The organism is Streptomyces sp. NPDC002623 (genome assembly GCF_053592635.1).
Genome location: NZ_JBSFWB010000042.1, coordinates 1 through 56,580 on the forward strand (window position 1 = coordinate 1; position 56,580 = coordinate 56,580).

52 protein-coding genes (1 of these 52 only partly in view) are annotated in these 56,580 nt (G+C 70.6%); 31 read left to right on the top strand and 21 right to left on the bottom strand.

The window, feature by feature from the left end; translation table 11 throughout:
* Nucleotides 1–132: 132 nt before the first annotated feature.
* The 4 genes from ACWD4O_RS41590 (at nt 133) to ACWD4O_RS41605 (ending at nt 3,674) form a co-directional block, all read left to right on the top strand.
* Complete coding sequence (locus tag ACWD4O_RS41590; RefSeq protein ID WP_451288242.1) at nt 133–426, top strand: SDR family oxidoreductase; 294 nt, start codon at nt 133–135, stop codon at nt 424–426.
* A gap of 31 nt (nt 427–457) precedes the next feature.
* On the top strand, nt 458–1,309 hold the full coding sequence (locus ACWD4O_RS41595) for an NAD(P)-dependent oxidoreductase (RefSeq protein WP_451288243.1): 852 nt from the start codon (nt 458–460) through the stop codon (nt 1,307–1,309).
* A 66-nt stretch (nt 1,310–1,375) separates the two neighbouring features.
* On the top strand, nt 1,376–2,866 hold the full coding sequence (locus tag ACWD4O_RS41600) for an aldehyde dehydrogenase family protein (protein WP_451288244.1): 1,491 nt from the start codon (nt 1,376–1,378) through the stop codon (nt 2,864–2,866).
* A gap of 40 nt (nt 2,867–2,906) precedes the next feature.
* Nucleotides 2,907–3,674 (top strand): carboxymuconolactone decarboxylase family protein, encoded by a 768-nt coding sequence (locus ACWD4O_RS41605; RefSeq protein WP_451288245.1) that lies wholly within the window; start codon nt 2,907–2,909, stop codon nt 3,672–3,674.
* 14 nt (nt 3,675–3,688) lie between these two features.
* Here the strand turns inward: ACWD4O_RS41605 and mftG are convergent, their stop codons facing one another.
* Entirely contained in the window at nt 3,689–5,215 is a 1,527-nt protein-coding gene (mftG, locus tag ACWD4O_RS41610) for a mycofactocin dehydrogenase MftG (protein ID WP_451288246.1), read from the bottom strand.
* Between the two features lie 88 nt (nt 5,216–5,303).
* Between mftG and mftA the strand changes: the two genes are divergently transcribed.
* Genes mftA through mftF form a run of 7 tightly spaced genes read left to right on the top strand, consistent with a single transcriptional unit; the run spans nt 5,304 to nt 11,383 of the window.
* Complete coding sequence (mftA, locus tag ACWD4O_RS41615) at nt 5,304–5,444, top strand: mycofactocin precursor MftA (RefSeq protein ID WP_451288247.1); 141 nt, start codon at nt 5,304–5,306, stop codon at nt 5,442–5,444.
* Nucleotides 5,444–5,719, top strand: a complete 276-nt coding sequence (mftB, locus tag ACWD4O_RS41620; RefSeq protein ID WP_451288248.1) for a mycofactocin biosynthesis chaperone MftB — start codon at nt 5,444–5,446, stop codon at nt 5,717–5,719. Before mftA ends, mftB begins: the two co-directional genes overlap by 1 nt.
* On the top strand, nt 5,712–6,791 hold the full coding sequence (locus ACWD4O_RS41625; protein ID WP_451288249.1) for an XdhC family protein: 1,080 nt from the start codon (nt 5,712–5,714) through the stop codon (nt 6,789–6,791). Before mftB ends, ACWD4O_RS41625 begins: the two co-directional genes overlap by 8 nt.
* Before the next feature lie 7 nt (nt 6,792–6,798).
* Complete coding sequence (gene mftC / locus ACWD4O_RS41630; RefSeq protein ID WP_451288250.1) at nt 6,799–8,001, top strand: mycofactocin radical SAM maturase; 1,203 nt, start codon at nt 6,799–6,801, stop codon at nt 7,999–8,001.
* A 31-nt stretch (nt 8,002–8,032) separates the two neighbouring features.
* A complete protein-coding gene (gene mftD, locus ACWD4O_RS41635) occupies nt 8,033–9,235 on the top strand; it encodes a pre-mycofactocin synthase MftD (protein ID WP_451288251.1) in 1,203 nt (400 codons plus the stop codon).
* Between the two features lies 1 nt (nt 9,236).
* A complete protein-coding gene (mftE, locus tag ACWD4O_RS41640) occupies nt 9,237–9,938 on the top strand; it encodes a mycofactocin biosynthesis peptidyl-dipeptidase MftE (protein WP_451288252.1) in 702 nt (233 codons plus the stop codon).
* On the top strand, nt 9,935–11,383 hold the full coding sequence (gene mftF / locus ACWD4O_RS41645) for a mycofactocin biosynthesis glycosyltransferase MftF (protein WP_451288253.1): 1,449 nt from the start codon (nt 9,935–9,937) through the stop codon (nt 11,381–11,383). Before mftE ends, mftF begins: the two co-directional genes overlap by 4 nt.
* A 55-nt stretch (nt 11,384–11,438) precedes the next feature.
* Here mftF and ACWD4O_RS41650 read toward each other — a convergent pair whose 3' ends face one another.
* Nucleotides 11,439–11,594, bottom strand: a complete 156-nt coding sequence (locus ACWD4O_RS41650; protein ID WP_451288254.1) for a hypothetical protein — start codon at nt 11,592–11,594, stop codon at nt 11,439–11,441.
* A 258-nt stretch (nt 11,595–11,852) separates the two neighbouring features.
* Here ACWD4O_RS41650 and ACWD4O_RS41655 point away from each other — a divergent pair, with 258 nt between their 5' ends.
* Nucleotides 11,853–12,461: a TetR/AcrR family transcriptional regulator gene (locus ACWD4O_RS41655; protein WP_451288255.1), complete on the top strand. Its 609-nt coding sequence runs from the start codon at nt 11,853–11,855 to the stop codon at nt 12,459–12,461.
* A gap of 40 nt (nt 12,462–12,501) precedes the next feature.
* Here ACWD4O_RS41655 and ACWD4O_RS41660 read toward each other — a convergent pair whose 3' ends face one another.
* Complete coding sequence (locus ACWD4O_RS41660; protein WP_451288256.1) at nt 12,502–13,119, bottom strand: TetR/AcrR family transcriptional regulator; 618 nt, start codon at nt 13,117–13,119, stop codon at nt 12,502–12,504.
* A 192-nt stretch (nt 13,120–13,311) separates the two neighbouring features.
* Between ACWD4O_RS41660 and ACWD4O_RS41665 the strand changes: the two genes are divergently transcribed.
* Complete coding sequence (locus ACWD4O_RS41665; protein WP_451288257.1) at nt 13,312–14,121, top strand: TauD/TfdA dioxygenase family protein; 810 nt, start codon at nt 13,312–13,314, stop codon at nt 14,119–14,121.
* On the top strand, nt 14,122–14,592 hold the full coding sequence (locus tag ACWD4O_RS41670; protein ID WP_451288258.1) for a nuclear transport factor 2 family protein: 471 nt from the start codon (nt 14,122–14,124) through the stop codon (nt 14,590–14,592).
* Between the two features lie 99 nt (nt 14,593–14,691).
* Here ACWD4O_RS41670 and ACWD4O_RS41675 read toward each other — a convergent pair whose 3' ends face one another.
* Nucleotides 14,692–15,225 carry a MarR family winged helix-turn-helix transcriptional regulator gene (locus ACWD4O_RS41675; protein ID WP_451288259.1) on the bottom strand — a complete coding sequence of 178 codons (534 nt, stop codon included), beginning with the start codon at nt 15,223–15,225 and terminating at the stop codon, nt 14,692–14,694.
* A gap of 93 nt (nt 15,226–15,318) precedes the next feature.
* Between ACWD4O_RS41675 and ACWD4O_RS41680 the strand changes: the two genes are divergently transcribed.
* The 5 genes from ACWD4O_RS41680 (at nt 15,319) to ACWD4O_RS41700 (ending at nt 19,087) form a co-directional block, all read left to right on the top strand.
* Nucleotides 15,319–15,957: a GTP cyclohydrolase II gene (locus ACWD4O_RS41680; RefSeq protein ID WP_451288260.1), complete on the top strand. Its 639-nt coding sequence runs from the start codon at nt 15,319–15,321 to the stop codon at nt 15,955–15,957.
* Nucleotides 15,958–15,986: 29 nt separating this feature from the next.
* Entirely contained in the window at nt 15,987–16,253 is a 267-nt protein-coding gene (locus ACWD4O_RS41685) for a dihydrofolate reductase family protein (RefSeq protein ID WP_451288261.1), read from the top strand.
* Entirely contained in the window at nt 16,250–17,197 is a 948-nt protein-coding gene (locus ACWD4O_RS41690; protein WP_451288262.1) for an NADP-dependent oxidoreductase, read from the top strand. Before ACWD4O_RS41685 ends, ACWD4O_RS41690 begins: the two co-directional genes overlap by 4 nt.
* A 64-nt stretch (nt 17,198–17,261) precedes the next feature.
* Nucleotides 17,262–18,194 carry an NADP-dependent oxidoreductase gene (locus tag ACWD4O_RS41695; RefSeq protein ID WP_451288263.1) on the top strand — a complete coding sequence of 311 codons (933 nt, stop codon included), beginning with the start codon at nt 17,262–17,264 and terminating at the stop codon, nt 18,192–18,194.
* A 98-nt stretch (nt 18,195–18,292) separates the two neighbouring features.
* Entirely contained in the window at nt 18,293–19,087 is a 795-nt protein-coding gene (locus ACWD4O_RS41700) for a maleylpyruvate isomerase family mycothiol-dependent enzyme (protein WP_451288264.1), read from the top strand.
* Nucleotides 19,088–19,632: 545 nt separating this feature from the next.
* Here the strand turns inward: ACWD4O_RS41700 and ACWD4O_RS41705 are convergent.
* The 14 genes from ACWD4O_RS41705 to ACWD4O_RS41770 all read right to left on the bottom strand — a co-directional run bounded on the left by ACWD4O_RS41705 (nt 19,633) and on the right by ACWD4O_RS41770 (nt 35,698).
* A complete protein-coding gene (locus ACWD4O_RS41705) occupies nt 19,633–23,295 on the bottom strand; it encodes a family 78 glycoside hydrolase catalytic domain (protein ID WP_451288265.1) in 3,663 nt (1,220 codons plus the stop codon).
* A gap of 214 nt (nt 23,296–23,509) precedes the next feature.
* Nucleotides 23,510–24,277, bottom strand: coding sequence for a carboxymuconolactone decarboxylase family protein (locus ACWD4O_RS41710; RefSeq protein ID WP_451288266.1), 768 nt, complete (start codon nt 24,275–24,277; stop codon nt 23,510–23,512).
* 19 nt (nt 24,278–24,296) lie between these two features.
* A complete protein-coding gene (locus ACWD4O_RS41715; protein ID WP_451288267.1) occupies nt 24,297–25,772 on the bottom strand; it encodes an aldehyde dehydrogenase family protein in 1,476 nt (491 codons plus the stop codon).
* Nucleotides 25,769–26,659, bottom strand: coding sequence for an NAD(P)-dependent oxidoreductase (locus ACWD4O_RS41720; RefSeq protein WP_451288268.1), 891 nt, complete (start codon nt 26,657–26,659; stop codon nt 25,769–25,771). The genes ACWD4O_RS41715 and ACWD4O_RS41720 overlap by 4 nt, the downstream gene beginning before the upstream one ends.
* Nucleotides 26,656–27,432 (bottom strand): SDR family oxidoreductase, encoded by a 777-nt coding sequence (locus ACWD4O_RS41725; RefSeq protein ID WP_451288269.1) that lies wholly within the window; start codon nt 27,430–27,432, stop codon nt 26,656–26,658. The genes ACWD4O_RS41720 and ACWD4O_RS41725 overlap by 4 nt, the downstream gene beginning before the upstream one ends.
* Nucleotides 27,429–28,214, bottom strand: a complete 786-nt coding sequence (locus ACWD4O_RS41730) for an SDR family oxidoreductase (protein ID WP_451288270.1) — start codon at nt 28,212–28,214, stop codon at nt 27,429–27,431. Before ACWD4O_RS41730 ends, ACWD4O_RS41725 begins: the two co-directional genes overlap by 4 nt.
* Before the next feature lie 41 nt (nt 28,215–28,255).
* Nucleotides 28,256–28,927 (bottom strand): TetR/AcrR family transcriptional regulator, encoded by a 672-nt coding sequence (locus ACWD4O_RS41735; RefSeq protein WP_451288271.1) that lies wholly within the window; start codon nt 28,925–28,927, stop codon nt 28,256–28,258.
* Nucleotides 28,928–29,051: 124 nt separating this feature from the next.
* Entirely contained in the window at nt 29,052–29,291 is a 240-nt protein-coding gene (locus tag ACWD4O_RS41740) for a ferredoxin (protein ID WP_451288272.1), read from the bottom strand.
* Nucleotides 29,288–30,481, bottom strand: coding sequence for a cytochrome P450 (locus ACWD4O_RS41745; protein ID WP_451288273.1), 1,194 nt, complete (start codon nt 30,479–30,481; stop codon nt 29,288–29,290). The genes ACWD4O_RS41740 and ACWD4O_RS41745 overlap by 4 nt, the downstream gene beginning before the upstream one ends.
* Before the next feature lie 25 nt (nt 30,482–30,506).
* Nucleotides 30,507–31,343 (bottom strand): mycofactocin-coupled SDR family oxidoreductase, encoded by an 837-nt coding sequence (locus ACWD4O_RS41750; RefSeq protein WP_388645364.1) that lies wholly within the window; start codon nt 31,341–31,343, stop codon nt 30,507–30,509.
* 66 nt (nt 31,344–31,409) lie between these two features.
* Nucleotides 31,410–32,039, bottom strand: coding sequence for an SRPBCC family protein (locus tag ACWD4O_RS41755; RefSeq protein WP_451288274.1), 630 nt, complete (start codon nt 32,037–32,039; stop codon nt 31,410–31,412).
* Entirely contained in the window at nt 32,036–32,515 is a 480-nt protein-coding gene (locus ACWD4O_RS41760; RefSeq protein ID WP_451288275.1) for a (2Fe-2S)-binding protein, read from the bottom strand. Before ACWD4O_RS41760 ends, ACWD4O_RS41755 begins: the two co-directional genes overlap by 4 nt.
* Nucleotides 32,508–33,383: an FAD binding domain-containing protein gene (locus ACWD4O_RS41765; RefSeq protein WP_451288276.1), complete on the bottom strand. Its 876-nt coding sequence runs from the start codon at nt 33,381–33,383 to the stop codon at nt 32,508–32,510. Before ACWD4O_RS41765 ends, ACWD4O_RS41760 begins: the two co-directional genes overlap by 8 nt.
* Complete coding sequence (locus ACWD4O_RS41770; protein ID WP_451288277.1) at nt 33,380–35,698, bottom strand: xanthine dehydrogenase family protein molybdopterin-binding subunit; 2,319 nt, start codon at nt 35,696–35,698, stop codon at nt 33,380–33,382. Before ACWD4O_RS41770 ends, ACWD4O_RS41765 begins: the two co-directional genes overlap by 4 nt.
* 97 nt (nt 35,699–35,795) lie before the next feature.
* On the opposite strand from ACWD4O_RS41770, the gene ACWD4O_RS41775 reads away from it, so the two are divergent.
* From ACWD4O_RS41775 to ACWD4O_RS41805, 7 genes are all read left to right on the top strand, one after another.
* Nucleotides 35,796–36,389, top strand: a complete 594-nt coding sequence (locus ACWD4O_RS41775) for a TetR/AcrR family transcriptional regulator (protein WP_451288278.1) — start codon at nt 35,796–35,798, stop codon at nt 36,387–36,389.
* Nucleotides 36,390–36,919: 530 nt separating this feature from the next.
* Entirely contained in the window at nt 36,920–37,528 is a 609-nt protein-coding gene (locus tag ACWD4O_RS41780) for a TetR/AcrR family transcriptional regulator (protein WP_451288279.1), read from the top strand.
* A gap of 667 nt (nt 37,529–38,195) precedes the next feature.
* On the top strand, nt 38,196–39,398 hold the full coding sequence (locus ACWD4O_RS41785) for a glycoside hydrolase family 1 protein (RefSeq protein ID WP_451288280.1): 1,203 nt from the start codon (nt 38,196–38,198) through the stop codon (nt 39,396–39,398).
* A gap of 26 nt (nt 39,399–39,424) precedes the next feature.
* The gene (locus ACWD4O_RS41790) at nt 39,425–40,240 is read left to right on the top strand and encodes an SDR family NAD(P)-dependent oxidoreductase (protein WP_451288281.1); all 816 of its coding nucleotides are present in this window, start codon (nt 39,425–39,427) and stop codon (nt 40,238–40,240) included.
* A 41-nt stretch (nt 40,241–40,281) separates the two neighbouring features.
* The gene (gene uidA, locus ACWD4O_RS41795) at nt 40,282–42,093 is read left to right on the top strand and encodes a beta-glucuronidase (RefSeq protein WP_451288282.1); all 1,812 of its coding nucleotides are present in this window, start codon (nt 40,282–40,284) and stop codon (nt 42,091–42,093) included.
* A 577-nt stretch (nt 42,094–42,670) separates the two neighbouring features.
* Nucleotides 42,671–44,023, top strand: a complete 1,353-nt coding sequence (locus ACWD4O_RS41800; RefSeq protein ID WP_451288283.1) for an MFS transporter — start codon at nt 42,671–42,673, stop codon at nt 44,021–44,023.
* A 63-nt stretch (nt 44,024–44,086) separates the two neighbouring features.
* On the top strand, nt 44,087–46,750 hold the full coding sequence (locus ACWD4O_RS41805) for a family 78 glycoside hydrolase catalytic domain (RefSeq protein WP_451288284.1): 2,664 nt from the start codon (nt 44,087–44,089) through the stop codon (nt 46,748–46,750).
* A gap of 33 nt (nt 46,751–46,783) precedes the next feature.
* On the opposite strand, the gene ACWD4O_RS41810 is transcribed toward ACWD4O_RS41805, so the two are convergent.
* From ACWD4O_RS41810 to ACWD4O_RS41820, 3 genes are all read right to left on the bottom strand, one after another.
* Nucleotides 46,784–47,965, bottom strand: coding sequence for a family 1 glycosylhydrolase (locus ACWD4O_RS41810; RefSeq protein ID WP_451288285.1), 1,182 nt, complete (start codon nt 47,963–47,965; stop codon nt 46,784–46,786).
* A gap of 66 nt (nt 47,966–48,031) precedes the next feature.
* Nucleotides 48,032–48,829: a sugar phosphate isomerase/epimerase family protein gene (locus ACWD4O_RS41815; RefSeq protein WP_451288286.1), complete on the bottom strand. Its 798-nt coding sequence runs from the start codon at nt 48,827–48,829 to the stop codon at nt 48,032–48,034.
* Complete coding sequence (locus ACWD4O_RS41820; protein WP_451288287.1) at nt 48,826–49,443, bottom strand: TetR/AcrR family transcriptional regulator; 618 nt, start codon at nt 49,441–49,443, stop codon at nt 48,826–48,828. Before ACWD4O_RS41820 ends, ACWD4O_RS41815 begins: the two co-directional genes overlap by 4 nt.
* 413 nt (nt 49,444–49,856) lie before the next feature.
* Here ACWD4O_RS41820 and ACWD4O_RS41825 point away from each other — a divergent pair, with 413 nt between their 5' ends.
* The 5 genes from ACWD4O_RS41825 to ACWD4O_RS41845 all read left to right on the top strand — a co-directional run.
* A complete protein-coding gene (locus ACWD4O_RS41825; protein ID WP_451288288.1) occupies nt 49,857–51,449 on the top strand; it encodes an ABC transporter substrate-binding protein in 1,593 nt (530 codons plus the stop codon).
* 10 nt (nt 51,450–51,459) lie between these two features.
* Entirely contained in the window at nt 51,460–52,404 is a 945-nt protein-coding gene (locus ACWD4O_RS41830; RefSeq protein ID WP_451288289.1) for an ABC transporter permease, read from the top strand.
* Nucleotides 52,401–54,161 carry a dipeptide/oligopeptide/nickel ABC transporter permease/ATP-binding protein gene (locus ACWD4O_RS41835; protein ID WP_451288290.1) on the top strand — a complete coding sequence of 587 codons (1,761 nt, stop codon included), beginning with the start codon at nt 52,401–52,403 and terminating at the stop codon, nt 54,159–54,161. Before ACWD4O_RS41830 ends, ACWD4O_RS41835 begins: the two co-directional genes overlap by 4 nt.
* Complete coding sequence (locus ACWD4O_RS41840; RefSeq protein WP_451288291.1) at nt 54,158–54,973, top strand: ATP-binding cassette domain-containing protein; 816 nt, start codon at nt 54,158–54,160, stop codon at nt 54,971–54,973. Before ACWD4O_RS41835 ends, ACWD4O_RS41840 begins: the two co-directional genes overlap by 4 nt.
* A 222-nt stretch (nt 54,974–55,195) precedes the next feature.
* On the top strand, nt 55,196–56,580 hold the 5' portion of the coding sequence (locus ACWD4O_RS41845; RefSeq protein WP_451288292.1) for a family 43 glycosylhydrolase. Its footprint extends 430 nt past the window's final position; the window shows 1,385 of its 1,815 coding nt (coding positions 1–1,385); the start codon lies at nt 55,196–55,198; its stop codon lies off the right edge, out of view.

Sequence of the window (56,580 nt, forward strand, 5' to 3'; positions counted from 1 at the left end):
TGCACTGCACGGTCACCCTCCCCATGACGGCGGCCTCGCTCGGCACGAAGGTGCCGCTGGAGACGCTGGACGGTCTGGAGGACACTGCGCCGCGAGTGGTGGCCGCTGGGGCTGGTGTGTCTCGGTGCGTCGATGTCCAGCAAGCTCGCCCTGGTCAACGTCACCGTCGGGCTCGCGCGTTCGCTCGGACCACTGGGCATCAACGTCAACGCCATCGCGCCGGGCCTGGTGGAGAACGAGCCCGGATTCAGGAGCCTGCCGGCCGGCCATCCCGTACGCGCCGCCCTCGTCTCCGCCATCCCCGGCAAGAAGTCCGCACCCGCGGAGGACCTGCTCGGCGCCCTCCTGCTGCTGGCCTCCCCCGCCGGTGAGTGGATCAACGGACAGACGATCAGCGTCGACGGCGGCTGGGTCACCAGGCTCTGACCGGCCCGCCCGGCGAGAGAGGGGCACACCTATGGCAGAGCGCGCAGCTGGACACCGTACGAGGGTCGGCTTCATCGGCCTGGGCAGTCAGGGCGGGCCGATGGCGCGCCGCATCGTCGAGGAGTCCTACCCCCTGGCTCTGTGGGCTCGGCGCCGTGCGTCCACCGAGGCGTTCGGCGACACGGACGCCGTAGTGGCCGCGTCGCCCGCCGAGTTGGGGGCGGCCAGCGACCTCGTGTGTCTGTGCGTCGTAGCGGACGCCGACGTCGAGGACGTCATGCTGCGACCCGACGGCGTCCTGGCGGGCATGGCACCGGGCGGCGGCGTCGTCATCCATTCCACGATCCACCCGGACACCTGCCGGCACGTCGCCGACAAGGCCGCCAAGCGTGCCATCGCCGTCGTGGACGCCCCGGTCAGCGGCGGGGGCGGCGCGGCGGCGGAACGCCGACTGCTGGTGATGGCCGACGGCGAGGAGGCGGATGTCGCGCGCTGTCGTCCGGTGCTCGAGACCTTCGCGGACCCGGTGATCCATCTCGGCCCCCTGGGCAGCGGCCAACTCGCCAAGCTGCTCAACAACTTCGTGTTCACCGCCCAGTTCGGCCTGGCCCTGGACACCTTCTCCTTCGCCGAGCGTCTCGGCATGGACCGTGCGGCGGTCGCACGGGTCCTCGGGCACGGCAGTGGCGGCAGCAGGGCGGCGGGGATCCTGGCCGCCTCCGGTTTCGACACCTGCGGGCTGCGCCGGGCCCGGCCCCTGCTGCTCAAGGACGTCGACATCATGCGGGAGGTCGCCCGCGTCGCCGAGGCCGCCGAACCGCCCACGCTCACCCGACTCGCCGCGCACACCCTGGCCCTGCTGGACACCGCGCAGTCACCGTGAACCCGGTGCCCAGGAACGCCCGAAGTACCGCCCACCCGCACGAGATCCAGAACAGGCGGCTCCGACATGACCACACTTTCCGATCCTTCCGCCCCGACCGGTGAACTCGGCGTCACCGGGCCCCTCGTCGACGGCACCTGGCTCGACAAGACGTCCGTCGGCGCGCTGGACCACGTCAATCCCGCGACCGCCCGGGTGAACGGCTCCGTCCTGCTGAGCGGACCGCAGGAGGTCGACGACGCCGTGGCCGCCGCCAAGGCCGCTCACCCGCAGTGGCGGGCACTGTCCCCGGACAGACGGCGGCGCATCCTCCAGCGCGTCGAGGAACTGATGCTGGCCCGCGTTCGCGAACTCGGCCGCCTCACCACGCTCGAGATCGGCGCCCCGATCACCATGTCGTCCGCGCTCGCACATCTGTGCGCCGGCTGGTTCGGGTACTACGCGGGCTGGGCGGACAAGATCGAGGGGGCGACGATTCCGCCGAGCCCGGTGATGGTCCCCGGCCTGGACTACACGGTCCCCGAACCGTACGGGGTGGTCGGCATCATCCTGACGTGGAACGGCCCGATCATGTCGGTCGGTATGAAGATCGCCCCCGCCCTGGCCGCCGGGAACTGTGTCGTGGTCAAGTCGCCCGATCTCGCGCCGTTCACCGTGGCCCGGTTCGCCGAGATCGCCCTGGAGGCCGGCCTGCCGCCGGGGGTGCTGCACATCCTGCCCGGTGGCCCGGAGGCCGGGGAACGCCTGGTGCGCCACCCCGATGTCGGCATGATCTCCTTCACCGGCGGCATCCCGACCGCGCAGAAGATCCTCGATTCGGCGCGCCACACCCTCAAGCCGGTCCTGCTCGAACTCGGCGGGAAGACAGCGAGCGTGGTGTTCCCCGACGCGGACCTCGACCAGGCCGTCACCTCGACGGTTCGCTCCTGCTTCAACCTCTCCGGTCAGGGATGCAATCTCACCACGCGTCTGCTCGTCCACCGCGACGTGTACGAGCGCGTCGTGCAGACGGCCGCCGGGGCCGCGGCGTCACTGGGGGTCGGCGATCCCTTCGCCCCGGCCACGGCGCTAGGTCCCGTGATCGGGAGCGCGGCCCGTGTCCGGATCCTCGGAGTGATCGAGCGGGCGGCCGACAACGGCAGGATCGTCGTGGGCGGCCGGGCGGTCGACCCCTCGACGCTCCCGCCGCAGGCCCGGGACGGCTACTTCGTCGAGCCCACCGTGATCGCCGACGTGGATCCGGACAGCGAAGTCGCGCGGCACGAGGTGTTCGGCCCGGTGCTGTCGATCCTCCCCTTCAGCACCGAGGAGGAGGCGGTCACGCTGGCCAACGCCACTCAGTACGGCCTGGGCGCCGTCCTGTACACCCGTGACGTGTCGCGGGTGCAGCGCCTCGTCCCCCAGTTCCAGGCAGGCACCGTGCACGTCAACGGAGCGTCCGGGCAGCCGCCGGGCGCACCGTTCGGCGGCTACAAGCACAGTGGCCACGGCCGTGAGGGCGGCAAAGAGGGGCTGTACGAGTTCCTCCAGACCAAGAACGTCTTCATCCGTGCGTAGGACGGCGCGTCCGGCCCTCCCGACAACCTACGGAGCACAAATGAAGGACGGCAGCGCGGACCGCACCGCGACCGAGGTCATGGCCACCGCCGAACTCCCTTCCGCCCGGACACCGTTCGGTCGGGCGTCACGCGACTTCCTGTACGGCGAGGTGTGGTCACGGCCGGGGCTGAGCAGGCGGGACCGCCGCTGGGTCACCCTCACCTGCGTGGCCGCAGCCGACGCGCCCGGACCCATCGAGGAACACGTCCACGCGGCGCTCGCCGGCGGCGACATCGCCCTCGCCGAGATGCTGGAATTCGTGCTGCACTTCGCGGTCTACTGCGGCTGGCCCAAGGCCTCGCACATCGAAGGCGCCATCGCCCGCCAGTGGGACCGCATCCACCGCGAACGCGGCGAACCCACGCCGCCCTGGCCGGAGTTGGAGGAGGCCACGCTCGGCCCCAGCGACTTCGAGAAGCGTCTGGAGCGCGGCGTGGAGGAATTCATCGACGTCAATCTCACCCCGGCCCCGCCGGCGAACTCACCGTACCGGCACGCGGGAATACTGAACTTCGTGTTCGGCCACGTCTGGCAGCGGCCCGGCCTCACCCGCAGGGAGCGCCGAATCATCACGGTCGCCGGCGTCGCGTTGGACGACTCCCCTCTCCCGCTGCGCACCCACGTCGGCCCGGCACTGCACTCCGGTGATCTCACCAAGGAGGAGATGGACGAGATCGTGCTCCATTTCGCGGCGTACTACGGCTTCGCGAAGGGCGACGCGCTCGCGGACGCGGTGGAGGCGGCGTGGCCGGCCGAGCCCGGCTGACCGGGCGGGCCCGCTCACGCACCGCGCAGGGACTCCGCGGCGAGTTCTCCGATCAGGACGGCGGTGGCGGCGGGCCCGCGCAGCGGGGCCTCCGGGAGGATCGAGGTGTCGGCCACGCGCAGGCCGGTGACTCCGTGCACCCGCCCGTGGCCGTCGACCGCGCCCGACGGGCCCATCGGAACGGTGCCGCACGTGTGCTGGGCCGTCCCCAGGTGCGCCCGGATCCACCGGTCGAGAGCGCGGTCGTCGTCCGCCGCGTCCCGGACGGACGGCTCGACGCCCGCGCGCACCTCGTCGAACGCGGTCGTGTCCAGCAGGCGCACCGCAGCCCGGACGGCCTCACGCAGTCGGCGGCGGTCGTCCGGCGTGGCGAGGTAGCCGTAATCGACGTACGGGGGAACCCGTGGGTCGGCCGAGACGGTCCGCAGCCCACCGCTCCTGCGAGGTGTCAGCGCGGACACCAGGAACGCGGACGCCGCTCGCCCCGCCGCCACGGTCTGCTCGGTGAGTGCGGTCAACGGCAGGATCGACTGGAGGACTTCGAGGTCCCCGGCGCCATGCCCACCGGAGGAGGACGCCAGATGCAGCACACCACCGAGCCAGGTGCCCTCGGGAGCGGGCAGCGGATGCCGCGGCTGCCATGTCACGGCCACCTGGGGATGATCGCTGATCGCGGCGCCGACGGCGGGCAGGTCCGCCACGACTCGGATGCCGAGGCCGGCCAGCCGCCGCGCCGGGCCGATCCCCGACAGATGCAGCAGATGCGGCGTGGCAAGGGCGCCTGCGCACACCACGATCTCGCCGGCCCGGAGGACCTCGCGCCGCCCCGCCCGCTCGACCACCACGCCGGTCGCCCGGCCTCGCTCGACGACGATCGAACGCACGGTGCGCTCGCCGAGCACGGCGAGGTTCGGCCGGCGGGACACCCCGAGCAGGTAGGCGAGTCCCGTGTTGACCCGTCGGCCCGCACGCGTGTTCGTCGGCACGGGCCCGAAGCCCGGCTGATCCTGCGCGTTCTTGTCGGCTTCCTCGGGGTACCCCAGTTCCGCCGCGGCGGCGGCGAAGGCGACTGCCGCCGGATGATCCAGTGCCGCGCGCCGCACGGGTACGGGACCCGAAAAACCGTGCAGCGCGTTGTCCGGGCGGTCGAGGTCGCTCTCCATCGCGCGCAGGAAGGGCAGTACCTGCTCGTACGACCAGCGGGCGTCGCCCGTCTGCCGCGCCCACCGCGCGAAGTCGGCCCGGCGCGCCCGGATGAAGTAGCCGCCGTTGACGGTGGTCGAACCGCCCAGGATCCGGCCTCTGGGAGCGGTGTAGGGGTGGTGCGGGGTGAGATGCACGGGGACGGACCGCACGTACGGATGGTCCGGCCATGCTCCCGGCACCAGGCGCGCGTCGAGGACCTTCTCCGGGAACCCGCGGTGGGGCACCGGCCCTGCCTCCAGGAGGACCACCTCGCAGCCCGCGTCCTCGCTGAGCCGGGACGCCAGCCCCGCGCCGCTGCCGCCCGCACCTACCACCAGTACATCGGGGATCCGCACCGGTCCGGGATTCCCTTCGCCGCTCGACGGAAATATCATTCTCTAGGAACGATAATCCATCTATCCATAAAGACATACGGGAGTCTCGATGGCAGATACGAAGATGCCGATACCGGCGGGGGCGAGCGAGCCCGAGCGCACCGAGCCGGATGCCACGGAGGACCACGAGTCCCTCGTGGACTCCCTGATCGAGGACATCTCCATCGACGGCATGTGCGGCGTGTACTGATGTCCCTCGATCTCGACCGGGCATGGGTCCTGCACCCTCAGGTCTCCCTGCGGCCCGAGCCGTTCGGCGCGCTTCTGTACCACTTCGGCACACGCCGCCTGACCTTCCTCAAGGACTCCCGCCTGGTCGAGATCGTCCACCGACTGCCCGAGGCGCCCTCGGCTCGTGCCGCGTGCGCGGCCTGCTGTGTTCCGGATACCGAACTCCCCCGCTTCGGGGCCGCGTTGGCGTCTCTGGCGGAGTCCGACATGCTCGTCGAGCGCACCCATGCGTGAGATCGCCGCGGGTCTCGCGGCCTGGGACCGGCAGGGCGCGCGGTACGCGCTCGCGACGATGGTCTCGGCCGACGGCAGCGCCCCGCGCGAACCCGGGGCGGCCATGGCCGTCGCCGAGAGCGGCGACGTGCTGGGCAGCGTGTCGGGCGGGTGCGTCGAAGGTGCCGTGTACGAGCTGTGCGATGAGGTCCTCGCCACCGGCGTGGCGGTGCGCGAGAGCTTCGGCTACTCCGACGACAGCGCCTTCGCCACCGGACTGACCTGCGGTGGGACGATCGAGGTGTTCGTGCAGCCGCAGCCGCCGCCCCGGGTGGTCGAGAGGGCCGCCGGGCCGGCCCCCGTGGCCGTCGTCCATCTTCTGGAAGGCTCCGCCGCCACCCTCGCCGTCGAGCCCGGGGCGGTGCACGGGACCACCGGTTCGCCACGGCTCGACGCCGTGGTGGCCGCCGAGGCGCGCGCCATGCTGTACGTCGGGGCGAGCGGAGTCCGTTCGCTGGGCTGCCGCCCGAGCACGGAGGTCTTCATCGCCTCGCACGCCCCCCGTCCGCGCCTGCTCGTCTTCGGCGCCACGGATCACGCCGCGGCCGTGGTGTCCCTCGGCACGTTCCTCAGCCATGACGTCACCGTGTGCGACGCCCGAGGGGTGTTCGCGACGCCCGCGCGCTTCCCGGACGCGGACGAGGTGGTCGTCGACTGGCCGCACCGCTACCTCGCCACGACCACGACCGACACCCGCACGCTCGTCGTAGTGCTCACCCACGACCCGAAGTTCGACGTGCCGCTCCTGGAGGTCGCTCTGCGCCTCCCGGTCGCGTACGTGGGCGCGATGGGCTCACGGCGCACGCACGAGGAGCGGCTCGCCCGGTTGCGCGCGGCGGGACTCACCGACCGGGAACTGGCGCGGCTGCACTCGCCGATCGGCCTCGACCTTGGGGCTCGCACGCCCGAGGAGACGGCGGTGTCGATCGCCGCGGAGATCGTGGCAGTCCGACGGTCGGGCACCGCCCTCCCCCTCCGCCGGACCACAGGCCCGCTCCATCACGAAACCAAGCCCCGTCCGGCCACGACCTGAGGACCCCATGACCACCACCCCAGCGGGCTCCCGACAGCCACGGCTGACCACGCTGTTCGAGACCGGCCTCGACGCGCCCATCTGCCTCACCTGGGAACTGACCTATGCCTGCAATCTGGCCTGCGGTCACTGCCTGTCCAGCTCCGGGCGGCGCGACCCGCGTGAACTGACCACCGCGCAGGCCAAGTCAGTCATCGACGAGCTGGAGGCCATGCAGGTCTTCTACGTCAACATCGGCGGCGGGGAACCGACCGTGCGCCCCGACTTCTGGGAACTGCTCGACTACGCCACAGCACATCACGTGGGCGTGAAGTTCTCCACCAACGGCGTCCGGATCACGCCCGATGCCGCACGGCGGATCGCGGCCGACGACTACGTCGACGTCCAGGTCTCGCTGGACGGCGCGACCGCCGAGATCAACGACGCGCTGCGCGGGCCGGGTTCGTACGCGACGGCGGTACGAGCCCTGCACCGTCTCGCCGACGCAGGCATGCGAGGCGTCAAACTCTCCGTCGTCTGCACCCGGCACAACATCTCCCAGGTCGACGACTTCAAGGCCCTCGCGGACCGCTACGGGGCGCAGCTGAGGCTGACCCGGCTGCGGCCGTCCGGCCGCGGCGCGGACGTCTGGGACGACCTGCGTCCCACCGCGGACCAGCAGCGGCGGTTGTACGCCTGGCTGCTCGACCACGGTGACTCCGTGCTGACCGGCGACTCGTTCTTCCACCTGTCGGCGCTCGGCCGTTCCCTGCCGGGCCTCAATCTGTGCGGGGCCGGACGGGTGGTGTGTCTGATCGATCCGGTCGGTGACGTGTACGCGTGTCCGTTCGCGATCCACGACGACTTCCTCGCGGGGAACGTGCGGGGGGCGGGCGGCTTCGCCGGAGTCTGGCGCACGTCTGAGCTCTTCCGGCGGTTGCGCGTGCCGCAGTCCGCGGGCGCGTGCGGGTCGTGCCGCTTCTACGACTCCTGCAAGGGCGGCTGTATGGCCGCGAAGTTCTTCACGGGGCTGCCGTTGGACGGGCCGGACCCCGAGTGTGTACGCGGGTTCGGCGAGGAGCTGCTGGCGCGGCGGCCCGCCGACCGCGGCGGCCTGCCGCGGCCGAGCGGCGATCACTCACGGCCCGTGCTCGTCCCCCTGACCCGCCGGCCGTCGGCGCCCCCCGTATCCGCGTGCGACGCGAGCCCTTTGTCCGGGTTCCGTCCCTGATGTCCCCGAGGAGGCACCCGAGTTGAGCCCGATGAAGCTTTTGCGCGCGAACCCGTGGTTCGAGACGGTCGAAGAAGCCCGACGGCGGGCCAGGCGGCGGCTGCCCAGCAGCGTGTACGGAGCTCTGGTCGCCGGGTCGGAACGCGGCCGGACGCTCGACGACAACGCCGCCGCGTTCGCCGAACTCGGGTTCGCTCCGCGCGTGGCCGGGCAGCACGGCGTCCGTGAACTCGCCACCACCGTCCTGGGGGTCGAGACACCGCTTCCCGTGGTCGTCTCCCCCACCGGAGTCCAGGCGGTCGATCCCGGGGGCGAGGTCGCCGTCGCTCGGGCCGCGGCGAACCGGGGCGTGATCATGGGGCTGAGCTCGTTCGCGAGCAAGCCGGTGGAGGAGGTCTGCGCGGTCAACCCGAACGTGTTCTTCCAGCTCTACTGGAGCGGCGAGCGCGAGGTGATGCTGCAGCGAATGGAGCGGGCCCGCAGGGCCGGGGCGAAGGCGCTCGTCGCCACGTTGGACTGGTCGTTCTCGCAGGGGCGCGACTGGGGCAGTCCGGTGATCCCGGAGCGGATCGACGTGCGGACGGCCCTGCGGTTGGCGCCCCAGGTCCTGCCCCGGCCGGGCTGGTTGTGGCGGTTCGCGCGCTCCGGCGGCGTACCGGACCTGGTCGTGCCGAACCTGCGGCGGCCCGGCGGCGAGGCACCGACGTTCTTCGGCGCGTACGGCGAGTGGATGGGCACACCGCCGCCGACGTGGGACGACGTCAAGTGGCTGCGGGAGGAATGGGGCGGGCCCTTCCTGCTGAAGGGGGTGTGCCGGGTCGATGACGCGCGCCGGGCGGTCGACGCGGGCGTGAGCGCGATCTCGGTGTCCAACCACGGCGGCAACAACCTGGACACCACACCCGCGACCATCCGTCTGCTGCCCGCGATCGCGCGGGCCGTCGGGGGCGAGATCGAGGTGCTGCTCGACGGCGGAGTGCGGCGCGGCGGCGATGTCGCCAAAGCCCTGGCCCTGGGCGCACGGGCGGTACTCATCGGACGGGCCCATCTGTGGGGCCTGGCGGCGAACGGGCAGGCCGGCGTGGAGAACGTCCTCGACATCCTGCGCGGCGGTCTGGACTCCGCGGTCCTGGGGCTCGGGCGCTCCTCGGTCCATGAACTGCGCCCGGACGACCTGTATGTGCCGCCCGGGTTCGCCGTGACGCTCGGCGGCGACCGCGGCCCGGGGCGCTGAGGTGTCCGCCCCGCTCGCGGGGGCGGCCTGGCCCGATGTTCCGCAGGGCGCCCTGGTCCTGGTGCCGCTCGGCTCGACCGAACAGCACGGCCCGCACCTTCCGCTGTCCACCGACACGGTGATCGCACGGGCCGTGGCGGACGGGGCGGCCGGTCTCCTGCCCGGCAGGGTGCTGGTGGCGCCGGCGCTGCCCTACGGGGCGAGCGGGGAACACGCGGACTTCCCCGGGACCGTGTCCGTCGGACACGACGTCCTGCGGGCCGTACTCGTCGAGACGGTGCGGTCCCTGGCCTCGTGGGCGCGCCGGATCGCCTTCGTGAACGGGCACGGCGGCAACGCCGAGACCCTGCGGACGGCCGTCGTCGCGCTGCGCCACGAGGGGCACGACGTGGGCTGGACCGGGTGCGACGTTCCTGGCGGCGACGCCCATGCCGGTGCCACGGAGACATCGCTCCTGCTGTACCTGTGGCCGGAGCGGGTGGCCATGGAGCGGGCGGGTCCGGGCGACCTCCGCCCGCTCGCGGCGATCATGCCGCAGTTGCGGGACCTGGGAGTCCGCGCCGTGTCGCCGACCGGGGTGCTGGGCGATCCGAGCCGGGCGAGCGCGGTTCAAGGGCGATTACTGCTACGGGAGTTGGCGGTGAAGACAGCCGGACGGATCGGTGCCTGGGCTGTCGACGACACGGGACGGCTGGTGCGATGACCAACGACTCACTGACTCCACGGGGACTGCCGATCGCACTCGACCGGGCGGTCTCCTTCTGGGCGGGCGGGCGTCTCGTGACGGGCGGCGCTCCCTGGGGAGTCGCCCGCTTCGCGGAGACCGCGCTCCCCCATCTCACCGCTCTGCGCCTCGCCGGGCACGCCGGTCTGTCCCCCGACACGGCCGTGGGACGCGCCCTGGCCCGGCAACTGCTCGACCGGGGCCTCGCCCACCCGGTGCTCTCGCCGCGGCCCGGTCCGCACGCGGTGACGGCGGTGGTTCCGGCGTTCGGACGCCCGGGCGAACTGAGCCGCTGTCTGGCCTCGTTGCGGGGCCTTCCCGTACTCGTCGTGGACGACGGCTCACCCGATCCGGGCCCCGTTCGCGCGGCGGCCGATGCCCATGGGGCGCGTCTGGTCCGCCACGAGGTCAATCGCGGTCCGGCGGCGGCCCGCAACACCGGTCTGGCCCTGGTGGACACCGCGCTGGTCGCCTTCGTCGACTCCGACTGCCGCCCGGAGAAGGGCTGGCTGGACATCCTCGTCCCGGTTTTCGACGATCCGCGGGTGGCGGCCGTCGCGCCACGGATCGTGCCTGATGTGCCCGCTCCCCCCATGGGCCTGCTCGCCCGCTACGAGGCCGCGCGCTCCGCCCTCGACCTCGGCCGGGACCAGGCGCTCGTACGTCCCGGCGCGCGGGTCGGCTTCGTGCCGACAGCCGCTCTCGTCGTCCGGCGGGACGTGCTGCGCAAGGTCGCGTTCGACGAGGGTCTGCGGCTCGGCGAGGACGTCGACTTCGTGTGGCGGCTGCATGATCACGGCCTTCAGGTGCGGTACCGGCCACAGGCCCGCGTCGCCCACACTCCCCGGCTCGGCCTGCGCGACTGGGTACGCCGCCGCTACGAGTACGGCACCTCGGCGGCGGAGCTGGCCGAGCGCCACCCCGGTCGGCTCGCGCCCGCGCGTCCCTCCGGTTTGAACCTGCTGTGCCTCGCGTGCCTCGCCCTTGGGCACCCGCGGACGGCGGCCACGAGCGCGCTCGTCGCTTCGGCGTTGCTGCGCCGGCGCCTGTCGGGGACACCGGGTGCGACGGGGCTCAGCGCGTCCGTGGTGGCGCAGGGGCTGGCCGCCGACGCGGCCACGCTGGGGCTCGCACTGCGCCGCGAGTGGTGGCCGCTGGGGCTGGTGTGTCTCGGTGCGTCGATGTCCAGCAAGCTCGCCCGCGCGGCGGCGACGGCCATGCTCGCGCCGATCGTCGCCGAGTGGGCCGCGCGCGGACCCGCCCTGGACCTCGTACGGTGGACCGCCCTGCGGTGCCTCGACGACCTGGCGTACGGGACCGGTGTGACCGGCTCGGCCTGGCGCCACCGGTCGCTCGCACCGCTGCTGCCGCAGGTGCGCCTGCCGTTCCTGCGACGCGGCTCGGCACGTCGTACCCGCCGGTGAGGGCGCCGATGGCGTGGGGCCGACGATTCCAGCCGCCCCATGCCGTCCGGCCGGCTCAGTCCGGGGGCGGGAACACCGGTGCCCCGGAGTCCGCGTCGGCGATCGAGATCGCCTCGATGGAAGCGGCCCCGCTCGCGTGGCGCGGCGCGGTGTCGAGCAGGACTTCTCGGGCCAGGGATTCGTACCGGCAGGCCCCCGGTAGGCCACCCATCCGCTGGTGTTGGCGAACAGGAACCGGAAGGAGAGCGTGCCCTCCGGGATCCGGTACGGGCCGGGGAACAGCATGCCGACGGCGATGCGGTTCAGGTGCGGGTGCCCGCGTAGCGCTCCGTCGCGGGAGTGTCGTCACCGGTTGATGCCATCGGTCCGGCCCTCCGTCCGGGTACTGAGGTGCCGAGCGAGTGTGTGACCGTGATACTGAACGACTGTTTAAAACCCGTTCTTCGGGAGCGTCAAGCACAATGACCGCATGACTGCGCCTCGCCGAATGGGTACGGAGAACTCAAAGACGCGCCTGCTCCTGCTCGACGTCACGGAGCGGCTGATGCTCGAGGAGGGCTACGCGGCCGTCGGCGTCAGGAGAGTGGCGCGCGAGGCCGGAGTCGCCCCGGCTCTCGTCCTGTACTACTTCCGCACGCTCGACGACCTGTTCCTCGCCGCACTGCGGCGGCGCGCCGACCACGAGCTGGAACGGCAGATCCGCCTCCTCGCCGGCCCCCAGCCACTGCGCGCCCTGTGGCGGCTCACCAGCCACCCGGGCAACGCGCTGACGACCGAGTTCACGGCGCTGGCCAACCACCGCAAGGCGATCCGCGCCGAACTCGCCGCCCGCGCGGAGAACTACCGCGAGGCGCAGATCGAAGCCCTCACGCGCGGGCTCGCCAAGTCGGGAGTGAAGCTGCCGCCCGGGATGTCCCCGGCGGTGCTGCAGGTGCTGGCCAACGCGCTCGGCCGGATCATCATGATCGAGAACACGATGGGCATGACGACCGGGCACACGGAGGCCCTCGCCTTCGTGGAGCGGTTCCTCCAGCACTACGACGGCACCTCCGAGCCCGCCGAGGCACCCGAGCCCTGACAAACCGTCACGTCCCCACGAAGGGGATGCACAGGCGGAGCTACGCCTGCCTGGCGGGCGTCGAGGGCGGCCGGGAGTCGACTGCCTCCGAAGGGGGCTGCGCGCCGAGGAGCAGCACCGCCAGCGAGTCGCACACGACCTCGGGATAACGTTCACCGTCCGAGTCGACCAGCCACTGCTGCTGGAGGCCCTCCAGCAGGGCCAGCAACGCGGCGGCCGCCGTCCGCGGGGTCAGGCCGCTCGGCAGCCGTTCGCCGTAGCGGGCGGCGAGGCCGTCGGCGAGCATGGCCCGGAGCTCGTGAAGCCGTGCGGCAGCGAACTCACGGGCCGGCTCCTGCCCGGTGGCGGCCTCCGCCATCACCACACTGTGCACCTGCGCGAGGCACGGGATGCCCTGATCGAAGGCGACGGCCTCCGCGAACCGACCTGGCATGTCCGGGTCGTCCCAACCACCGCTGATGTGCTGTCGGTTGAGCTCTTCGCGGAAGTGGAGCAGGGCGAACAGGAGGTGCTTCTTGCTGGGGTAGTAGTGCAGCACACCCTGCCGGGTCAGGGACGACCGTTCGGCCACCGCGTCGATGGAGGCTCCTCGATAGCCGTGCTCGGCGAAGACCTCGACCGCCGCCCGGAGTATCTGCTCATGCCGCACCGAGACCATCAACCCACCCGCCCCACCACTGGCCGCAAAGAGCAGTACGCGCTGCAAGCCTACGGACGGACCGACAGATGCGGGAGGCGTCGGTACGCCCCGACTTCCCGCAGCCCTCCCGGCCGCCCCGTCGCACACGCAGGGCTTCACACCTCACCGATGGTGAGAATAGAGTTCTCATATTCGGAAAGGAGCGTTTCAATGCTGGAAACCAAGGCCCTCAGCGCGTCCCTCGGAGTGGAGGTCACCGGCGTCGAGGACCCGTTCGACGACGCCCTGATCCACCGGTGCGTCGAAGCCCTCAAGTGGCGCGGCGTTCTACTCATCCGGGACATCCACCTGGACGACGAACAGCAGATCGCGTTCTGCGCCAAGTTCGGCGAAGTCGCTTCCGTGCGCGGCAAGCAGGTCTTCACGGTGTCCCTCGATCCCTCCATGAACCCGTCCGCGGAGTACCTGAGAGGGACCTTCCACTGGCACCTCGACGGCACCACCGACGACGACGTGCCCATCAAGGCGACGACGCTGACGGCACGTCAGGTCGCCATGGTGGGAGGCGGAACGGAGTTCGCCAGTACGTACGCGGCGTACGAAAACCTCTCCGAGCAGGACCGCAAGCGCTGCGCGAACCTACGCGTGGTGCACAGTTTCGCTGCCGCACAGCTGAAGGCGAAGCCCGACCCCAGCGCGAAGGAGCTGGCGGGCTGGCGCCGCCTGCCCGAGCGCGAGATGTCCTTGGTGTGGCGGCGCCGCGACGGCCGACGCTCCCTCGTCATCGGCGCCACCGCGGACCGCATCGTCGGTATGGATCCCGCAGAGAGCCGCGCCCTGCTCAACGAACTTGAGGAATCCTGCACTCAGGAGCGGCTCCGCTACACACACGACTGGCAGGTCGGCGACCTGGCCGTATGGGACAACACCGGCATTCTGCACCGGGCCCTCCCCTACGACCACTCCTCGGAGCGCACCCTGCACCGCTCCACGATCGTCGGCGACGAACCGTTCGGATGAGTGGGTGGACCGGCGCGGCCTCGGCACACTCCGCGCCCCGCTTCCCCTTGCCCTGACTCACACCGAAGGATCCGTCATGACCTTCCCCGCCATGCCGCCGGCCGTTCTGCAGTTCTTCCGCGCCTCTCAGGAGGGCGACGCCGATTCCTGGGCGAAGGCATCCGCCCAGGAATCGGCGTATTCCACGACCCCATCGGCACACCGCCCCGCACCGGCCGCGCAGCGATCCACGCCTTCCTCAAGTCGACGCTGCGGAACTTCCAGCCCTTCCTCGGCCTGACCCCCATGGAGGCCCATACCGTCGGCCGCCACGTCGCCGTCTCCTGGCACGGGGCCGCCGTGACCTCGGAGGGCAGGCCGGTCAAGCGGTCCGGCATCAACATCCAAGAACTCGACGACGACGGCCTGATCCGGGGCGCCAAGGCGTATTTCAACCGCGCCGCCTTCCAGGCCCAGCTCACCGGCCGCTGAGCCGACCGCTCCCGGCGGCGCGGTACGGTCCCGGTCCATGGCGGCATGCCGCGGGCCGGTGCGGACGGGCACCGGCTGCGCGGCGAGCGACGGCCCCCTTCACACGCCGAGATCGGCACCGGCTTCGGAGCCGGAGCATGCGGTCCCGTCGGCCACCGGAGGGCTCGCTTCGCCGGGTCCGGCGGTCATGCGGCGGCTCGCTTCGCCGAGGCCGTCGGCGAGTGCCCGCACCTGGTCGGGCGTGAGCACATCGATGAGCAGCTCCCTGACCATGTCCACATGGCCGGGCGCCGCCCGCTCCAGCAGAGCCATGCCCTCGTCGGTGAGTACGGCGTAGACCGCGCGCTCGTCACTCGGACAGGTTCGACGGCGCACCAGCCCGGCCTTCTCCATCTGCCCGATCTGGTAGGTCAGCCCGCTCTTGGAGTTGACCAGGGCGGAGGCCAGTTCGGCCATCCGCAGTTCCCGGTCCGGGGCCCCGCTGAGCCGGGCGAGGATCTCGTACTGCAGGCCGGACAGCCCGAATTCGCGCTTGAGCCGCTGCTCCAGCCGTCGATACAGCAGCGCGTGCGCGGTGGTGAAGGCCGTCCAGGCACGCTTCTCCTCCTCATTCAGCCATCGCGTATGACCCACGCCACACCCCTCCAGGTTGTTCAAATTGGAACTCCATCCTATCGTCAATGGAAAGCGTTCAAATTTGAATTAATCAACGCCACGGGAGACGCCATGACCACCAGCACCGCCGCCACCGTCCGTACCCGGGTCCGTGTTCCGCTGAGCTTCTCGGACGGCTACCAGGTCACCGCCGAGGTGGTCACGTTCAACGGTCTGGCCGACGGTGCCGAGCACGTCGCCCTGGTTCTGGGAGATGCGGTCGGCGCGGCCACCCCGCTGGTGCGTCTGCACTCCGAAGGCCTCACCGGTGACGTCTTCGGATCCGCCCGCTGCGACTGCGGCCCCCAGCTGCGCGAGGCAACCGAACACATCGCCGCCACCGGAGGCGTCCTGCTCTACCTCCGTCAGGAAGGCCGCGGCATCGGCCTGTACAACAAGCTCGACGCCTACGCCCTGCAGGACCAGGGCCTGGACACCTACGAGGCCAACCTGGCCCTCGGCCTGCCCGAGGACGCCCGCGACTACACGGCCGCCGCCCAGATGCTCAGCGCCCTCGGCATCACCGAGCTGAACCTGCTCACCAACAACCCCGACAAGGCGCAGCAGCTCCGCGACCTCGGCATCTCGGTCGCCCGGACCGTCCCCACGGGTGTGCACACCACGCCCAGCAACCTGCGCTACCTGCGCGCCAAGGTCCAGCACACCCACCACACCATCGCCCTCGCGCCAGTGCCGAGCCTCGTCGGCTGAGCCTCGCAACGAACACCTCGGACACTCCCATGACCGCGCATCCGCAGGTGGTGCTCTCCTGTGCCATGGGTTTCGTCGACGAACTCCACCTCGTCACCGCACCGTTCTTCATCGGCGATGCCAAGGCGCCCCGCTTCGTCGGCACCGGGCCCTTCTCCCACGGCCCCGGCCGGCCCCTGCGTCTGACCGAAACCCGAGCCATCGGAGACCTGGTCCACAGCCACTACCTCGCCGACTCCCCCACCCAAGGCGCTGACAGCGCAACAACCCGCCGGCCGAGAAAGGCATCAGCATGAAAGCCGTCGTCGTCACCGATTTCGGAGCCCAGCCCGAGCTCGTCGACCTACCCACTCCCGAGCCCGGCACCGGCGAGATCCTGGTCCGCGTCCACGCCGCCGGAGTGAACCCCTTCGACTGGAAGGTCACGGACGGCGCCCTCAGGGACTCCGTAGCGCACTCCTTCCCCCTGGTCATGGGCTCGGACGCCGCGGGCGTGGTCGAGAAGACCGGGCCGGGCGTCACCCGCTTCCGCCCCGGGGACCGTGTCTACGGGCAGTTCATGCGCCTGCTCCAGGGTCAGGGCTCCTACGCCGAGTACACCCTCGCCGAACAGGACAGCAACATCGCCCTCATCCCCGAGGGTCTCTGCTTCACGCTCGCCGCCGCCCTTCCCACCGCGAGCGTGACCGCCTACCAGGCCGTCCAGGCCGCGCGACTCGCCGCCGGACACACCCTTCTGATCAACGGCGCCAGCGGCGGCGTGGGCCAGTCGGCCATCCAGTTCGCCGCCCGGGCCGGAGCCCACGTGCTGGCCACCGGAACCCCCGAGCTGGCCGATCACCTGCGCGATCTCGGTGCCCACGCCGTCATCGACTTCACCCTGGCACCCACCCATGAGCAAGTGGCAGCCGCGCACCCCGAGGGCATCGACGCCGTCGTCGACCTCGTCACCCCGACCGGCGGCGACATCAGCCCGATGGCCGGTCTGCTCCGCGCCGGCTCCACCCTGGTCAGCACCAACTACGCCACCGATCCGGAGGCCCTGGCAGCCCGCGACATCCTCGGCGTCAACCTCGGCAACCGTCCCACCGTCGAGACGCTGACGACACTCGCCGAGCTCGCCGCCTCCGGTGAGCTGCGCGTCCGTATCGACGCGGAAGTCGCGCTCGCCGACGCCCCGGCCATCATCGCCAAGGCACGTGCCGGCCATGCCACCGGAAAGACCGTCATCGTCCCCTGACGTGCAAGAAGACATCAGCCACACCCGGCCCTCCCGGGCCGACCCGACACCCTACGGAGTAGACATGAACCGAACAGCGCAGGCCGTGCGTTTCGACCAGTACGGCGATCGCGACGAGCTGTATGTCACCGACGTCCCGATGCCCGAGGCAGGGCTCGGGGAAGTCGTCGTCGAGGTCCGTGCCGCCGGCATCAACCCCTTCGACGCGATGATCCGCTCCGGGGTCATCCGGGATCTGTTCCCGGTGGACTTCCCGTCCGGCCAGGGCAGCGACCTCGCCGGGGTCGTCGCGGCTGTCGGTGCCGGGGCCGACGGGTTGGCCGTCGGCGACGAGGTGCTGGGCTGGTCGCCGACCGGAGCCACGCAGGCGACGCATCTGGCTGTCGCGGCGGACCGGTTGGTGGCCAAACCGCCTCAGGTGAGCTGGGAGGTGGCGGGCTCCCTACACATGGTCGGCGCCACGGCCTACGCCGCACTGCGCGCCGTCGCTCCCCAGCCCGGGGAGACGGTCGCCGTGTCTGCCGCCGCGGGAGGGGTCGGTTCGTTCCTCGTACAGATGCTCACCGGCCGGGGCGTGCGCGTGCTCGGCATCGCCTCGTCGGCCAATGCCTGGTGGCTGCAGAAACACGGCGTCGTCCCGGTGCCGTACGGAGAGAACCTTCGCGGGCGGCTCGAGCAGGCAGCGGGAGCGGGCGGAATCGACGCGTTCATCGACCTCTACGGGCCGGAGTACCTCGACCTCGCTGTCTCACTCGGCATAAAGCCGGACCGCATCCAGACCACCGTCGCCATGGAACGTGCGGCGCAGATCGGTGCCCGGACCGACGGCCGCCACAACGCGACCGCACGCGAGATCCTGGTGGAGCTGGTCGATCTGGTCGCCTCGGGTGCCGTCGAGATCCCGATCGCCGCCACGTACCCGCTCGACCGCGTGGCCGACGCCTTCGCGGAGCTGGAGCAGGGACACACCCACGGCAAGATCGTCCTGATCCCCTGACCGGGGCCACGGGCGAACCCGCGAGTGCAGTCGCCCCCTCACGTCCACGCTTCCTTTCCCTTTGCATCTCCCTTCCTCATACCTACGGAGAAACGCACATGACCGACCGTGCCGACCAGACCATCGATGCCCTGCGCAGCGGACACGACTATCTGACGGCCGTGGTGCACGGCCTCGCCTCCGCCGACCTCTCCCGGCCCTCCGGAGCGTCAGGGTGGGACGTGTCGCAGGTGCTCAGCCATCTGGGCAGTGGCGCCGAGATAAGCCTGGCAGTCCTGGAGGGCGCGTTGAACGCCACCGGCATGCCCGACGAGGACTTCAACAAGTCCGTGTGGGCGCGCTGGGACGACATGTCACCCGTTGAGCGGGCCGAGGGCTTCGTGGCTGCCAACGAGGCGCTGGTCAGCCGCTACGAGGGCCTCGACGCGCAGACACGCAAGGAACTGAAGGTCGACCTCGGTTTCCTGCCCGTGGCGGCCGATGTCGCCACGGTGGCCGGCATACGGCTCACCGAGTTCGCCCACCACACCTGGGACGTGGAGGTCGCCTTCGATCACGAGGCGCCCCTGCTCTCCGCCGTGACCGGACTGCTCCTCGACCAGGCCGGCGCATTCCTGAACTTCCTCGGCAAGGCCGACGCCCTGGACGCCCGCCCGGTCCGCATAGCCGTCCACACCACGGCACCCGAGCGCACGTTCGGACTGGAGGTCGGGAACACGATCGCGCTCACCGATGAGCCGGAGAAGCCCGACGCCGTCCTGACCACACCGGCCGAATGGTGGCTGCGGCTCACCACCGGGCGCCACGCGCCCGCGCACACGCCGAGCGCGGTGTCTCTGGTGAGCACCTCCCTCACCCTCGACGACCTGCGACGGATCTTCCCCGGCTTCTAGCCGACGCCGACCGGCACCGCCGGACACAGGTGGTCGCCCGGCCCTCCGGAGTTCCCTGATCGTTGAGGGAAACGCGCGCCCCCGCCGCCCACTCGTTCTCTCAGGCGGGCGCAGGCGCCTGCTCCCGCAGGGCCGGGCAGACCACGTCGACGCGCCCGGTAGAAGCGGTCGAAGACGTGGGGCACTGCGTCCGAGGGCGGTGCCCGGACCCTCGTCCTGGACGCGAAGCGTCACGTCGACACCACTCGTACCCAGCGTCACGGCGCAGCGCGCGGTAGCGGGGGTGCGCATGCGGACGTTGGAGTGCACGAGCACCAGGTCGCCCTCGGAGATGACCCCCTTGACGTCGACCATGGTGTCCGGGAACTGCTGATGGATGGCGAGGCCGAGATTCTTCGACGCCTGATGACGGCGACGGCCGACGGGGCGGCCACGAGCATGGTGGCAGGGATCGTGCATGCGGGTGTGGGTGATGTCACCACCACGTACATCCCGCCGTGCCGAAGACAACGCCTCGGCACGACGCGAAGGTTCACGCGGTCAGGTCAGCGAGCGTTGAAGCGGTACGACCCCGCTCGGGCGCGGTAGACCTTGTAGTCGGCGCCTCCGGAGGTGTCGTCGCGGACGAAGGCGACTCCTCGGGGAGCGGTGACAGACTTGCCCTGGGTGGGGACCCAGATCTCGGCCTCGGTGTTGTACGGGACGGTGACCGCCAGGTCGATCCTGCCGTCCGGGCGGCGCCGCCACTCCGAGGACACCTTGCCGCGCACGGTGTCGATCGAGGCGCTGATGTGGTCCAGGGTCGTGGGCGCCAGGTCGGTGTCCTGCGTGTCCTTCGGAACCAGGCTGTTGACCGCGACCGCGGGAATGTACGGGCGGATGCGCAGCGACTCGTAGGCCGTTGAGGTCGGCCTGATGCCGGCCAGGCTCTGGTAGAACCAGGTTGCCACGTTGGAGCGGTAGTGGTGGTTGACCGAGAGGCGGTCGGTCCACTGTTCCCACAACGAGGTGGCGCCCTTGGCGATCTGGTAGACGTAGCCCGGCAGACCGGTCTGGGTGACGGCCTTGAGGGCGATGTCCGTGTAGCCGTATTCGCTGAGGATGTTGAACTCGTAGCGCGAGCCGTACATGTCGTTCTGGATGTGCTGGTCCGCCGCCACGATCCGGTCGGCCAGGAGCTTCGCGAGGACCTTCTTGTTCTCCTCGACCGTCTTCGTGCCCGCCAGGTAGCGGGGGTCGCCGGGGCTCAGGTCCGAGCCGGGCACCAGGTCGAAGACGATGGCCAGGGTGTTCTCGCTGGAGATGCTGCCCTGGGTGAAGTGGCCCTGTGCGGTGTCCCAGTAGTTGGCGATGAACGCCTTGCGCAGGGTGCGCGCCAGCTTGGCGTAGTGGGCGGCGCGTTCGGTGCGGCCGAGTCCGCGTCCCACCTCGTCCATGTAGTCGCAGAAGTGGATGTAGAAGGCGAGGCTGATGACGGCGTTGCTGCCGGGGGCCTCCGCCCCGGAGTAGGCGCCGAGGGAGGCTTCGAACTTGTAGTCGTTGGCGGCGGTGAACAGTGTCTCGTAGTACTTGAGGAGCGTGTCCTGGTGGTCGTAGAGCTCGGCGAACAGGCTGCTGTTGCCGTAGTACGTGTACAGCTCGCGCGGCATGACGAAGTACGCCGAGTCCCAGGCGGGCACGGCTTTCCATGTGGCGTTCCAGCCGGGGGTGTGGTCGTAGCCGTAGCCGCCCTTGGCGATGGGGACGAACATGGGCAGCTGGCCGGTGGAGATCTGTGCATCGGGGAAGTGCCGCAGGTAGTTGGTGAAGACGCCGTTGACGTCCCAGGTGAGGGACTCCGACTCGGAGCTGGCCATGGCGTCGCCGGTCCAGCCGTTCTTCTCCCGGGACGGGGTGTCGGTGGGCTTCTGGACGAGGTTGTTCTGCTCGGCCCACTCCAGGTTGCGCTGGAGGCGGTTGAGCAGGGCGTTGTCGGTGGTGAAGGTACCGGTGCGGGCGAAGCCGGTGCGGGCGACGCCGACGGTCAGGACGTTCGCGTCGCGGGTGAGGTCGGGGGCGCGGCCGAGGACGGCCTCGAGGTTCATGACTTCCAGGTAGCGGAAGCCGAAGTGGCTGAACTGCTGTTCCCAGGTCTGCGCCGACCGTCTGCCGACGGTGTGGTAGTGCGTCTGGAGGTTGGCGTCGTGCTGGAAGTTCTCCTCTTCGACGGAGAGGGGGGAGCCGGTCGTGCCGTCACCGCCGACGATGCGGTTGCCGCCGCGGATGCGCAGGGTGAGGCCCTCCTTGTCGGGGCGTATGCCGGTGAGCTGCAGGTGGACGAGGCCCGTCAGGATCTGGCCGTAGTCCAGGACCCAGGTCCCCGAGCCGGGCGCCGTCTCGGTGATCGAGACCGGGCGCAGCGTCTGGTCGACCAGCACCGGCTCCGCCTCGTGGGCGCGCAGGACGGCGGGCTTGAAGCCGTTGGGGATCGTCGTGGCGGGAAGCGCGCCGTGGTACTTGGGCGAGGGGCCGGAGCAACTGCCGGGCGGGATCAGGACGGTGGCCGGTCGCCAGTCACGTCCGGTGCGGTAGCCGACCGAGCGCCACTCCCCCAGCCGGTCCGCTCGCCGGGCGTCGTACTTCTCGCCCGAGTAGACGGAGTCGAACGTCGTGGGCCCGTCCGCGCTGAGCCAGTCCTGGTCGGTGACGAGTGTGGTGTGGGAGCCGTCGGTGTAGGTGACGACGAGCTTCGCGCGCAGTCGGGGCTGGCCGGCGTACGGGGCGAGCTGCCAGTACCACTCCTGGGGTGTGGTGACGCCGTACCAGCCGCGGCCGAGTTCGGCGGCGACGACGTTCTGCCGGCCGGCCTCCAGCAGCGCGCTGACGTCGAAGGTGTCGTACAGGACCGTGCGGTCGTAGGTGCTCTGGTCGGTCAGCAGGCGGGGCACGTTGGTGCGGTCCCGGGCCGGCTGCTTGCCGTCGACGGTGATCGGGGCGCCGTTGACGGTGAAGGTGACGTTGCCGGCGGCGCTCAGGTGCAGGCGGGCCTTCGCGATACGGCGCCCTCGGGGCAGGGTGAACGCGCGGCGCAGGACGGGGGCCGGGTTGGCGATCGGCAGCACGCTGTTCTTAAACGGGATGAAGGGGTTCTTCGGCGGGAAGGTCAGACCGGCGAGGGTGCCGATGCCGTTCTCGAACGGGTTGGCGCCCGTGGTCAGGTCGGCGGCGAAGTCGCGCGCGCCGGTGCCGGTCACCTTGACGCTGCGGACGGTGGCGGAGGTGCCGCCGCCGAAGCCGAAGCTGCCGTGGCGGCGGATCTGGTCCCCGGTGAGGGTGCGGCTGTCGACCTCGACGCCGTTGACGGTGGTGGTCACGGTGAGATCGCTGACGGCCACCACCACCGTGTGGTCGCGGGTGGCCCAGGTGTCCTTGGTCAGTCCGGTGGCGGCGGGGAGGGTGACCGTGCCGACCGGGACGCTGCGGGTGCCCGCGGTGGTGGGGTTGGTCTCGCTCTGGGGGTCGTAGTGGTCGACGCCCCAGTTCGGCTGGGAGGTGCCGTCGTCCACCCAGGTGTTGCCGGCGTAGTGGCTGGTCTTCATGACCAGCTGCATGTCGTCGCCGGACTGCCGGACGGTCCAGTTGAGGCCCTCGCCCCAGTTCTTGCCGATGGGTTCGGCGCGCAGGAGCAGGGACAGTCCGCCTGCGGCGTCGGTCCCGCCGCGGAAGGCGACGGTCGCGGTCAGGTCCTTCCAGTCGTGGTCCTGCGTCTCACGGCCGCCGATCCACCGCGCGTCCGACCAGTCCTTCTCACCCTTGAGCAGGCCGGTCTCCCATGTCGCCGGTGCGCTCCAGGGGCCGGGTGCGCCCTTCTCGTCCCAGGTCCGCACCTGCCAGAAGTACGCCTGCTCGGACCGCAACGCGCCGCCCCCGTAGGCCACCTCGGCGCTGTTCGAGCTCGCCACCTTGCCGCTGCGCCAGATGTCGGCCTTGCCTGGCCCGGTGCCGACGTGGATCTCGTACGCGGTCTGTCTGGCCACCGGAGGCACCCAGCTGAACGCCGGCGCGGTCTCCGCGCCCAGGGGCGCGAACCGCGAGTTGACCTGCAGTTTCGCAGGTGCGGAACCGTGCCCGCCCGCTGTTGCCGCCACGGCGTTCGGCGTGGCGGCGAGCGGGAGCGAGGCCCCGGCCGCCGCGGCCGTCATGATGCCGAGCATGTATCGGCGGCTCAACGCACTTCTGTTCTCCTCGGCCACGGCTCAGATTCCCTTCGTAAGCGCACCGCGCTGGAGCAGGGGTGTCCCTCCCCCGCCAGGTATTGAATCGTTTCAATACCTTCCATGTGGAAAGCTTACGAACAGACTCGGCCGAAACACAATGGTCTGAAGCAATGACTCACGGCGCGGACCTTGGTGGAGTGGGCTTGATCGTGCCGCGGCACTCCGGTCAGTCGGCCTTGGACGCCCACGCCGTCTCCACCGCGTCCGCGAGCGCCTCCCCCTTGGCGAAGCCGTAGTACGCGGCGAACTGGAGCACGATCTCGTCCATCTCCTCCTTGGTGAGGTCGCCGGAGTGGAGCGCGGCCTTGACATGCGTCTGCAGAGGGACGGGCGAGTCGTCCAGGGCGACGCTGGCGACGGTGATGATCCGGCGTTCGCGGCGGGTCAGTCCGGGGCGCTGCCAGACGTGCCCGAAGACGAAGCCCAGGATGCCGGCGTGCCGGTACGGCGAGTTCGCGGGCGGTGCGGGCGTGAGGTTGACGTCGATGAACTCCTCGACGCCGCGTTTGAGTCGCTCGTCCCACGCGCCGGGACCGAGCGTGTCGTTGGTCAACTGCGGCCAGGGCGGTGTCTGTTCGCCGCGTTCGCGGTGGATGCGGTCCCACTGGCGGGCGATGGCTCCCTCCAGGTGGGAGGCCTTGGGCCAGCCGCAGTACACCGCGAAGTGCAGGACGAGCTCCAGCATGGCCTCCAGGGCGATGTCGCCGCTGGCGAGCGCCGCGTGGACGTGGTCCTCGATGGGCTGCGGGGAGTCGGCGGCGGCCACGCACGTCAGCGTGACCCAGCGGCGGTCCCGGCGGCTCAGTCCGGGGCGGGACCAGACCTCGCCGTAGAGGAAGTCACGTGCGGCGCGGCCGAACGGGGTCGTCGTGGTGGGTGGTCGGGTGCCGGCCGTGACCTCGGTGATGGTGTGTTCCACGCGGCCGTCTGCCATGGGGTACCTCCTGGGGGCTTCATGCGCGGATGAAGACGTTCTTGGTCTGGAGGAACTCGTAGAGGCCCTCCTTGCCGCCTTCGCGGCCGTAGCCGCTCTGCTTGTAGCCGCCGAAGGGGGCGCCCGGCGGCTGGCCCGAGGCGCCGTTGACCAGCACGGTGCCCGACTGGAGCTGCGGGACGAGGCGCTGGACCCGCGACACGTCGTGGGTGTGTACGGCGGTGCCGAGGCCGTAGGGGGTGGAATTGGCCAGCTCGACCGCCTCGTCCTCGGTCGCGAAGGGGATCAGGGACAGCACCGGGCCGAAGACCTCGTGCTGTGCCACCTCGCTGTGCGGGTCTACGTCGGCGAGGACCGTCGGGTCGATGAAGTAGCCGTCGCGGTTGTCCGGGGGCAGCGTCGAGGAGTCGGTCGCGTGGCCGCCGACGACCAACCGGCTGTCCTTGGCGGCGCGTTCGATGATCCCCAGGATGCGTTCGTGGGCCGTCCTGCCGATGACCGGGCCGAGGGCGGTTGCCTGGTCGAAGGGGTCTCCGACGCGCAGTGCGGCGGCCGCCTCGCCGGTTGCGGCGACCACCTGGTCGTACACCTCGCGGTGGACCAGCATGCGGGTGGTGAGGTTGCAGCCCTGGCCGGAGAGGGTGAAGCAGGAGCGAACGGTCTCGGCGACGGCCTCGTCGAGGTCGGCGTCGGGGAAGACGATGTTCGCTGTCTTGCCGCCGAGTTCGAGCAGGACGGGCTTGAGGGTGTGCCGTGCCGCGTCGAGGATCTTCTTCGCGGTCGGGATGCCGCCGGTGAAGGAGATCTTCGCGACGTCGGGGTGGCGGACCAGCCGCTCGCCGGCCTCCGGGCCGCCGGGCAGGACGTGCAGTACGCCCGGGGGCAGCCCGGCCTCCAGGGCGATCTCCGCGAACCGGGCCACGGTGAAGGGGGCCAGGTCGGGGGACTTGACGACGACGCAGTTCCCGGCGGCGAGCGCGGGGGCGAGCTTCATGCCGACGGACATGATCGGGCCGTTCCAGGTCAGGATGATCCCGACGACGCCGTACGGCTCGGGGACGGTGTAGTCGAGGCCCGGCACCATGCGCGGGCTGGGCGGGATGGTGGCGCCCTCCAGCTTGTCGGCCCAGCCGGCGTAGTAGCCGAACCAGCCCGCGGACAGGTGGGCCAGCGCCGCCGACGTACGGAAGGGGACGCCGAGTTCGAGGGTGTTGAGCCTGCCCAGTTCGGGCACGCGCTCCAGCATGAGCTCCTCCACGCGCTGGAGGATGCGGCGGCGCTGGTCCGGGGACATCGCCCGCCACGCGGGGAAGGCGTTCTTGGCCGCCGCGACGGCCGCGTCGACCTCCTGCGGTCCCGCGAGCAGGACGGTGCCGTTGGCGCGGCCGGTCGCGGGGTTGATGTGGTCCTGCCGGCCCGCGGACGTGGTGTCGAGCCAGGTGCCGTCGACGAGGGGGCCGGTGGTGCCGAGGTCGTGGGAGAGGGACGTGGTCATGTCGGTGCCGCCTTGGGGTCGTCCGGGTGGGGCGGTGGTCGGGACGCCGGAAGCTCGCCCAGCGTCGACAGGGTGTGTGCGGTGAGGTCCGCGAGCGTCGGGGGCCGGGGCGCCCGGGCCGTGTCGGCGACGTCGAGCAGGAGGCCGACGTCCTTGCGCAGCAGCGGCAGGGCCTGGCGCAGACCGGCGGTGTTGAAGCCGGAAGCGGCGAGGATGGCCGCGGCGCGGCTGCCGCCGGTGCCGTGCGCGAGCACCTGTGCGACCGCGGTGCGGTCCATGCCGAGTCCGTCGGAGAGGGAGAAGGTGTCCAGTGCCAGACCGACCTGGGCGGTGAACACGAAGTTGTTGAGAAGCTTGGCGAGTTGGCCGTTGCCCAGCGGTCCGAGGTGGATGACCGGGTCGGCGAAGGTGTCGAACACCGGGCGGCAGCGGGCGACGTCCGCTTCCTGCCCGCCGGCCATGACCAGGAGCCTGCGTTCCGCGGCCGCTGCGCCTCCCCCGCTGACCGGGGCGTCCACCACGGCGATCTCCCGCTTGGCGGCCTCGTCGGCGACGCGCCGGCAGGTGTCGGGATGGATGGTGGAGTGCAGGACGACGACCCCGCCGGGAGCCATGCCGGTCAGTACGCCGTCGGGTCGTAGCAGGACGTCCTCGACGTCCGCGTCCGCCACGACGCACAGGCACACGATGTCGCTGGCCGTTCCCAGGTCGGCCGGTGTGCCCGCCACGGTGGCGGCCGTGTCGGCGAACGCGTCCGTCGACGCGCTTCGCCGCGCCCACAGTGTCAGGGGGAACGACTCCTCGGCGATGCGGCGGGCCATCGGTGCGCCCTGGCTGCCCAGTCCGATGAAGCCGACCCGTGTCCTGGGTGTTCTGGCGCCGGTCACAGCCGGGTGACCCAGCCGCCGTCGACACTGATGGCCTGGCCGTTGATCCACTCGCCGGCCGGGGAGGCGAGCAGCAGCAGCGTGCCGAGGAGGTCTTCGGCGGGCGCGGACTTCTTGCCCGGGATGGCGGCCGTGAGGGCGGCGCGTGCGGGGTGGTCGGCGGGCAGGCTGCGCAGGCCGGGTTCGTTCTCGACCAGGCCGGGGGCGATGGCGTTGACGTTGATGCCGAGCGGGCCGAGGGAGCGGGCGAGGCCGACGGTGACGTTGACCAGGGCGAGTTTGCTGACGCCGTAGATGCCGCCGCCCATGAAGGCGCCCGCGGAGACCTGGTTGATGATGCGTCCCCCGCCGCGCTCGACCATGGCGGCCTTGACCGCGCCCGCGCAGATGACGGCGCCGAGGACGTTGACGCGCATGACCCGGTCGAACCAGTCCGTGGGCAGGTCGAGGATGTCGACCTGGGGGATCTCGGCCATGAGGGCGGCGTTGTTGACCAGGATGTCGATGCCGCCGAAGGCGTCGGTGGCCTTCGCCGCCATGTCGGCCGCGGAGGCGCGGTCGGTGATGTCGACCTGCACGCCGAGCGTACGCAGTCCGTCGCCGGCCAGTGTCTTAGCGGCCTGCTCGGCGCCTTCGCCGTTGAGGTCCGCAAGGACGACGGAGGCGCCGGCCTCGGCCAGGGCACGGCCGTAGACCTGGCCGATGGCGCCGGCACCGCCGGTGACGACGGCGACCTTGCCGTCCAGGCGGAGCCGGTCGAGTGTGCTGCTCATGGGGCATCCTTCGTCAGACGGGACAGGTAGGCGTCGACATCGGCACCGTGCTCGCGCAGTTCGTCGGCGGCCTGCGGTGCGGTGAGGATGAGAAAGCGGTCGTGGGTGACTCCCTCGGCGACGAGTTCGCCGACCGAATCGGCGTCCAGGACCGGGAAGTCGGGGCCTCGGGGCGGTGCCGGGTCCCCGTAGAAGCTGATCTGCTCGACGATGTTGGTGGCGACGCCGGCCGGGCACAGGCAGGAGACGCCGATGCCGCGTGGGCGCAGGTAGAGGGCGAGTGCTTCGGAGAGGCCGACGACCGCGTGCTTGGTCGCGGTGTAGGGCAGGCGGTCGAATCCGTAGGGCAACAGGCCTGCCGTGGAAGCGGTGTTGACGACGTGGCCGGAGCCCTGCTCCAACAGGTGTGGCAGGAACACGAGGTTGCTGCGGACGACGCCCAACAGGTTGACGTCCACGACGCGTTGCCACGCGTCCAGGGGAATGTCCTCGACGGGGCCGACGGCCAGGATGCCGACGTTGTTCATGACCAGGTCGATGCGGCCGAAGCGGTCGAGGGCCAGGTCCCGGACCGCTCGCAGGTCGTCGAGGCTGGTCACATCGCACCCCGTGGACACGCCCCGGTCACCGAGTTCACCGGCGACGGTGTGCGCCCGCTCGCCGACGAGGTCGGTGACCACGACGCGCGCGCCGCGCCGGGCGAAGGCGTGGGCGGCGGCGCGGCCGATCCCGCTGCCGGCGCCGGTGACCACCGCCACGGCGTTGTGCAGATCGATACTCATCGCGACGTCGTTCCTCCACTCGCGGGTGGGAGGGCGGCTGTTCAGGGATGAAGGGGCAGGACCGGTTGACTCGCTCCGGTCTCGGTCTCGCCGAGCACGTGCGAGGTCGTCGAGGACACCGGGGCCTGGAGGAAGCCGACCAGGCCGTCCAGCAGGTCCCCGACGTGGACGGCGAAGGACAGCACGTGCCCGCCGCGGGCCCGGGTGCGTTCGCGTTCGGATGCGGCGTGCACGCCGAAGGCCAGGGCCTGCGAGATGCGGTGGCCGCGCAACGGCTCGGGAAGGTGCGGCAGCAGGGTGCCGATCCGCTCGACGAAGTCGATGGTGGGCTTGGCGAGTTCGGTTGAAAGGCGTTCGAAGATGTCCCGGCGGCCGTGCTGCTGGAGCATCGCGACGAAGCTGAGGTAGTGGCTGCCCTCCTGCTCGCCCTGTTCCAGGACGGGCAGGAGGTGGCACTCCACCCATGACCTGAGATCGTCCGGGCGCCGACGCGCGACCAGCAGCCTGCGGCGTTCGTTCAGCTCCGGCAGGCGGTACTCGAAGATCTCCTGGACGAGGTGCTCCTTCGTGCCGAAGTGGTACTGCACCGCCGTGTTGTTGCCGTTCCCGGCCGCCGCGCTGATCTGGCGCAGAGACACCCCGTCGAGGCCGTGCTCGGCGAAGAGCCGCTCGGCGGCCAGGACGATCTGTTCCTTCACGGACGGTTGAACCACGACACCAGACCCCTTGGAGAGCAGTGTTACGCAGATTCGAGAACATCATTTCCGTATGACAGGAATCTAGTTATGGAGTGGTGTGAAGTCAACTGCCTTAGCAGTCAGTCAGTTGAAGGAATTCTCAGGCGCCGGGCGGCGGGAAGACCCGCTCACCGGTGTCCGCGTCCCTGATGCCGATGGCCTCGATCGGGCACGACTCGGCCACTTCCAGGACCTCTTCGGACGCGGGCAGGGTGGCGGACCTCGCCTGCCCCTGGCCGTTCTCGTCGAGCTCGAACCGCTCGGGCGCGGAGGCGGCGCACAGCCCGGTGCGGACGCACATCCGTTTGTCGACGGTGATGCTCCACCGCTCGGTCGTCATCGGGCTCCTTCGATGACCAGCGGCAGCGTCTTCCAGCCACGGACGGTCGAGGTCTGCGCCAGCTCGGCGCGGTCCCAGTCCACGTCCCAGCCGGGGAACCGCTTGAGGATCTCCTCCGCCGCGATCCGGCCCTCCAGCCGGGCCAGGGCCGCACCCAGGCAGTAGTGGGCGCCGACACCGAAGCTCATGTGCTGGGTGACCCGGTGGATGTCGAAGCGGTCCGGGTCGTCGAAGCGCCGGGGGTCGCGGTTGGCGGCGGCCTGGATGAACAGGATGGCGCTTCCGGCCGGCACCGTACGGTCGTAGAGCTCCACGTCCTTGGTGACGTAGCGCGCGGTGAACGGACCGGTCGGCTCGAAGCGCAGGATCTCCTCGATGGCGTTCGGGATGAGGCCGGCATCGGCCGCCAACTCCCGGCGTGCTTCGGGGTAGCGGGCCATGAGGGCGCCGAACCAGCCGATGAGGCGGCCAGTGGTCTCGTTGCCGGCACCGGCGACCACCGTGCAGTACGTCAGCACCTCCTCGTCGGTGAGAGTGCGGATGACACCGTTCTCGTCCTCGAACTCGGCCGTCATCAGCTCGGTCATGAGGTCGTCGGAGGGGTGCTTCTTGCGCCACTCGATGTAGTCCCTGAAGGCGTCCGTGCTGAGGATGTCCTCGTGGTTGATCTTCCCGCCGTCCGCGGTGCCCAGCGTGTCGTCGGTGTAGTCGCGGATGGCGGGCTGGTCGGCCTCCGGGATGCCCAGGAGCATGCCGATCACCCGCATCGGCATCTCGGCGCCGACGGCTTCGACGAGGTCGAACCGCTCGGCGCCGGTGACGGGTTCGAGCGCGCGTCGGCAGTAGGCCCGTACGCGCGGCTCGAGGGTGGAGATCCGGCGGGGTGTGAACACCCGGGCGAGAAGGCGGCGGTGGATGTCGTGGACGGGCGGGTCCTCGAAGATGAGGGTGCCGGGCGGGAGTTCGATGTCCGCCTGGACGATCTCCAGGATGTCGCCCCGGGCGGAGGAATAGGTCTGCCAGTCCGCCAGGCCCCTCTGGACGTCGGCGTGACGGCTGACGGCATAGAACTTGTGCTGGTCGTTGTAGTAGAGCGGGGCTTCCTCGCGCAGTCGTGCGTAGAGGGGATAGGGGTCACGGGCGAGGGCGGGGTCGTAGGGGTCCCAGTAGACGGTGTCAGCGGTGGTCATGGGCACAACTCCCTTGCTGTGCGGCTCACTTGAGCAGAGCGCCGGCGTCGATGGGCAGGGTCACGCCGGTGACGAAGCGGGCCTCGTCGGAGGCGAGGAAGAGGACGGCGTTGCTGATGTCCAGCGGCTCCACCCACGGGGTGGGGAGCATGTGCATGCCCTGGGAGACCGCCGCGAAGTCGTCGGCGGTGGGGTTCTCCAGGTCGGGGCGGAACATACGGTAGGTGCCCTCGTGCATCACCATCGGTGTGTTGACCTGGGTGGGGTGCACCGTGTTGACGCGGATGCTGTGCTGCCCCAACTCCCCCGCCAGCGTGCGCATCAGGCCCACGACGCCGTGCTTGGCGGCGATGTAGTGGCCGATGTTCGCGTAGCCCTTCAGCCCGCCCACGGAGCTGGTCAGGATGATGGAGCCGCCCCGGCCGCCCGCGACGATGTGCGGGATGGAGACCTTGGCGGACAGCCAGACGCCGGTCAGGTTGACGTCGATCATGTCGCGCCAGGTCTTCTCCTCCATGGCATCGAGCGTGGCGCCGTCGCTGCCCAGGCCGGCGTTGGCCGCGACGATGTCCAGCCGGCCGAATTCGGCGACGCCGTCGTCCACGGCGGCCTTGAGGGCGTCGTGGTCACGGACGTCCGCCTGTACGGCGTGGATACGACGGCCCAGCTTCTGGACCTGGTTGACCGTCTCCTCCAGATCTTCGGGGGTCGACATCGGGAACGTGACGCCGTCGAGCTGCTTGCACACGTCGACGGCGATGATGTCGGCGCCCTCCTCTGCCAGCCGTACGGCATGGCTGCGGCCCTGGCCGCGGGCGGCGCCGGTGATGAAGGCGACCTTGCCTTCGACTCGTCCGGGCATGAGTGACCTCGTTTCCTGGGGCGGGGTGATGGGTTGGAGCGGGGTGACGGTGGCGGAGAGGCCTGGTCACCGGTCGGTGCGTCGGCGGCCGCGCACGAGGAGCGCGAGGAGGAGCAGCGCGGCGAGCGCGGTGGCCGGCTGCGCGATGCGCTTGAGAGCGCCCTCGCCGGCGGCATCGATGAGGTCGAGGGGTTCGGCGACGACGGGAGCCGGGGCGGGTACGGCGGGTACGGCATCGGGGTCCGGGGCGGGTACGGCGAGTTCGGCGGCCAGGTTGTGCGCGAACTGCCCGGCCAGCGTTCCCGCGACCTGGGTGAGGGTGCCGCGGCCGAACTGGGCGGGCTTGCCGGTGATGGCGAGGTCGGTGTCCACGAGGACGTCGGTGGCGTTCGCTCCCGAGGCGACCAGACGGCACGTGACCAGTGCCTTGACCGTCCCGTTGCCGCGGGCCTCCCTTCCGCCGGCCTCCAGCACCACTGTCCTGTCCGCCTCGTTCCGCGACAGGAACTTGACGGTGCCGCGGTAAGTCAGGCTGACGGGGCCGAGCTTGACCTTGATCCGGCCCTGGAAGCTGTCGCCGTCCCGGGACGTGAGCGTTGCCCCGGGCACGCACGGAGTGACGCGTTCGAGGTCGAGCAGGACCCGCCAGGCCTCCTCGACGGACGCGGGGACGGTGAGCGTGTTCTGGAGTTTCATACGGAGTCCTCGCTGTCGACGACGGCCCGGACGGCGTTGACGATCCCCTGGTAGCCGGTGCAGCGGCACAGGTTCCCGGACAGCGCCTCGCGGATCTCCTCGTCGGTGGGCTTGGGGTTCTCGGCGAGGAAGGCGGTGACCGACACGACGAAGCCCGGGGTGCAGAACCCGCACTGCAGCCCGTGGTGTTGGCGGAACGCGGCCTGTACGGCGGACAGTTCACCGTCCGGTGAGGCGATCCCCTCGACGGTGGTGACCTCGCTTCCGTCGGCCTGAACGGCGAACACCAGGCAGGCGCGCACGGCCTCGCCGTCCAGCAGCACCGTGCAGGCACCGCAGACACCGTGCTCGCACCCCAAGTGCGTGCCGGTGAGGCCGCAGTTGACGCGCAGGAAGTCGGCGAGGGTGAGCCGGGGCGGCACGGTGTCGCGGCGCGGAAGGCCGTTGACCTGAACCTCGATGGCGACGTCAGTCATGGAGCGCCTCCCGTACGGCACGGCGCCAGGCGCGGGCCACCATGGCGGCACCCACGCGCTTGCGGTAGCCGGCCGAGCCATGCAGGTCGGACGGCACGGCTTCGAGACCCGCCATGGCGAGGTTCCCGATGTCGTCGGCCCGGTCCTCGTCCGGTGCGGATCCGATGAGTTCCGTCTCCGCCGTGCGGGCCCGGCAGGGGGCCGGTCCGAGTCCGAACAGGCCGATGGCGCAGCGGTCGACGCGGCTCTCGGAGTCGAGTCCCACGGCGACGGTGGCACCGGCGAGGGCGAAGTCCCCACTTCTGCGGGCGAATTCCTCCACGGCGAACCCGCGGGGCCGCCGCCAGACGGGGAACACGACGCCCGTCAGCAGTTCGTCGTCGGCGAGGGCGGTCGTCCAGGTGCCGGTGAAGAAGCCCGCGGCCGGGATCGTACGACGCCCGCGCACCGACCTCGCTTCGAGCTCGGCGTCCAGGGTCAGGGCCACCGCCGGGTACTCGGCCGCGGCATCGGCGTGGGCGAGCGAGCCGCCGATGGTGCCTCGGCTGCGGATCTGGAAGTGGCCGATCAGCGGGGTGGCCCGGGCGAGCAGGGGTACCGCGGCACGTACCTCTTCCGAGCGTTGGAGGGTGGCCTGGGTGGTGGTGGCTCCGATGCGGAGCGTCCCGTCGTGGTGCTCGATACCGCGCAGTTCGCTCACCCGCCGCAGGTCCACGAGATGGGCGAAGGACGCGAGGCGCAGGGCCAGCATGGGTACCAGACTCTGGCCTCCGGCGATCGCTTTGGCCTCGTCTCCGAGCTCGGCCAGGAGCCCGGTCGCTTCCTCGGTGTCGGAGGGTGCGTGGTAGTCGAACGCGGCCGGCTTCATGCGCTCACCGCCCTTGCCCGATCGACGAGTTCGACGATCGAGGCCGGTGTCAGCGGCAGTCGGCTGATCTCCACGCCCAGCGGTGCGAGCGCGTCGGCGACCGCGTTCACCACGGCCGGGGCGGATCCGATCGCGCCGCCCTCACCAACTCCCTTGTGACCGCCCGGACCTGGGCTGAGTGACTCGATGTGCCCGAGCTCGATGACGGGCACCTCGGTGGCCGTGGGGAGCAGGTAGTCCATGAAGGTGGTGGCGAGCGGGTTGCCGGCGTCGTCGTAGGCGAGGTGCTCGTACAGAGCGCCGCCGATGCCCTGGACGGTCCCGCCGTAGATCTGCCCCTCCACCACACTGGGGTTGATCATGGGCCCGCAGTCCTCGCTGACGATGTACCGCAGCAGCTTCACCGCGCCGGTCACCACGTCCACCTCGCAGGTGCACAGATGGGTGGCGTTGGCCCAGATCATCAGGTGCGGGGTCCGATAGCGGCCGCTGGCCTCCAGTCCGGCCGGGATGCCCGGCGGCAGGGCGTGGACCTGGAAGTAGGCGAGGTCGGCGATCTCGGCGAGGGTAACGGCCTTCTCCGAGTCGCCCTTCACGGAGACCCGGCCGCCGGTCAACTCCACATCCTCCACAGCGACTTCGAGCCGGTGCCCGGCGATGGCGAGGATCCGCGCCCGTAATCCGGCCGCGGTCTCGGCGATCGCACCGGCGGTCATGGGACCCGACCGACTGCCACCGGTTCCGGCACCGTACGGAGTGAGTGCCGTGTCCCCCTGGATGGTGCTGACGTCCTCGATGGCCACGCCGAGCGCGTCGGCGGTGAGCTGCACGACCGTCGTCTCCAGGCTGTTCCCGCACGAGCCGCCGGCCATATAGACGTTGACCTTGCCGGAGGGCTCGATGCGGATGGTCGCGCCCTCGGTGCCGTGGAACGGTGTGGCGCCTGCGGTCGGTTCGACGTAGGTGCAGGTGCCGACTCCGAGGTGGCGCCCCTGGGCGCGGGCGCCCTTCTGCTCACGCCGGAAGGCCGGGTAGTCCAGCATCTCCAGCGCCTGCTCGAAGGTCTCGTACGGGGTGATGTGGTCGTAGGGCATGCCGTTGAAGTTCGCCGTCGGCAGGTCCTCGCGGCGCAGCATGTTCCGGCGGCGCAGCTCGACCGGGTCCATGCCGAGGCGGCGGGCGGCGGTGTCGAGGAGGACCTCGCGGGCCATCGACTCGAACTGCCAGGGGCCTCGATACGCCACCCGTCCGCTGGTGTTGGAGAACACGAACCGGGAGCGGAAGGTGCCCTGAGGGATGCGGTACGGGCCGGGGAAGAGCAGGCCGACGGCGATGCCGCTCTGCACCGGGGACGGGGTCGGGTAGGCGCCAGCGTCCTGGACGTGGTCGAGGGTGGCGGCGAGGATCCGGCCGTCGTCGTCGAGGGCCAGCCTCGCCTCGCCGTGCTCGTGGCGTGCCTGGCCGGCCGCCAGCAGGTGCTCCTGCCGGTCCTCGATCCACTTCAGCGCGGCGGGCAGCTTGGCCGCCGCGAGCATCACGCACATGTCCTCGCGCTGCGGCAGCACCTTCTGTCCGAACCCGCCGCCCGTGTCCCGCATCACCACCCGCACCCGGTGCTCGTCGACGCCGAGCAGGCGTGCGCAGAAGGAGCGGACTTCGTGCGGGGACTGGGTCGCCGCCCAGATCGTCATCTCCCCGGCCGGCGCGGACCACTCGGCGACGATGCCGCGCGTCTCCAACGGCACCGGTCCGTACGCCTGCTGATGGACCGTCACGCTCACCACCCGCGAGGCGCCCTCGAAGACGGGCGCCAGCTCCTCCATCGGGCGTCCGGCGAGTTCGCCCACCAGGTTGCCCGGGTGGGTCGCGTGGACCGACTCCGGGGACTCCAGCGCGGTGGCGTAGTCGACGACCGGGGGCAGCTCTTCGTAGTCGACGACCACCGATTCCGCGGCGTCCTCGGCCGTGTAGCGGTCCCGGGCGACGACCATCGCCACCGGATCCCCGACGAACCGCACCTCCCCCTCCGCGAGCGGCGGGCGGGGGGTGTCCGGGTCGTCGCGCCCGTTCAGCGTGTACCACTGCTCGCGGACACCGGGGTTGAGGTCGGCGGCGACGAACACGGCTTGTACGCCGTCCAGTCGGCGGGCGTCCGACACGTCGATGCCCGTGATACGAGCCCGTGCGACGGGGCTGCGCACGAAGCAGGCGTGGAGCATCCCCGGCCGTACGACGTCGTCGACGTAGGTCCCTGTGCCGGTGAGGAGCCGGGCGTCCTCGACGCGCGGGGTGCGGGTGCCCGTATAGCGAGCCATGTGCCTGGCCCTCCGTCCATGCTGAACGAGTGTTTAACACGAGCGTTGAACAACTGTTTAACAGCGCTCTCCGGTGCCGTCAAGGACAATGAGCGGCATGACCGCACCTCGCCGCATGGGCACCGAGAACTCCAAGACGCGCCAGGTCCTGCTCGATGTCACCGAGCGGCTGATGCTCAAGGAGGGATACGCCGCCGTGGGCGTCCGTCGGGTGGCCCGCGAGGCCGAGGTCGCCCCGGCGCTGGTGCTGTACTACTTCCGCACCCTCGACGACCTCTTCCTCGCCGTGCTGCGACGGCGTGGCGACGAGGAGTTGGAGCGGGTGGCCCGTCGACTGGAAGGCCCACAGCCCATACACGCCCTGTGGCAGATCGCCAGCCACCCGGGAAACGCGCTCACCACGGAGTTCACCGCGCTGGCCAATCACCGCAAGACGATCCGCGCCGAACTCGCCGACCGCGCCGAGCGCTACCGCGAGGCGCAGCTGGAGGTACTCACCCGCCGCCTCGCGGAGACGGGCGTCGAACTGCCGCCGGAGGTGCCCCCAGCCGTGCTCCTCATGCTGACCAACGCCCTCGGCCGGATCCTCATGATGGAGAACACGATGGGCATGACCACCCGGCACACGGAGGCCCTCGAGTTCGTGGAGCAGTTCCTCCAGCACTACGAGGGCGCCCCTGCCGACAACTGAAGGGCACGGTCGGCGCCACCGGACGGCGCCTGCACCCCGTGCGGCGCCGTGACCGCAGGCCAGAGGATCCCGGGGGCGGTTGAGCCATCGTCAGCTCCCCTGTTCGATGGGTGGGTCGAGACGGAGACCGGCGACCGGAGGGGCGACAGCCGCCGCGCGCAGGCGTGTTCGGGGGTGGACTCACGCGATGGAGCTGAAGCGGTGTGCGCTGTACAGATGTCGGGGTTGCGTGCCTATCGATCCGGCGGCGCGTCAATACCGTTGCCCATGAGCACGTCTGTCTCCTCTGGCGGCCCGGGAGGAGCGATCACGCGAACGCTTACCATGCGGTTGATTTCCGGTCGGACGCTAGACCCGCGCGACAGGCGCAGGAAGGGTGCGATCGACCTTCGTGACCAGAGCGTTACCTTTCAGTGGTCTGCAGTCGACGCGGAATGGAACGTGAATCCCGACCATATGGGAAGCTTTAATGGCTCAACTGCGGCGTAGGACCGTCCCGGACCTGCTTGATCAAGGAGAGTGAGCGCACAGTGGGTCAGGCCAAAGCGCGTGGACCGTACGCCAAGACGCCGGCCCGCAAGACGGAGATCGTACGAGCGGCGCGCGACAGTTTCGCCGAGAACGGCTACGCCAAAGCCTCGCTGCGCGACATCGCGGAACGAGCCGGCATCACCCACGCCGGCCTCCTGCACCACTTCCGGAGCAAGGACGAACTCCTCGCCGAGGTGCTCGCCGAACGCGATGCGGAGGAATGGCAGCAGGGCCTGGAAGCAGTGGACAGCCTGGACCACCTCGCCCCTTACCTCGGTGAGCTCATCCGCCACCACCAGAAGGCGCCCGAACTGATGCGCCTGTGGATCGAGCTCGCCGCCGCGGCCTCGCGGCCGGATCACCCCGCCCACGCCTACTTCGCCGAACGCTACGAACGCGGGCGTACACAGTTCGCCGAGGGACTCGACAACGAGGCCGCACGCGGCAGGCTCCGCGAGGGCGTCAGCCCAGAGAGCGCGGCGATCCTCTTCCATGCCGTGCTCAACGGGCTCCAGTTGCAGTGGGTACTGGACCAGGACCTGGACATCGCCGGGCCTGTGACCGACTTCGTACGTCTGCTCTTCGACCACGGCCGCGCCGCGGAGTGAACGTACCGCCGCGCGCCCCGAGGTGATCACGCCGACCTCGTGGGCAGTCCGAGGATCTCGCCCACGGGCGGCGGCGATCCACCCCGCTCGGGCCATGGGGCTTGAATCAAGCGGCGGCGCCTGACGGCGAAGCCGTGATGCAGCGCGCCGCCACAACGCTCGAACTCCTCCGAACCAGCGGCCCGCCCCCCTCCCCGCAGGCAGCGATCCGCCGCCCCAGATCCTCCAGCGCCGAGCGCGCCGCGGCCGACGCCGATGGCCGACGCCAGGTCACGCTCCCCCGGCATGCACCCCTCGGGCTCGGGATACGGGCTGCCGGTGCCTGCCGTGTTCACCGTGCGCACGCGTTCCCAGCGACCAAGACGCCCTCATATAACGTTCTGATCACGAAGCCGAGCGGCATCCTTCCCGACCTTGCGATCCCGGTCTACCGTCCCAACGAAAACTAACCACACGGTAAGAGTTGGTGGTCGCACTCCTCGTACTCAGCCACTGCGTGAGCGTCCACTCCCACCGCCACGTCCGCGCGACCGGCCCGGCCGGAGAGCTCGCTTCCACCCTCGACACCCCCCGCACTGAGGCCGCCGCCCACCGCGCCCGATCGGCCTGGTGAACGGCGCAAGTGCCACGAGGCCCGCACCACCGACACTCAGGAGAGCAGTCGACGATGACCGAATTCCCGCCCGGGTTCCTCTGGGGAGCCTCCACCGCACCGCACCAGATCGAGGGCAACAACCTCAACAGCGACTTCTGGGCCAACGAGGGGCGCATCCCGGGCATGGAGCGCAGCGGCGACGCCTGCGACAGCTACCACCGGTACCACGAGGACATGCGGCTGCTCGCGGACGCCGGACTCAACGCCTACCGCTTCGGCATCGAATGGGCCCGCATCGAGCCCGTACCCGGCCTGGTCTCGCGCGCCGAACTCGCCCACTACCGGCGCATGATCGACACGGCCTTCGAGCTCGGCCTGACCCCGGTCGTGACCCTGCACCACTTCACCAGCCCGCTCTGGTTCACCCAGGAGGGCGGCTGGCTCGGGGAGCGCGCCGTGGACCGGTTCCGGACCTACGTCGAGACGGTCGCGCCGATCCTCGACGGCGTCGAGTGGGTCGTCACCATGAACGAGCCGAACATGCTGGCCATCATGGCCGGCATGGCGCGGGCGATGCAGAGCGCGCAGGCCGACGGGGAGTGGCAGAGCCCGACCCTCGACAACGAAGGCCCGCGTCCACCGCTGCCGGCCCCCGACACCGCCATCGGCGAACGGCTCGTCGAGGTGCACCACGCCGCGCGGGAGGTGCTGCGCGAGCGCACCAACGCCAAGGTCGGATGGACGGTCGCCAACCGCGCCTTCGTGGCCCGTCCCGGGGCCGAGGAGAAGAAGCGGGAGCTGGAGCACGTCTGGGAGGACCTCTACCTGGAGGGGTCGCGCGGCGACGACTTCGTGGGCGTGCAGTCGTACTCCAGCCAGTGGGTCGGCCCGGACGGCATCGAGCCCTACCCGCCGCACCCGGACAACACGCTCGTGGGCACCGCCTACCGGCCCGACGCCCTGGGCATCGCGGTACGGCACACCGCCGAGTTCACCGGCGGCCTGCCGATCCTGATCACCGAGAACGGCGTCGCCACCGGCGACGACACCCGCCGCATCGCCTACACGGGCGAAGCCCTGGAGCACCTCGGCAAGGCGATCGCCGACGGGGTGGACGTCCGCGGCTATCTGCACTGGAGCCTGCTCGACAACTACGAGTGGGGCCACTGGGCACCGACGTTCGGCCTGGTCGCGGTCGACCGCGAGACGTTCGAACGCCGCCCCAAGCCCTCTCTCGCGTGGCTGGGCGAGACAGCCCGCCGCGGCCGGATCTGACCGCACCCTCACACGGAGGACACACCGTGCAGGTATCCATACCCGACGTCTCGTCCAAGTCCCTGACCGAACTCGTCTCGCTGTCCGGGCGGCGCGCCGTCGTGACCGGCGCAGGCCGCGGGCTCGGCCGGGCCGTCGCCGAGCGGCTGGCCGAGGCGGGAGCGGACGTGCTCGTCGCGGACGTCGAGGTCGAGCTCGCCACCGCCGCCGCCGAGGCTCTCGGCGCCCGAGGCCCGGGCCGCGCCCTGGCCACCCATCTCGACGTCACCGACCCCGACAGCGTCGTGGCCGCCGCCGACCTCGCGGTCCGGGAGCTCGGCGGGGTCGACATCTGGGTGAACAACGCCGGGATATTCCCCAGCGTTCCCGCGCTGGAGATGTCCGACAAGGCCTTCGACGAGGTGTTCGCCGTGAACACCCGCGGGGTCTTCCTCGGCTCCCGGGAGGCCGCGCGCCGGATGAGCGAGGCCGGCAGCGGGGGCGTCATCGTCAACGTCGTCTCCACGGCCGGGTTCCGCGGGACGGCCCCCGGGCTAGCCGCGTACGTCGGCTCCAAGCACGCGGCACGCGGCCTCACCCGGCAACTCGCCCTGGAGTTCGCCCCGTTCGGCATCCGCGTACTGGGCGTCGCCCCGACGTTCGTGCCGACCGAGGGGAACATGGCGGCGGCAGCGGCGGCCGGCGTGGACTCCGAGACGATCATGTCCGTGATGCAGCCCGGTCCGCTCGGCCGACTCGGCGTGCCCGACGACGTGGCCAGGGTGGTGCTGTTCTGCGCCAGCGACCTCTCGGCGTTCATGACAGGCAGCACACTCCTCGCCGACGCCGGTGAAACGGCCTGACGCACACCACCCCGACCGCCCCAGCACCCGGTAGGAACCTCATGCTCTCGCCCCGTACCACCCCCACCCGAGACGTCTTCGGCCTCGACGGCCTATGGCGGTTCGCCCTCGACACGCGGGCCGGCTCCACTCCCTGGACGTCACGGCTCGCCCCGCCGCTCGAAGTCCCGGTACCCGCCAGCTACAACGACCTGTTCGTGGACCCGGAGATCCGCGACCATGTCGGAGTCGTCTGGTACCAGCGCGACGTGCGCGTGCCGCGCGGCTGGACCGGCGAGCGCGTGGTCCTGCGCTTCGGGTCCGTCACCCATGCCGCGCAGGTCTACGTGGACGAACGGCTCGTGGCCGAACACACCGGCGGCTACACACCGTTCGAGGCGGACCTGACCGGCATCGTCGAGCCCGGCACCGAGTTCAGGCTGACGGTCGGCGTCGACAACCGCCTGACGAACGTGACCATCCCGCCGGGCACCGTCACCACCGGCCCCGACGGCCGCGAACGGCAGTCGTACCTGCACGACTTCTACAACTACGCCGGCATCGCACGCCCGGTCCGCCTGTACAGCACGCCGACGACCTTCGTCGAGGACGTCACCGTCGTCACAGGACGGGACGGCACGGCCGGCACCGTCAGCTACCGCGTGGAGACCGCCGGCGAACACGCCGACACGGCCACCGTGCGGGTGCGCGTGACCGACGAGGCGGGCCGGACCGTCGCGGAGGGCGAAGGCCCCGAGGGCGTCCTGCGCATCGAGGACGTCACGCTCTGGCAGCCGGGCGCGGCCTATCTCTACGACCTCGTCGTTGAGCCGGCCGTGGACGGTGAGACCGTCGACAGCTACACCCAGTCCTTCGGCGTCCGTACCGTCGAGGTGCGCGGCACCGACTTCCTCATCAACGGCGAGCCGTTCTACTTCACCGGCTTCGGCAAGCACGAGGACACCCCGGTCCGGGGCAAGGGCCACGACGACGCCTACCTCGTGCACGACTTCCAACTGATGGAGTGGACCGGCGCCAACTCCTTCCGCACCTCCCACTATCCGTACGCCGAAGAGGTCCTGGACTTCGCCGACCGGCACGGCATCGTCGTCATCGACGAGACCGCAGCCGTCGGCCTCAACCTGGGCGTCCAGGGCGGGCTCACCGGCGTTCCGCCGACCCCCACCTTCGCCCCGGAGAACTTCGGCGGGACGACCCGGGACGTCCACGCCCAGCACCTGCGGGAGCTGATCGAGCGGGACAGGAACCACCCGAGCGTGGTGATGTGGTGCCTCGCCAACGAGCCGGCCTCCAACGAGGACGGTGCGCGCGAATACTTCGAACCGCTGGTCGAACTGGCCCGCAAGCTCGACCCGACCCGGCCCCTCACCTACGCCGCCGTCATGTTCGCGACGCCGCAGAACGACCAGATCGGCGACCTGTTCGACGTACTCAGCATCAACCGCTACTACGGCTGGTACCTGTTCACGGGTGACCTCGCGACCGCCGAGGGGTATCTGGAGCAGGACCTGCGCGGGTGGGTCCAGCGCTTCGGCAAGCCGGTCATGATGTCCGAGTACGGCGCCGACACCCAGCCCGGCCTGCACTCCGTCTGGGACACCCCGTGGAGCGAGGAGTACCAGAGCGACTTCCTCGCCATGTACCACCGGGTCTTCGACCGCATCCCCGAGTTCGTCGGCGAACACGTGTGGAACTTCGCCGACTTCCAGACCTCGCCCGGCATCCACCGCGTCGACGGCAACAAGAAGGGCGTCTTCACCCGCGACCGCAAACCCAAGTCCGCCGCGTTCGCCCTGCGCCGGCGCTGGCACGGCCTCGACGGCCGCAAGCCTGGCCAGACCGCGGCCGACTGAGAACGGCGGCCCTCCGCAACACCCCGATGCCGCCCTGCCGCGACGACCGACAAGGCGGGCCCGTGGCTCGGCCCCGCCACCCACAGGGCGCAGGGCCGCATCACACCGGCGCCCTCAGGCGACCGGTCCGCTCAAGGCACCGCACACAGCGGCGCCAGGCCACGGCCACCGCTGTGCGTAGGCGAAGCCCCGGTCGTGCCTCACCGGCGTCTCCTGAGCCGACATCCCGGAGTCGCCCGCGGCGCACATCGCAGGATCCCGGCTCCTCGGCCAGGCACCGTCCACAGGAGTCCCCGGCGACACGGCATCGCCCGGTTCCGACGGCACTGGCCGCCACAGCACTCCGGATTTCCCCGGTCCCGCACCGCAGCGGGTCCAGTCGGCGGCACGGCATCGACCGTGCCGCCGACATCCCGGCAGCCAGAACCGCTCCACCCCACGGCGCCTTGCCTCCTCTGACCGAGCAACCGTTCTTCGCCGCGGCCTCTCCTCCCCTGGCCCGGCGGCCCGGCCACGGCCGTCCCGCCGCCCACCGGTTTGCCGCTGCCCCTTGCGATCATGTGACAAAGGAGTCCTCATGCCTCACGACGACCGGGACGTCAGCGTGGCGGTTTCCCCTCCCCCGGCGTCACCTCAGAACGCCACCGGGGGCCCCACCGAGCCGCCCGCCCCGTCCGAGATCGAGGCACCGCCGCTGCAGAAGGTCGGCAGGGACTACCTCCTCTGGCTGATGATCGCCAGCTTCGGCGGTTCCCTGGCCCTGATGGTCCCCCTCTCCTACTCGCTCGCGGTGCGGATCGACGACCTGGCACCGGGACACGAGGAGCGGCTCGGATACGTCACCGGGTCCGCCCAGTTCCTCTACCTGGTCCTCAGCCCCCTGATCGGACTCTGGAGCGACCGGACCCGTTCCCGGTTCGGCCGCCGCGCCCCCTTCATGGTCGGCGGCGCCCTGCTCGGCACCGTCGCGCTCGTCGGGGTCGCCCTCGCGCCGTCGGTCCTGCTGCTGGGCGTGGCGTGGGCGGTCGGCATGATCGGCTGGGCCACCGCCGGACAGGCCGTACAGAACGTCCAGGCGGACCGGGTGCCCGAGGAGCAGCGCGGCCGGGTCTCCGCCCTGACCAGTGTCATGACCCAGATCGCCCCGGTGATCGGTATCGGTCTCGCGTACGGCGTGGCCTCCAGCACGTTCCTGGTGTTCCTGGTCCCGGGCGTACTGGGCGCCGTTCTGGTGATCCTGTTCCCGGTGTTCAAGCCCGAGGGCGACTCCCGCGCGCTGGTGCACACCAGCGGCGTGACCCTGAGGAGCATGGTCGCCAGTTACGGCTTCAACCCGCGCAAGTACCCGGACTTCGGCTGGAACTGGCTCGGCCGCTTCGTCTTCTTCATGGGCCTGTACTTCAACACGGCCTTCGGCACCTTCTTCTACGCGCAGCGGCTCGACCTGCCGGTCAAGGAGGTCGCCGGGATCGTGGCGGTCATCGGGACCGTCGGCGTGGTGGCCGCGGCGGGCGGCGCCATCGGTGGCGGCTTCCTCTCCGACAAGCTCGGCCGGCGCAAGCTGTTCGCCCTCATCGGCTCCGCGGTGTTCGTCGCCGGGGCCGTCACCGAGGCGTTCGCCCACTCGCTGCCCCAGTTGGTCGTCGGCGCGGTGCTGATGCAGTTCGCCATCGCGGTGTTCAGCGCCGTCGACCAGGCGATCGTGTTCGCCGTCCTCCCGGACCGGGCCGAGGCCGGCCGCTACCTCGCCGTCGTCGCCTTCGCACAGAAGATCCCCAGCGCCGTCGCCCCGCTGATCGCCCCGCTCGTCATCACCCTCGGCGTCAGCGACGGCGGCGAGAAGAACTACACCCAGCTCTACCTGATCGGCGCGGTCCTGGCACTGGTCGGTGGCCTCATCGTCAAGTTCAAGATCAGGTCTGTCCGGTAGCGCCGCCTCCCGGCCGGCGTCCCGAGAAGCTTCCCGTTCCACCGAGTTCCGAGAAGGCACAGCATGCACAACGCACCGTACGACCTGGGCATCGACAGCGGCGGTGACACGTTCCCCGTGTCGGGCCCCACGCCCCGGCTGTCGTGGAAGCCACCGTCGGACGCGGCACGCCCGGTGGCGTACGAGGTGGAGTGCACCGTCGACGGCGAGGCGCGACCCGCTGTGACCACCGCCGTGGGCGGGCACCGGTTCGTTCCGTGGCCATGGGCGGCGCTGGACAGCGGTCGCCGGGTGGTCTGGCGGGTCCGGGCGCTCGGCGGCGACGGCGACTCGCCGTGGTCGCGGTGGCACGCGTTCGAGACGGGTCTTCTCGCCGCGGACTGGCGGGCGCACTGGATCAGCCCCGCCGAGTCCGGCGTCGCCGGCTACGGCAGACGGCCCGCGTACGTCCTGTCGGCCTGGTTCGAGGCGCGGGCCGGGGTGCGCTCGGCACGGCTGTACGCGACGGCACTCGGGGTGTACGAGGCGTATGTCAACGGTTCGCGGGCCGGCACCGCTGAACTGTCGCCGGGGTCCACCTCCTACGACCGCACGCTCTACGCCCAGGCGTCCGACGTCACGACCGCCGTCGAGGCGGGCGACAACCGGTTCGAGATCCTGCTGTCCGACGGCTGGTACCGGGGTCAGGTCGGCGCCTTCCGCCAACCAGCCGGCTGGGGCACCGTGCCCGGCGCACGGGCCGAGCTGCACATCGTCTACGAGGACGGCGCACGGCAGGTCGTCCGCACCGACGGGACGTGGACGAGCGCGGAGTCGGCCGTCACCCGGGCCGACCTCATGGACGGACAGACCACCGACTTCCGTCTGCGGCCCGGGGCCGGCAGGCCGGTCCTTGTCGACCAGGTGGAGGCGCCCGCCATCGACTGGTCGCCCGCGCCGCCGGTGCGCGTGATCGAGTCACGCCCCGCACAGGCCGTCGTACAGCTCGAGGACGGCGTGTGGATCGCCGACTTCGGCCAGAACGCCTCAGGCCGGATCGCGCTGGCCGAGCTCGGCCCGGCCGGCACCCGCACGGTCGTCGACCACGGCGAGCACCTCGGCCCCGACGGCGACCTGACGACCGTCCACCTCGACGCCACGCGCCCAGGCCAGGCCCCGATCCCGTTCGTCCAGCGCGACGAGGTCGTGTCCGCGGGCGGTGGCGAGACGTTCGAGCCGCGCCACACCGTGCACGGTTTCCGGTACGTCCGCGTCCACCGCGACGGCGCCCCCCTCGACCCGGCGAGCCTCGTCATGCGCGTCATCCACTCGGACCTGCGCCGCACCGGCACGTTCGCCTGCGGGCACGGTGACCTCGACCGCCTCCACGAGATCGCCGAGTGGAGCTTCCGGGGCAACGCCGTCGACGTGCCCACCGACTGTCCGACCCGCGAACGTCTCGCCTGGACCGGCGACTACCAGGTCTTCGCCCCCACCGCGACACGCCTGTACGACGTCCTGGGGTTCAGCCGCAAGTGGCTGCGCTCCGTCCGCGACGACCAGCTGCCCGACGGCCGGATCGCCAACTTCTCGCCCGACGGACGCCGTATCAAACACCACCTCGACGACCAGTTCGCCATGATGACCGGCTCGGCCGGCTGGGGAGACGCTGTCGTCGCCGTCCCGTGGGAGCTGTACGAGTCGTACGGCGACCGGGAGGTCCTGGCCGAGAACTGGGAGGCGATGGTCCGCTGGGTGGAGTGGGCGCTCATGACCGCCCGCACCACCCGCCACCCGTCCCGGACCGAGCGCTCGGCCGAACCGCTGCCGCACGAGCGGTACTTGTGGGACGGCTCCTTCCACTGGGGTGAGTGGACCGAGCCCCGGGTGAGGGCGGCCGACGGCAGCCGTGTCGACCCGGTCAAGGACGATCCCGTCGCCTGGTTCATGGCTGACAAGGGCGAGATCGGTACGGCCTTCCTGTACCGCTCGACGGCGACCCTGGCCCGCGTGGCACGCGTGCTGGACCGCGCCGAGGACGCGAACCGCTACGCCGAGATCGCCGAGCGGGTCCGCGACGCGTGGCGCACCGAGTTCCTGTCCCCCGACGGACGCACCGCCGGCGACACCCAGGCCGGTTATGTGCGGGCGCTGTCCCTCGGACTCGTCCGCGGTGACCTGCGCGAGGCCGCCGCAGCGCGCCTGGTCGAGCTGATCCGCGCGGCCGGCACGCATCTGGGCACCGGTTTTCTCGCGACCGGCGACCTGCTCCCCGTCCTCGCCGACACCGGACACGCCGACGTCGCCTACGAGTTGCTCCTCCAGCGCACCGCGCCGTCCTGGCTGTACATGGTCGACCGCGGCGCGACGACCATCTGGGAGGACTGGGAGGGCGTCGACGAGTCCGGCACCGCGCACGACTCCCTGAACCACTACAGCAAGGGCGCGGTGGTCCGCTTCCTGCACACCCACGTCCTGGGGCTGCGGCAGACGCCGGGGTCGGTCGCCTGGGAGTCCTTCGAGGTCGCGCCCGTCCCGCACCCGTCCGTGCCATGGGCCCGGGGCACGCACGAGTCCCCGCAAGGCACGATCGTCGTCGAGTGGCGGATGTCCGGCGCCGAACTCACCGTCACGGTCGACGTCCCCCCGGCCACCGCGGCACGCGTCGTCTTCCCTGACGGGACCGTCGTGGAGCCGCTCCCCTGCGGCAGGTTCAGTGCCACTCGGCGGGTGGGGAAGGCGGGTTGAGGCCAACTGGGGCCCAGTCCGGCGGGCCGGGTCTCAGGGGCGCCCGCGTCGGGCGGTGGCGCCCAGCCAGGCGAGGCTCGGCTTCGGGTGGCGCTCGAAGGTCTCACGGTCTACGGCGATCAGGCCGAGAGTCGCCTTCCAGTCGCCCCAGCGGTAGTTGTCGAGGGCGCTCCAGTGCAGGTAGCCCCGTACGTCGATGCCGTCGTCGATCGCGGCGAACAGGTGGTCGAGGGCCTCCTGTGTGTAGGCGATCCGTCGATTGTCGTCGGCGGTGGCGATGCCGTTCTCGGTCACGAGGATCGGTACCCCGCCGGTGACGTCCCAGGTGTGACGGACCGCCATGCCGAGAGCGTCGGGCCGGTACGCCTTGCCCGCCATGGTGTTGTCGGGGTGCGGCGGATGCGGCTCGATGCCATCGGGTCCGACCCACTCGCTGGAGTACGACTGGACTCCGACGAAGCCGTCACCCCGCGAGGCTTCGAGGTACAGGTTCTCCCAGTCGTACTCGATCTCGCGGAGCTTGTCCTCGCCGCCGGGCCGTGCGGCGAAGGCGCGGTTCGCGACGGTCCAGCCCACGGCGGCGTCGGTGTTGGCGCGGACGACCTCCCGGGCAGCGTGGTGGGCCTCGACCAGGGCGGCGCCGATCTCCGGGTCGGGGGCGGGCAGTTTCGGGCGGGTGTTGTCGGCCGCGGCCAGACCCTGGGAGCCGCTGCTCGGACCGGCCGGACCCTGGCGCTCGATGGTGATCATCATCGCGAGCATGTTGGGTTCGTTGATGGTGGCGATCCAGGGGACGTCGCCCAGGATGTCCGTGACGGCCTCGGCGTAGCGCGTGAACCGCTGGACCGCCTTTTCCCCGAGCCAACCCCCCTCCTCGGCGAACCAGCGCGGGTTGGAGAAGTGGTGGAGTGTGATGACGGGCGTCAGGCCGAGCGACAGGGCGGTGTCGATCATGCGCCGGTAGTGGGCGAGTTCGGCCCGGGAGAAGTGTCCAGGCACCGGTTCGACGCGTGCCCACTCGATGCCGAAGCGGTAGGCGTTGAGGCCGGCGTCCGCGAGCGGGCGCATGTCCTCCTCGAAGCGGTGGTAGCTGTCGAGCGCGTCGCCGCTCCTCTCCAGGCCCGGCGTGCGTCCTTCGATCACCCACCAGTCGCTGTTGACGTTGTTGCCCTCGGTCTGGTGCGGGGAGCTGGAGGCTCCCCAAAGGAACGGCATACTACCGCGCAAGAGCGCTCCCGGAGGTATCGGTGTGATCTTGGGCGACCTCGGACGCACCCCTCGTCAGGTCAGGGTCAGTCCGCCCTCCAGCAGGGCCTGTCGGTTGGCCGCGAGGAGTTCGAAGCGGTCGGCCTCCGTCTGGTCGATCTCCGTGATATGCCAGCCCAGATGGGTGCCCGCGCGCAACGCCGCCGGGATGTCGATGTCCCCGGTGCCGATGGGTGTCTGCGGGGTGTCGCGTTCGGCGGGGCCGTCCTTGAGGTGGGCGGTCACAGCGCGTTCCCCGAGGCGTTTGATGACGTCGACCGGGTCCTGGCCGGCCACGGCGGCCCAGTAGACGTCGACCTCGGCGAGGATCTCCGGGTCGAGCAGGTCCCACAGGACGTCGAAGGCGTGGGCTCCGCCGGGCAGTCGGACCCACTCGAAGTGGTGGTTGTGGTAGCCGAGCCGGATGCCCGCCCCGGCCAGTTCGCGCGCCGCCTCGTTGAGCCGGGCGGCGAAGGCGCGTACGCCGTCGTGGGTCTCCAGGGACCGCTCGTCGAAACCGTCGACAAGCCAGGGGATCGGTACGAAGGCGGTGTCGGCACCAAGGATGCGGCAGGTCTCGATCGCGGAGGCCTGGCTGTCGGCCGAGACGGCGATGTGCATGGAGCTGACCGCGAGACCGGCCTCGTCCAGGTCCGCGCGCAACGCGTGTGCGGCGGCGGCCACTTCGTCTGGGGGCGTGTTCCACAGGCCGAGCGCGAACGGCTCGACGTACCGGAAGCCGAGCGCGGCGAGACGCGCGAGAGTGCCGGGGCGATCGGCCGCCAGAGCATCGATCACGCTGTACAGCTGGACGGCGAGGGTGCCGGGTCTCATGCTTCGTCCTCTCGTTCTGCAGCCTGCGGGAAGGTCATGCTCATGAAGGCCCGGACCGGCCCGACGATGTCGAGATCCTGGTCGAGCAGCCATTGCAACTGCAGGCCGTTCAGCACGGCTTGAAGCAGGGTGGCGGCGTGTTCGGGGGCAAGGGCCTCGTGCAGTTCTCCGCGGTCGGCCTTGCCGCGCATGCCCCGCGCGAACTGATCGCTTCCCCAGGCGTAGCGCTGCACGAAGTAGCCGTGCGCGGGATGCTCCGGACGTGAGGCGGCCACCGCGAGCTCGATCCACAGGCGCATCAGCTCGGGGGCCTTCTGGTGGTGGCGCAGCATGTCGCCGAGGTACGGCGCCAGATGGTCCATGTCCGGGACCTTCGACTCGGCGTACCGCCGCTCCTCGGTGTCACGTTCGGCGAGCACGGCGGCGAGCAGGTCGTCCTTGTTGCGGAAGTGGTGCAGCAGCCCGGCGTGGGTGATGCCGGCCCGCTCGGCGATGTCCCTCAGCGAGGCCTTCGTGAACCCGTGTTCCGCGAAGCTCTCGCGCGCCGCCCGGACGATCTCCGCCCGCCTGGCCGGGGTCTTGGTGTACGGGCCGCGGGCCTTGGCCTGGCTCACAGCGCGCTTCCTCTTCCTGAATCCCGTGGCACGTCCCCAAAACCTTCCAAGGCTTAGATTTTCATGACCTGCTCGGAGTGTGGGCGGCGACAGCCGCGAGCACAAGGGGGCGGAGCCCGACGATTTCCCGCCAGATAACGCTCTGATTACGAACGCGGTACGCACTCTTCCCGCGCCTGCCACCGAGGCTTACCTTCCGAATGAAATTCGACCACGTGGTAACTGTTCGCGTCAGGACGCGCCGGCGGATCCGCGACCGCCGCAGCGGCCCTGTTCGCCGCCTCCGGCCACACTCACGGCTCCGCCGCACACCCCCACGCGTGCATCAGCCCAGGCATGCATCCGTGCATGACCGCACCGACAGACCGACACACGTCTCGGCTCTTCAGGTTCCAGGACGAAGGAATCCACCCATGCGCATCCACTCCTCGCATTCCCGGCCCGGGCCGCGGCCGCGCCGACGCTCGCAGACCCTGGCCGCCGTCGCCGCCATCGCCCTGCTGGCGACGGCCACGGCGGCGTGTGACAGCACCCCGGCCGCCACGTCGAACTCCGGCACCGACACGACGCTCGCGCTGTCCATCCTCGGCACGCCCAACTCGTTCGACCCGGCCCAGCTCATCGAGGGCCAGCAGACCTACGTCTGGGACTCGATCTTCGACACGCTCATCCTCCAGGACAACAAGGGCGAACTGCACCCCGGCGCCGCGCAGAGCTGGTCGTACTCCGCGGACGGCCGCACCCTGACCCTGAAGATCCGCCAGGGCATGAAGTTCAGCTCGGGCGACCCGGTGGACGCGAACGCGGTGAAGGCCACCCTGGACCGGATCCGCTCCACGCCCGGACAGAGCCAGCTGTCGCTGGCCGCCGTCTCCTCGGTCGAGGCACCGGACGCCTCGACGGTCGTCCTCAAGCTCTCCCGGCCCGAGGCCTCGCTGCTCGCCGCGCTGTCGACCGCACCCGGGGTGATCGGCGACCCGAAGACCATGGCCGACAAGAGCACCGCTCTGAACCCGGTCGGCTCGGGCCCGTACACCCTCGACACCAAGACCACCGTCAACGGCTCGGTGTACGTCCTCAACCGGCGCGACGACTACTGGAACAAGAAGGCGTACCCCTTCAAGACGGTCAAGATCCGCGTGATCACCGACCCGACCGCGTCGGCCAACGCCCTCAAGGCGGGCCAGACCAACGCCGGCACCGCCGATGTCTCGCAGCTGTCCGCGCTCAAGGCGGCCGGCTTCGAGATCACCCATGTGGAGGCGACCGCGGGCGCCTACCTCGTCCTCGGCGACCGCGCCGGAACCAAGCTGAAGCCGCTGGGCGATCTGCGGGTCCGCCAGGCCATCAACATGGCCTTCGACCGGCAGAAGATGGTCACCCAGGTGCTGCAGGGCTCCGGCAAGGCCACCGACCAGGTGTTCAACCCGAAGGGGAAGGCCTACGACGAGGCGCTCAACGCCAAGTACCCCTACGACGTCGCCGGAGCCAAGAAGCTGCTTGCCGAGGCCGGCTACCCGAAGGGCTTCTCGGTCACCATGCCGAGCCTCGTCTTCACCAAGAGCTTCGAACCGCTCTTCACCCAGGCGCTCGGCGACATCGGCATCAAGGTGACCTGGGAGCCGGTGCCCGCCCAGCAGACCACCTCCGCCGTCGCGTCCGGCAAGTACCCGATGTTCCTGCTCGTGGAGGGCCTCGCCTCCGACGCGATCATGACCCGCAGCTTCTACACCGAGACCGGCTTCCGCAACGTCTTCCACTCCACCGACCCGAAGCTGACCAAGCTGCTCGACCAGGCATCCAAGGAGCTCGACCCAACGAAGGCCGCCGGAATCTACCGGGAGATCAACGAGTTCGGCGTCGAGAACGCCTGGCTGTCCCCCGTCTTCTACCTCGGCAGCGACTGGGCCACCAAGAAGGGCATCACCTACCTCGGCGACGGCGCCTCCACGATGTCCACGATCCGGCAGTTCGGCGTGGCCGGCTCGTCCAAGTCCGGAGGGTGAGCCGCCACCCATGACGCTCTATGTGCTGCGTCGCCTGACCGCGGGCCTGGTGCTCGCGGTCCTGGTGACCATGATCACGTTCCTGCTGCTCAGCACCTCCTTCGACGATGTCGCGAGCAGCGTCCTCGGCAACGGCGCCACGCCACAGCAGGTCGTCGCCCAGAAGGCCCAGATGGGCCTGGACCGGCCCCTGGCGGGCCAGTACGTCGACTGGCTCTCGCACGCCGTCCGCGGTGAGCTCGGCACCTCCTACTACACCAGCGAACCGGTCCGCTCCGCGATCACCGCCCGGCTCGGCGTCACCCTGTCGATCGTCGTCGTCGCACTGCTGGCCACCTCGGTCATCAGCGTCGCCCTCGGGGTGGCCGCCGCCGCGCGCGGTGGCGCCGTCGACCGGTTCGCGCAGGCCACCGCGATAACCGGCTACCTCGTCCCGAGCCTCCTCGTCGCCATCGCGCTGGTCTACGCACTGGCCATCAAGCTGCATGTGTTCCCGGCCACCGGATACACGGACTTCAGCGAGAGCCCAACCCGCTGGGCGAGCAGCATCGCCATCCCCGTCGTTGCCCTGATGATGGGCGGGGTCGCCAGCCTGACCTCGCAGATCCGCGGCGCCATGATCGGCGAACTGCGCAAGGACTACGTCCGTACCCTGCGCACCCGGGGCATCCCCACCCGCTCCATCGTGCTCCGGCACGCCCTGCGCAACGCCGCCGGACCGGCCCTGACGGTGCTGTCCCTCGAGTTCATCCAGATGCTCGGCGGCGCACTGATCATCGAACAGATCTTCGCACTGCCCGGCTTCGGCCAGTACGCGTTCAACGCCTCCCTCCAGGGCGACGTCCCGATCATCATGGGCATCAGCCTCTTCGGTGTACTCCTCGTCGTGGCCGTCAACCTGGTCGTCGATCTCCTCAACGGCTGGCTCAACCCGAAGGCGAGGATGACCAGTTGACAACGCCGAACGCTGACGCGCGCCGCCGGTCGACCCTGCGGCGCCTGCTCTCCGACCCCCAGGCCGTCGCCAGCGCGAGCCTGCTGATCGTCATCGTCCTGCTCGGGCTGCTCGCCCCCGTCCTCACCGACCACGGTGCCAACGAGGCGAACCTGGATGCCGTCAACGCCGGAGTCGGCGACCACGGTTATCTGCTCGGCGGGGACAAGAGCGGACGCGACATCTACGCCAGGCTCCTGTTCTCCATCAACACGAGCGTGGTCTCGGCGCTCATCGGCGCGAGCATCGCCCTGGCGATCGGGATCACGTCCGGGCTGATCGGGGGGTACTTCGGGCGGCGCGTGCGCGGAGTCACCGAGTGGGTGTTCAGCCTGATCATGACGTTCCCCGGGCTGCTCCTGCTCATCGTCCTGATGCCGGTGACCAAGGGCGACTACAAGGCCACCATGCTGATCTTCGGGGTGCTGCTCTCCCCGGGCGTCTACCGGCTCGTACGCAACCTCGTCCTCGGCGTGAAGAACGAGTTGTACGTGGACGCCGCCCGGGTCTCGGGACTGCCCGACCGGCGCATCCTGCGGCGGCATGTGTTCACCGTGGTGCGCGGGCCGGTGGTCATCGCCACGGCGTTCCTCGCGGGTTCCTCGATCGCCGTCCAGTCGGGTCTGGCCTTCCTGGGCGTGGGCTCGAACACGGTGCCCAGCTTCGGCGCGATGATCTCCGAGGGGTTCTCCAACCTGTACGAGGAGCCACTGCAGTTCCTGTGGCCCAGCCTCGTGCTCGGCGTCATCACCGCCTCGCTGGTACTGCTCGGGAACGCGCTGCGGGACGCCCTGGAGGGCGGCCGTCCCAAGCCGGTCCGGATCGTCAGCGCAACCGGGTACCGGCCGTTGGCCCCCCAGGCCGCCTCCGACTCCGGACTGCTCACGGTGGAGGATCTGGCCATCGCCTATCCGACGCCGACCGGCGAACTGAAGGAGGTCGTCAGCGGCGTCACCCTGCGTGTCGCCGCCGGGGAGACCCTCGGCCTCGTCGGCGAGTCCGGTTCCGGCAAGACGCAGACCGCGTTCGCCGTGCTGGGGGTACTGCCCGCGGAGGCGGTCGTCACGCGCGGTTCGATCCGGCTCGACGGGCGTGAGCTGCTCGGCCTGAGCGAGCGCGAACTGCGGTCGGTGCGGGGGACGTCCATCGCGTACGTGCCCCAGGAACCCATGTCCAACCTGGACCCGTCGGTCACGGTGGGCGCCCAGCTCGTGGAGGGGGTGCGCGCCGCGACGCCCATGCCGAGGGACGAGGCCCGAAAGCGGGTCCTGGCGCTCCTCGCCAGGGTCGGCATCCCCGAACCCGAACGCACCTTCCGCTCCTACCCGCACCAGATCTCCGGCGGCATGGCACAGCGCGTCCTCATCGCCGGCGCCGTCGCCAGCAGGCCCCTGCTGCTCATCGCCGACGAGCCGACCACCGCCCTCGACGTCACCGTCCAGGCGGAGATCCTGGACCTGCTGCGCGATCTGCAGAAGGACCTGAACATGGCCGTACTGCTGGTGACCCACAACTTCGGTGTGGTCGCCGACATCTGTGGCCGCGTGGCCGTGATGCGCGAGGGCACGGTCGTCGAGACCGGCGGCACGGAGGAGCTGTTCGCCGCGCCCCAACACCCGTACACGCGGGGCCTCCTGGACTCGATCCTCGACGAGAGCATCCTGCGCACCGATCCACCGGCCGCCTCCATGGGCGCCCTGGAGAAGGAGACCCGATGACCACACTGCTGGAGGTGAGCGAGCTGCGCGTCACCTACCCCGGGCGGGGCTTCAGGGCCCGTCCGCACGAGGTACTCCACGGTGTGTCGCTCACCGTGGAGCAGGGCGAGACCCTGGGCGTCGTCGGCGAGTCGGGCTCCGGCAAGACGACCATCGGCCGGTCCGTGCTCGGCCTGGCCGCGCCCAGCGCCGGCACGGTCCGCTTCGGGGGCCACGACATCACCCACGCCGGACGGAAGGAACGACGTGCGCTGTCCCGGGACATCCAGGTCGTCTTCCAGGACCCGTACTCCTCTCTCAACCCCGCTCTCACCATCGGCGACATCCTCAGCGAGCCGCTCGTCGTGCAGGGCACCGCGCCGGGTGAGGCCCGGCAGCGGGTCGCGGAACTCCTCGACCAGGTGGGGCTGCCGAAGGACGCGGCGCAGCGGCTGCCCCGGGAGTTCAGCGGCGGCCAGCGGCAGCGTGTCGCCATCGCCCGCGCGCTGGCGCCCGCTCCCCGGCTGATCGTGTGCGACGAGCCGGTCTCCGCGCTCGACCTCACCACGCAGGCGCGCGTTCTCGATCTGCTCGTCGACATCCAGCGGCGCACCGGTGTCGCCTATCTCTTCATCTCGCACGATCTCGCGGTCATCCGGCACATCAGCCACCGGGTGAGCGTGATCCACCGGGGCGACATCGTCGAGACCGGACCGGCGGGCGACATCACGACGGCCCCCGAACACCCATACACACAGCGGCTGTTGCTCGCCGCACCGGTCGCGGACCCGGCCGAACAGCGCCGGCGGCGCGCGGCACGGCAACACGTGTGACCCGCTTGCCGTACCGCCTCGCACCGCGCCGCGCCGCACCGCATCGCTTCGCATCGCCGAGTCAAGGAGCCCAGAAAGGTGTCCTCATGCTGAAGCCCCGCTCCACAGCCACCGCGAGCTGGTGAACCTGCGGCAACGACCTGTTCTCCGACAGCGCTATCCGCGACCACGCGGGCAACGGCCGATAGCTGAGACGCACAACCCCCTTTGGAAGGAAGTCCGTTGTCGTCGACCGAACGTATCTTCTGCAACCCGCTCGACCTTGCCTACCGCTACCAGGACATCCGGTTCACCGGCACGGTCAGAGGCATGAAGATCGCTGAGCCCCATCGGAGCGTATACCGGGAGGCGGCCGATCCATCGATCGTGCTGTACCGGGACCGCTACTACATGTTCGTCTCGATGTCGGCGGGCTTCTGGCACTCGACGGACCTCGTACGGTGGGAGTACCGCGCGACGGCCAAGCTGCCGGCCCTCGACTACGCGCCGGACGTCCGCGAGGTGAACGGCGCGCTGTATGTCAGCGCGTCCCGGAAGGAGGACAACTGCCCCTTCTTCCGGAGCGTCGACCCTCTGTCCGACGACTTCGTCGAGGTCACCCCGGGCACCTTCCCCTTCTGGGACCCGAACCTGTTCCAGGACACCGACAACTCCGTGTACCTCTACTGGGGTTGTGACAGCAGGACCCCGATCCAGGGAGTCCGTCTCTCGGACACGTTCGGTCCGGTCGGTGAGCCGTCGCCGCTGATCAGCTCCGACGTCCTGGCCCACGGCTGGGAGCAGTTGGGCGAGGACTACGTAGTCGTACCGCCAAAGACCGAGCGGGAGCGGCTCGCCGCGATGGCCATGGGCACCGACCCCTACATCGAGGGCGCCTGGATGACCGAGCGCGACGGCACCTACTACCTCCAGTACTCGGCACCCGGCACACAGCTGAACACCTACGCCGACGGGTACTACACAGCCCCGGCGCCCCTGGGACCCTTCACCTACTCCCTCGACAGCCCGTTCTCGTCGAAGCCGGGCGGGTTCATCACCGGGGCGGGACACGGCAGCACGTTCCAGGACCTGCACGGAAACTGGTGGCACGCGGCGACGATGCGGATCTCGGTGAACGACGTGTTCGAGCGCCGCGTCGGAATCTTCCCCGCGGGCTTCGACGACGACGGAGTGCTGTTCTGCAACCAGAACTTCGCCGACTACCCGATGACGGTCCCGGACGGCCCGTTCGACCCGTGGACACCCCCCGCCTGGATGCTGCTCTCCTACAAGGCGAACGTCGTCGCGTCGTCTTCGGCCACCGGACACGACCCCGCGTCGGCCGTTGACGAGAACGTCCGCACGTGGTGGGCGGCCGCAGGCCGCGAACCGGGCGAATCCCTGACCGTCGACCTCGGCACGGACAAGACCGTCCACGCCGTGCAGATCAACCTGGCGGACCATGAACTGGCCGACGCCGCCCCTCACGCTCGGGACGGAGTGGACCTGGGCCATTCCTGGCGGGGCATCTTTCCGGGCCATCAGCCGGCGGAGATCCTGGTCGAGTTGTCGAAGGACGGCAGGGAGTGGACCGTCGTCCGGGACTCCCGCGACACGGACACCGACGC

What these genes read in the sequence shown, in the direction of transcription:
- ACWD4O_RS41590 (WP_451288242.1), top strand. Translation starts at nt 133, where the DNA reads ATGTCCAGCAAGCTCGCCCTGGTCAACGTCACCGTCGGGCTCGCGCGT.
- ACWD4O_RS41595 (WP_451288243.1), top strand. Translation starts at nt 458, where the DNA reads ATGGCAGAGCGCGCAGCTGGACACCGTACGAGGGTCGGCTTCATCGGC.
- ACWD4O_RS41600 (WP_451288244.1), top strand. Translation starts at nt 1,376, where the DNA reads ATGACCACACTTTCCGATCCTTCCGCCCCGACCGGTGAACTCGGCGTC.
- ACWD4O_RS41605 (WP_451288245.1), top strand. Translation starts at nt 2,907, where the DNA reads ATGAAGGACGGCAGCGCGGACCGCACCGCGACCGAGGTCATGGCCACC.
- mftA (WP_451288247.1), top strand. Translation starts at nt 5,304, where the DNA reads ATGGCAGATACGAAGATGCCGATACCGGCGGGGGCGAGCGAGCCCGAG.
- mftB (WP_451288248.1), top strand. Translation starts at nt 5,444, where the DNA reads ATGTCCCTCGATCTCGACCGGGCATGGGTCCTGCACCCTCAGGTCTCC.
- ACWD4O_RS41625 (WP_451288249.1), top strand. Translation starts at nt 5,712, where the DNA reads ATGCGTGAGATCGCCGCGGGTCTCGCGGCCTGGGACCGGCAGGGCGCG.
- mftC (WP_451288250.1), top strand. Translation starts at nt 6,799, where the DNA reads ATGACCACCACCCCAGCGGGCTCCCGACAGCCACGGCTGACCACGCTG.
- mftD (WP_451288251.1), top strand. Translation starts at nt 8,033, where the DNA reads ATGAAGCTTTTGCGCGCGAACCCGTGGTTCGAGACGGTCGAAGAAGCC.
- mftF (WP_451288253.1), top strand. Translation starts at nt 9,935, where the DNA reads ATGACCAACGACTCACTGACTCCACGGGGACTGCCGATCGCACTCGAC.
- ACWD4O_RS41650 (WP_451288254.1), bottom strand. Translation starts at nt 11,594, where the DNA reads ATGGGTGGCCTACCGGGGGCCTGCCGGTACGAATCCCTGGCCCGAGAA.
- ACWD4O_RS41655 (WP_451288255.1), top strand. Translation starts at nt 11,853, where the DNA reads ATGACTGCGCCTCGCCGAATGGGTACGGAGAACTCAAAGACGCGCCTG.
- ACWD4O_RS41660 (WP_451288256.1), bottom strand. Translation starts at nt 13,119, where the DNA reads ATGGTCTCGGTGCGGCATGAGCAGATACTCCGGGCGGCGGTCGAGGTC.
- ACWD4O_RS41665 (WP_451288257.1), top strand. Translation starts at nt 13,312, where the DNA reads ATGCTGGAAACCAAGGCCCTCAGCGCGTCCCTCGGAGTGGAGGTCACC.
- ACWD4O_RS41680 (WP_451288260.1), top strand. Translation starts at nt 15,319, where the DNA reads ATGACCACCAGCACCGCCGCCACCGTCCGTACCCGGGTCCGTGTTCCG.
- ACWD4O_RS41685 (WP_451288261.1), top strand. Translation starts at nt 15,987, where the DNA reads ATGACCGCGCATCCGCAGGTGGTGCTCTCCTGTGCCATGGGTTTCGTC.
- ACWD4O_RS41690 (WP_451288262.1), top strand. Translation starts at nt 16,250, where the DNA reads ATGAAAGCCGTCGTCGTCACCGATTTCGGAGCCCAGCCCGAGCTCGTC.
- ACWD4O_RS41695 (WP_451288263.1), top strand. Translation starts at nt 17,262, where the DNA reads ATGAACCGAACAGCGCAGGCCGTGCGTTTCGACCAGTACGGCGATCGC.
- ACWD4O_RS41700 (WP_451288264.1), top strand. Translation starts at nt 18,293, where the DNA reads ATGACCGACCGTGCCGACCAGACCATCGATGCCCTGCGCAGCGGACAC.
- ACWD4O_RS41710 (WP_451288266.1), bottom strand. Translation starts at nt 24,277, where the DNA reads ATGGCAGACGGCCGCGTGGAACACACCATCACCGAGGTCACGGCCGGC.
- ACWD4O_RS41715 (WP_451288267.1), bottom strand. Translation starts at nt 25,772, where the DNA reads ATGACCACGTCCCTCTCCCACGACCTCGGCACCACCGGCCCCCTCGTC.
- ACWD4O_RS41725 (WP_451288269.1), bottom strand. Translation starts at nt 27,432, where the DNA reads ATGAGCAGCACACTCGACCGGCTCCGCCTGGACGGCAAGGTCGCCGTC.
- ACWD4O_RS41730 (WP_451288270.1), bottom strand. Translation starts at nt 28,214, where the DNA reads ATGAGTATCGATCTGCACAACGCCGTGGCGGTGGTCACCGGCGCCGGC.
- ACWD4O_RS41740 (WP_451288272.1), bottom strand. Translation starts at nt 29,291, where the DNA reads ATGACGACCGAGCGGTGGAGCATCACCGTCGACAAACGGATGTGCGTC.
- ACWD4O_RS41745 (WP_451288273.1), bottom strand. Translation starts at nt 30,481, where the DNA reads ATGACCACCGCTGACACCGTCTACTGGGACCCCTACGACCCCGCCCTC.
- ACWD4O_RS41750 (WP_388645364.1), bottom strand. Translation starts at nt 31,343, where the DNA reads ATGCCCGGACGAGTCGAAGGCAAGGTCGCCTTCATCACCGGCGCCGCC.
- ACWD4O_RS41755 (WP_451288274.1), bottom strand. Translation starts at nt 32,039, where the DNA reads ATGAAACTCCAGAACACGCTCACCGTCCCCGCGTCCGTCGAGGAGGCC.
- ACWD4O_RS41760 (WP_451288275.1), bottom strand. Translation starts at nt 32,515, where the DNA reads ATGACTGACGTCGCCATCGAGGTTCAGGTCAACGGCCTTCCGCGCCGC.
- ACWD4O_RS41765 (WP_451288276.1), bottom strand. Translation starts at nt 33,383, where the DNA reads ATGAAGCCGGCCGCGTTCGACTACCACGCACCCTCCGACACCGAGGAA.
- ACWD4O_RS41770 (WP_451288277.1), bottom strand. Translation starts at nt 35,698, where the DNA reads ATGGCTCGCTATACGGGCACCCGCACCCCGCGCGTCGAGGACGCCCGG.
- ACWD4O_RS41775 (WP_451288278.1), top strand. Translation starts at nt 35,796, where the DNA reads ATGACCGCACCTCGCCGCATGGGCACCGAGAACTCCAAGACGCGCCAG.
- ACWD4O_RS41785 (WP_451288280.1), top strand. Translation starts at nt 38,196, where the DNA reads ATGACCGAATTCCCGCCCGGGTTCCTCTGGGGAGCCTCCACCGCACCG.
- uidA (WP_451288282.1), top strand. Translation starts at nt 40,282, where the DNA reads ATGCTCTCGCCCCGTACCACCCCCACCCGAGACGTCTTCGGCCTCGAC.
- ACWD4O_RS41800 (WP_451288283.1), top strand. Translation starts at nt 42,671, where the DNA reads ATGCCTCACGACGACCGGGACGTCAGCGTGGCGGTTTCCCCTCCCCCG.
- ACWD4O_RS41805 (WP_451288284.1), top strand. Translation starts at nt 44,087, where the DNA reads ATGCACAACGCACCGTACGACCTGGGCATCGACAGCGGCGGTGACACG.
- ACWD4O_RS41810 (WP_451288285.1), bottom strand. Translation starts at nt 47,965, where the DNA reads ATGCCGTTCCTTTGGGGAGCCTCCAGCTCCCCGCACCAGACCGAGGGC.
- ACWD4O_RS41815 (WP_451288286.1), bottom strand. Translation starts at nt 48,829, where the DNA reads ATGAGACCCGGCACCCTCGCCGTCCAGCTGTACAGCGTGATCGATGCT.
- ACWD4O_RS41825 (WP_451288288.1), top strand. Translation starts at nt 49,857, where the DNA reads ATGCGCATCCACTCCTCGCATTCCCGGCCCGGGCCGCGGCCGCGCCGA.
- ACWD4O_RS41830 (WP_451288289.1), top strand. Translation starts at nt 51,460, where the DNA reads ATGACGCTCTATGTGCTGCGTCGCCTGACCGCGGGCCTGGTGCTCGCG.
- ACWD4O_RS41840 (WP_451288291.1), top strand. Translation starts at nt 54,158, where the DNA reads ATGACCACACTGCTGGAGGTGAGCGAGCTGCGCGTCACCTACCCCGGG.